Here is a 55790-nt window from a genome sequence, read left to right on the forward strand (position 1 = left end):
GGATCTGCGGCGGGCTCGTCGGACGCGATCCCGGTGTCGTCCGCCGGCGCCTCATCCGCCGGGCTCTCGCTGTCGTGGGCGTCATCGACGGAATCCAGCGCGGACTCCTGATCGTCGGCGAGGGGCTCGTGGCCCGCGGGCTCGTCTACCGGAGTTCCGTCTGCCCCGGTTGCGTTCTCCGGAGTCTCGTCTGCCTCGGTTCCGTTCTCCGGGGCCTCGTCCGCCCCCTCCTCGGTCGGTGCGGAACCGGTGCTCCACGCCGAACCGCCCGTTGACTCCGCGTCGTCCGAGCCGGTCGGGACATCACCCTCGGAGTCCTGCTCGTCGCTGGACACATGCTCCGGGGACGCGCTGTGGTCGTCGTCGGCGGACTCCGGTGTCGTCGCGAACAGCTGCGCGAGGCTGCGTCGCGTGGGCCGCTCGGTCGGCTCCTCCTCCTGGACCGGCGCGGTGCCGCCGAACAGGATCTCGTCGAACGAGGTCGCCGTCTCCACGTGCGACTCGGACAGGGAATCGCCATCGCCGATCCGCGCCGCGTCCTCCATCGTCACGGGACGCACGTCTTCTTCCACCGGGACGACCGCGACCGGGCCGGTGGTCGCCGTGACCTCCGCCACGGTCTCGATCACGTCGGAGTCCTCCGTGTCGGCGGCGGCGACGAGGTCCTCCGACGCGGGCTCCGCGTCGGTCGACTGCTCGTCCACGTCGTCGTCTTCCGCCGTGGCGTCCGTCGGCTCGGGCATGGTCTCGGTGGTGAGGTCGTCCGCGAGAGCGGCCGCACCCCCGGCAGCCAGAGCCGATGCTGCGGCACCGGCGCCCGCTGTCGCCACGTCGGCGGAGGAATCGCTCGCCTCATGGTTCGTATCGGTCGCTGCCGTCTCGCCCGGCGCCGCCCCGCCCGCAGCGGCCGCGGTCGTGTCCGCCGCTGTGCCGAAGCGACCACCGCGCATCAGATCGATGAAGACGTCTTCCAGCGTGGGCCCGCGCTGCACGAGGGTGCTGAGGGCGATGCCGGCCTCAGCGGCCACGGCACCCACCGTGCTCGCGTCGGCTCCGCGCACGGTCAGCCCGGAGCGCAGCACCTCGATGTCGAAGCCCGCCGCCACCAGCGCCGTCGTGAGGCCGGGACGATCCACGGAATCCACGATGACAGACCCGCCGGCCGGGTCGGCCAGGGTCTCGATGCCGCTGGACAGCACCAGCCGTCCCTTCGACAGCACCAGCACGTGGTCGGCCACCTGCTCGATCTCGCTGAGCACATGCGACGACACCAGGACCGTGCGCCCCTCGTCCGCGAGACGGCGCATGAGCAGACGCATCCAGCGGATGCCCTCCGGGTCGAGGCCGTTCGCCGGCTCGTCGAAGACCAGGGCACCGGGGTCGCCGAGCAGCGCGTGTGCGACGCTCAGCCGCTGCCGCATGCCGAGGGAGAAGCCGCCGATGCGGGAATCGGCCTCGCTCTCCAGGCCCACGAGCGACAGGACCTCGTCGACGCGGGACAGGCGGATGCCGTTGGCCTTCGCGGCGATGGTCAGCTGCCGGCTGGCCGTGCGGCGAGGGCGGTAGACCGTCTCCTCCAGCACGGAGCCGATCGTGCGCAGCGGCTGGCGCAGCTCCGGATACGCGACGCCGCCGATCGTGGCGGTTCCCGACGTGGCACGCACCTGACCGAGCAGGATGCGGAGAGTCGTGGTCTTTCCGGCGCCGTTGGGACCGAGGAAGGCGGTCACGGCCCCGGGCTCGACGCGGGCGGAGAAGTCCGAGACGGCGGTCACCTCGTTGAAGCGCTTCGTCACATTCGTGAACTCGAGCACCTGTCCTTCAGGCATCCGGCACCTCTCGTCGCGATGAACAGTTCCCCCTATCCTGCCGGAAAACCGCCCCGGAACCCGCATTCCGTGCGGAATTCCACCCCTGGTGAGAAGGTAGCCTGGCACCCGTGACCGATACCTCTGCCGCCCCCCGTGTCCTCGTCCGCACGGAAGGAGCGCTCGGACGGCTCACCCTCAATCGCCCCGAGGCGATCAACGCGCTCGACGAGGACATGATCGCCGAGATCACCCGGGCGCTGGTGGCGTGGCGTGACGACTCCGACGTGCAGATCGTGCTGATCGACGGCGAGGGCGAGCGCGGCATGTGCGCGGGCGGCGATGTGCGCCGCCTGCACGAGCAGATCGTGTCCGGTCACCCCGAGCGGTCGGCCGAGTTCTTCCGCGCCGAGTACGCGATGAACGCGATGATCGCCGAGTACCCCAAGCCGGTCGTGGCGCTGGCCGACGGCATCACGATGGGCGGCGGCATCGGGCTCGCCGGGCACGCGGCCATCCGGATCGTCACCGAGCGGTCGAAGCTCGCGATGCCGGAGACCCGCATCGGCTTCACTCCCGACGTCGGTGGCACGTGGCTGCTCGGGCGGGCGCCGGGACGGTTCGGCGAGTACTTCGGGCTGACCGGGGCGACCATGAGCGCCGCCGACGCGGTGTACCTCGGGTTCGCCGACCACGTGGTGCCCTCCGACCGCCTCGACGCCCTGCGCGACGCGCTCGCGCACCGCGCCGACCCGACGAGCCCCAGCGAGATCGTGCTGCTGTTCGACGAGACGCCGGAGCCGTCGACGCTCCCGGCATCGCGCGCCTGGATCGACGAGGCGTTCTCCGCGCCGACCGTGCCCGAGATTTTGGAGCGGCTGCACGCGCAGGGCACGACAGAGGCCACAGCCGTGGCCGATCTCCTCGAGGGGCTCGCGCCGACCGGGCTGGTCGTGACGCTCGACGCCGTGCGTGAGGCGCGGGAGCTGCCGGGACTGCGCGCCGCGCTCGAGGGGGAGTACCGACGGGTGCTGTGGTTCGTCAACGAGCACCCGGACCTCGTGGAGGGCATCCGCGCGCAGCTGGTCGACAAGGACCGCAACCCGAAGTGGCAGCCGGCGACCCTCGCCGAGCTGCCGGCGGACGCGGGTGCGCCGGCCCGCGAATACACGCCGCAGCCGCCGCTGTTCTGAGGGGCAGTCCGCTCGCTGACGCGGGCGGCGATCGCGCAGGCTTCCGGCGGGCCCTTCTTCGTCACCGTTCAGAAAAGTGCTGATCGCACGGGATGCGGTTCGCTGTGAGCGAAGGTCCGCCCCCAGGGGGATACGAATGTCCCCGCTTCGTGGCACGCTGTCCTATGGCCGGTCGTCGGTCGGCATCCGTCTGCCGGGAGATCCGCCGCCTCCTCCTTCCTAGAAAGTCCGCCTGTGCTGGGAAAAATCCTCCTCCGCTATCTGTCCCGATATAAGTGGCTCCTCGTGGCCGTGCTGGTCTTCCAGTTCGCCAGCGCGGCTGCCACCCTCTACCTGCCCCGCCTCAACGCCGACATCATCGACAAGGGCGTCGCGCAGGGCGACACCGCCTACATCTGGCGCACCGGTCTGTTCATGCTCGCGGTCTCCCTGGGCCAGATCGTCGCCTCCGTGATCGCGACCTTCTTCGCCGCGCGCGCGGCGATGGGCGCGGGTCGCGACATCCGTGCCGACGTGTTCGGCAAGGTCAGCGGCTTCTCCGAGCGCGAGGTGTCGCAGTTCGGCGCCGGCTCCCTCATCACGCGCAACACCAACGACGTGCAGCAGGTGCAGATGCTGGCGATGATGGGCGCGACCATGCTCGTCACCGCGCCGCTGCTCGCGATCGGCGGCATCATCTTCGCCGTGCAGACCAACGCCGGGCTCAGCTGGCTCATCGCCGTGTCGGTCCCCGTGCTCCTGCTCCTGGCGGCGCTCGTGATCGGCCGCATGGTGCCGCTGTTCCGCAGCTACCAGGGCAAGCTCGACACCGTCAACCGCATCATGCGCGAGCAGCTCACCGGCGTGCGCGTCGTCCGCGCGTTCGTGCGCGAGCGCATCGAAGAGGAGCGCTTCCGCGGAGCCAACACCGACATCATGGTCGTCGGCCGCAAGGTCGGCTCGCTGTTCGTGCTGCTGTTCCCGCTGTTCATGCTCATCCTCAACGTGACCGTGGTCGCCGTGATCTGGTTCGGCGGCATCGAGGTCAACAACGGCACCGTGCAGGTGGGCACGCTGTTCGCCTTCATGCAGTACATCGGCCAGATCATGGGCGGCGTCATCATGGCCAGCTTCATGGCGATGATGATCCCGCGCGCCGCCGTCTCGGCCGAGCGCATCGGCGAGGTGCTCAACACCGAGTCGACCATGACGCGCCCCGCGAACGGCGTCACCGAGTTCCCGACGCCGGGTGCGGTCGCGTTCGACGACGTCGCCTTCACCTACCCGGGCGCCGACGCGCCCGTGCTGACCGGCATCAGCTTCGCGGCGCAGCCGGGTGAGACGGTCGCGATCGTGGGTTCCACGGGTGCGGGCAAGACCACGCTGGTCTCTCTCATCCCGCGTCTGTTCGACGTCTCGAGCGGCTCGGTGCACGTGGGCGGCACCGACGTGCGCGAGGCCGACGTGGAGGCGCTGTGGGACAGCATCGGTCTGGTGCCGCAGCGTCCGTTCCTCTTCACCGGCACCGTCGCGTCGAACCTGCGCTACGGCCGGGAGGACGCGACCGATGAGGAGCTGTGGCACGCGCTCGAGATCGCCCAGGGGCGTGACTTCGTGGAGGAGATGCCCGACGGGCTCGAGTCCCGCATCGCCCAGGGCGGCACGAACGTGTCGGGCGGCCAGCGCCAGCGCCTCGCGATCGCGCGGGCCATCGTGCACCAGCCGAAGGTGCTCGTGTTCGACGACTCCTTCTCGGCGCTCGACCTGACCACGGACGCGCGACTGCGGCAGGCGCTGTGGCGCGAGCTGCCGCACGTCACGAAGATCGTGGTCGCCCAGCGTGTCTCCACCATCACCGACGCCGACCGCATCGTGGTGCTCGAGGGCGGCACGATGGTGGGCGTCGGCACGCACGAGGAGCTGCTGGAGACCAGCGGCACCTATCGAGAGATCGTCGAGTCGCAGCTGGGGGTGGACGCATGAGCGCGCAGGACGACAAGCGCACCGCCGCGCCGAAGCGCGGACGGGGGAAGGCCCCGGTGCAGACCGAGGAGCGCGAGCTCACGGCGGAAGAGCAGTACGAGGCCGAGCTCGCGGAGCAGGCACGGCAGAACGGCGGCGGCTGGGACAGCGTCGCGCCGGGCAAGGCCGACAACTTCGGCCCGAGCTTCGCCCGCATGATCGGACTGCTCAAGCCCTCGGCCGTGTGGTTCGTGTTCGTGTCGATCCTCGGAGCCCTGGGCGTCGTGCTGACGGTCGCAGCTCCCAAGGTCCTGGCCGAGGCGACCAACATCGTCTACCGCGGCTTCATCTCCATCCAGCTCGGCCAGCCGAACGGCGACTTCCCCGGGTTCCCCGCCGGAACGTCGCAGGACGTGGTGGTCGATGCGCTGCGCGGAGCGGGACAGGACGACTTCGCCAACCAGGTCGGCGCCCTCGGCGACTTCCGGGTCGGCGACGGCATCGACTTCGATGCTCTGCGCTGGGTCATCGCCGCCGTCCTCGCGATCTACGTGGTGGCCGCGTTCCTGAGCTGGCTGCAGGGATACGTGATCAACGTCATCATGGTGCGCACCATGTGGCGTCTCCGCGAGGCCGTCGAGGCGAAGATCAACCGGCTGCCGCTGTCGTACTTCGACAGGGTGCAGCGCGGCGAGCTGATCTCCCGCGTCACGAACGACATCGACAACATCACCCAGACGATGCAGCAGTCCCTCTCCGGGGCCCTGACCGCCGTGCTCACCGTGGTCGGCGTGCTGGTGATGATGTTCTCGATCTCGTGGCAGCTGGCACTGGTGGCCCTGGTCGCGCTGCCGCTCATGGGCGTGATCTTCGGCGTCATCGGCCCGCGCTCGCAGAAGGCCTTCGGCACCCAGTGGCGCAAGGTCGGCCGTCTCAACGCCCGCGTCGAGGAGGCCTTCTCCGGGCACGCGCTCGTGAAGGTGTTCGGTCGGGAGCAGGACGCGCTCGACAAGTTCAAGGCCGAGAACGAGGAGCTGTTCCAGGCGAGCTTCAAGGCGCAGTTCCTGTCGGGCATCATCATGCCCGCCATGACCTTCGTCGGCAGCCTCACCTACGTCGGCATCGCGGTGCTCGGCGGCCTCATGGTCGCGAGCGGGCAGCTGCGCCTCGGCGACGTGCAGGCGTTCATCCAGTACTCGCAGCAGTTCACGCAGCCGCTGTCGGAGCTGGGCGGCATGGCAGCGGTCGTGCAGTCCGGCACGGCGTCGGCCGAGCGGGTGTTCGACCTGCTCGACGCCGACGAGCAGGAGCCCGACGAGGCCGACGCCCCGCCGCTCGGCGACGGCAAGGGCGTGATCGAGTTCGAGAACGTGTCCTTCTCCTACACGCCGGAGCGACCGCTGATCACCGACCTGTCGTTCCGGGTGGAGCCGGGCCAGACGGTCGCGATCGTCGGGCCGACCGGCGCGGGCAAGACCACGCTGGTCAACCTGATCATGCGGTTCTACGAGCTCAGCGGCGGGCGCATCACGCTCGACGGTCAGGACATCTCGCAGATCACGCGCGACGACCTGCGCTCGCGCACCGGCATGGTGCTGCAGGACCCGTGGCTGTTCGCCGGGAGCATCCGCGAGAACATCCGCTACGGTCGCTCGACCGCGACCGACGAGGAAGTGCTCACCGCCGCCAAGGCCACGTACGTCGACCGGTTCGTGCACGCCCTCCCCGAGGGCTACGACACCGTGCTCGACGAGGATGCGTCCAACGTGTCGGCCGGTGAGCGGCAGCTGATCACAATCGCGCGCGCGTTCGTCGCCCAGCCGTCGATCCTCATCCTGGATGAGGCCACCTCGGCCGTCGACACCCGCACCGAGCTGCTGCTGCAGCACGCGATGGCCGCGCTCCGCCAGGGGCGCACGTCGTTCGTGATCGCGCACCGCCTGTCCACCATCCGCGACGCCGACCTCATCCTCGTGATGGAGCACGGCGACATCGTGGAGAAGGGCACGCACGACGAGCTCATCGCCGCGCAGGGCGCCTACTGGCGGCTTTACCAGTCGCAGTTCGAGCAGGCCGCGACCGACCTCGACGCGGAGGAGGCCCTCACGGGCTCCACGCCCGTGGTCGTCACGGGGGAGGCCGCCGACGAGACGGCACGGGAGCAGGCCGACGACGCGATCGCCGGAGCCTCGGTCGGGGCGAACGTCCCGGCCGCGGAGGCCGCGGCCGCACGAGCTCTGCTCGATGACGGCGCCGAGGGCGCGGGGCCCCGCGACTGACGCCTCGGCGGTCCCGCACCAACGACACGACGCCCCGCTCCGGATCCTCGGAGCGGGGCGTCGTCGTCTGCGCGGCCGGTGAACGGCGGCGCCTGGCTCAGTCGGTGTGGACGGTGATGCCCAGCAGATCGAGCGGGTGCGTCAGGCGCCACCAGGGACTGGGGCCCTCCACGTCTTCGCGCAGCACGAGGGCCGTGTCCGCCGTGTCGAGCGGCCCGGTGGTGGTCAGCGTGCCCACGCGGTCGTCGGCCTCTCGTCGCTCGCCCAGGTCGAACGCGGCGGTCGCGGTCGCGGCGGCACCGTTCCACAGCACGACGTCCGCGTCCTCCGCGGTGACCACATCCACCTCCTCGCCCCACATCGTGGTGACGCGACCGACCACCGTGCCCGCGGCGACGGCCGGTTCCTCCGTCTGCAGCTCCGCCTCCGCCTGACTGAACAGCGCGCGGGTGGCCGCGAGCCGCGACTCGTCGTCGGCCTGATCCAGCACTGCCGCGAACAGCCGCACGGTCGTGTCGCCCACCTCCACATCCTTCGCGGTGAGGAGGTTCCACCCGACCAGGGTCCCGGTCTTGATGCCGACGACGCCCGGATCGGCCAGCATGCCGTTGGTGTTCACGACCGTCCCCGCGCCCGGAAGCTCGACCGAGGCGGTGCCGACGATCTCCGCGAACACCGGGTTGCGCATCGCCAGCTCGCCCAGCGCGATCAGCGCCTCCGGCGTCGCGACGTTGCGCTCATCGAAACCCGACGGCGTCACCACCGTGATCCCGGTCAGACCACGCTCGCTCAGCCACTCCTCGGCCGCCCTGGCGAACTCGGAGTTCGACCCCCAGATCTCCGAGGCCAGCCGATCGATGTAGTTGTTCGCCGAGCCGAGCAGCGTGCCCTGCAACAGCTGATACTCCGTGAGCACACCGTTGACCGGGACGTCGAGCGCCGACTGATCCTGGCGTCGATAGTCCCAGTAGCGCACGCTGTCGCCGCGGGTGAAACGGAACTCCGGTCCCTGCTCACCCGGCGCGAGCGGCATCCGATCCAGCACCATCAGGCTGCTGACGACCTTCGTGATGCTCGCGATGCTCACCGCATCCGGGATCGACGCCGACGTGGTCATGCCGGCAACCCCCACGGCCGCGCTGCCCTCCGCAGGCCACGTGAGCTCGGCGGCCGTGGCGGGCGTCGTCTCGAACTGCACCGCCTCCACCGCCGGGGGCACCTCGTGCAGCGGCCACAGCAGCGTCGTGCCCGAATAGGCCAGGACGAGCCCGGCCAGCACCCCCAACGGCACCAGCAGGCCGGGGCGCGCGATGGCCGGACGCAACCGGGCCCCGCGGAACAGCCCCTCGGCGGTCTGCGCCTCCGGCTCGGCATCGAGCGAGACGGCGGGAGCGTGGGCCGCGACATCGGCCGGATCCACCCAGGTCAGCGCGGTCGCCGGGGTCGCGTCGTCCGCCCACTGCGCGGCCGTACCGGACAGGAGGGCGACCGCTGCATCGTCGTCTTCGGCCGGGGGAGCCGGCTCCGAGACCCTCGCGCGGAACGGCGGCTTGGTCAGCGGCGGCGTCGCTGCCGTGATCGTCGAGGACGCGGAGTCCGCGGCGGGCGGGGCCGACGCGACGGACGCGATCGCGGGATCAGCGGAGGGGGAGGTCTCGGCCGCGGGGCGGTCCGTGCTCCCGTCCGCGTCGCCTCCGGTGGCGACGCCGTTCGCGGAGGCATCGGTCGCGGTCGCGGTGCGCGCACGGTCGCCGAACAGCGCGCCGAGACCGGAGGTCGACACGGCGGAGGCGGCGGGAACCCGCGCCGGGGGTCGCGCGGCGTCGTCGCCCGCGTCATCGCTCCCGGTCGGTGGGGTGGTGGTCACCCGCGCCCGCGAGCGCAGCGCGGACGTGGGGGCGTCGTCGGAGGGGGCAGCAGTCGGAGCGGGGCCGTTGCCGCCGATGCCCGTCGCCTCGCCGGCGGGATCGGATGCGGTCACCCGCTTACGGTACCGAATCCGGCCGGGAATCGGCCGCGCCGGGGCGGCGACGCGCCAACCGGCGGACCGGGTAGGATCGTCAGCACAACCACGGGAGTCCGGCGAGCCGGGCTGAGAGGGAGCGAATCGCGCTTCGACCGTCGAACCTGATCTGGGTCATGCCAGCGCAGGGAGGAGTTCCTATGAGTACGTCCACGTCCACGTCCGCATCCGCGAAGACCTCGACGGCGGCCGCGCCGCGCAGCTACCTGCGCTGGCGCATCGTCGACATCGTCGTCGCCAGTGTCCTCGGTGTCGCCGCCGGCCTGATCTTCCTCGCCTGGAACGTCGGCTACCTCGGCCCCAAGGCCCTCCTCGAACCGCTGCTCCCCGGGCTGCAGGGCCTGCTCGACGGCCCCTGGCTGTTCGCGGGCGTGCTCGGCGGACTCATCATCCGCAAGGCCGGAGCCGCGATCTACGTCGAACTGCTCGCCGCCGTCGTCTCGGCGCTCATCGGCAACCAGTGGGGCGGCTTCCTCACCCTGGAGGCCGGGCTCGTGCAGGGGCTCGGCGCCGAGCTCGTCTTCCTGCTGTTCTTCTACCGTCGCTGGTCGCTGCCCGTCGCGATCCTCGCCGGTGCGGGCGCCGCGCTCGCGGGCGGCATCAACAACCTCGTGCTCTGGTACGCCGGATCCGGCCCGGCGTTCACGACGATCTACCTGCTCAGCACCGTCGTCTCCGGCGCGGTGATCGCGGGGGCGCTGTCGTGGGTTCTGGCCAGGGGCATCGCGGCGACCGGCGCGCTCGACCGGTTCGGCTCCGGCCGCGAGGCGCGCGTCCGCGTCTGATGGGGGCCGAGCAGGCCACCCCCGCCGCCGTCGAGGCCCGAGGGTGGGGGTGGCGTCACGCGAGTCGCCTCGCCTGGGCCCTGCGCGACGTGTCGTTCCGCATCGAGCCGGGCGAGCGCGTGCTCGTGCTCGGCGCATCCGGCGCGGGCAAGTCGACGCTGCTGCACGGGCTCGCCGGTGTGCTGGGCGGCGAGGAGGAGGGCGAGAGCGAGGGCCGGCTGCTCGTCGACGGCGCCGCGGCGACCGCCACCCGGGGTCGCGCGGGACTGGTGCTGCAAGACCCCGACTCGCAGGTGATCCTGGCACGCGTGGGCGACGACGTCGCCTTCGGCTGCGAGAACCTGGGCATCCCGCGCGCCGAGATCTGGCCGCGCGTCACCGCCGCCCTGGAGGCCGTGGGGCTCGACGTGCCGCTCGACCACCCCACCAAGGCGCTGTCGGGCGGGCAGAAGCAGCGCCTCGCGCTCGCGGGACTCCTCGCCATGCGCCCCGGACTGCTGCTGCTCGACGAGCCCACCGCGAACCTCGACCCGCACGGGGTGGCGGAGGTGCGCGACGCGGTGTCGCGCCTGCTCGACACCCACCCCGCCACGCTCGTGGTCGTGGAGCACCGGCTCGACGTGTGGCTGCCCCTCATGACCCGCGTGATCGTGATCGGCGAGGGCGGCGTGGTCGCCGACGGCCCCCCGCACGAGGTGCTCGGGGCTCAGGGGCAGCGGCTCGCCGACGACGGGGTGTGGGTCCCCGGGTATCCGCCCGCGTTCCCGCCGCCGCCGCGCACGGCCCCCCGCGAGGTGCTGCTCTCGGCGCGCGGGCTCGCGGTCGCCCGGGTGAAGGGTCGCCCGGTCGCCACGGGCATCGACCTCGACGTCCACGCGGGAGAGGCCGTCGCGGTCACCGGGCCCAACGGCGCCGGCAAGTCGACGCTCGGCCTCACGCTCGCGGGACTCCTTCCGCCCGCGGGGGGAGCAGTGGTCGCCGCGCCCGAGCTCGCGGACGGCGCCGACCCCGCGCCCATCCGGTGGAGCTCGCGCGACCTGCTCACCCGCGTCGGCATGGTGTTCCAGGAGCCGGAGCATCAGCTGCTCGCCACGACCGTGCGCGACGAGCTCGCCGTCGGCCCCCGCGCGCTCGGCCTCCCCGAGGACGAGATCGCCGCGCGCACCGACGAGCTCCTCTCCCGCCTGCGCCTCGACCGTCTCGCGGCCGCGAACCCGTACACGCTGTCCGGCGGGGAGAAGCGGCGCCTCACGGTCGCGGCCGCGATCGCCACACGCCCCCGGTTGCTCGTGCTGGACGAGCCCACGTTCGGGCAGGACGCGCGTACGTGGGCGGAGCTGGTCGCGCTGCTCGCGGCCTTGCGCGACGAGGGGTCGGCCGTGGTCGCGATCACGCACGACCTCGACGTGGCCAGAGCCCTCCACGCCACCCGGTTCGACCTGGGCGGCATGCCGTGACCCTGCTCGACGCGAAGGCCCGCACCGGCGCGGTGGCCCGCATCAACCCGGTCGCCAAGCTCGGCGTGAGCGCGCTGATCGCCGTGCCGCTCATCCTCACGCTCGACCCGGTCTCGGCCGCGGTGGCCCTGGCGCTCGAGTTCGTGCTGTTCCTGTTCGCGGGCATCGGCTGGCGGGAGTTCTGGGTGCGCACGTGGCCGGTGTGGCTCGCGGCGCCGCTCACCGGGCTCACGATCGCGCTGTACGGCGAGACCTCCGGCACCGTGTACGTGGACTGGTTCGTGCTGCGCATCAGCGAGGGCTCGCTCGCCCTCGCCGTGGCGACGATGCTGCGCGTGCTCGCGATCGCCCTGCCGTCCGTGGTGCTGTTCGTGACCGTCGACCCCACCGACCTCGCCGACGGGCTCGGGCAGATCCTCCGCCTCCCCGCCCGGTTCGTGCTGGGTGCGCTCGCGGGCCTGCGCATGGTCGGACTGTTCCTCGACGACTGGCGGGCGCTCGAACTGGCGCGGCGCGCACGCGGGGTGGCCGACCGCGGACGCCTCCGCCGTTTCTTCGGGATGGCGTTCGCGCTGCTGGTGCTGTCGATCCGCCGCGGTGCCAAGCTCGCCACGGCCATGGAAGCGCGAGGGTTCGGAGCGCCGGGGCGCCGCACGTGGGCGCGCGAGTCGCGGTTCGGGGCGGCGGAGTGGCTGCTGCTCGCGGTCGGCGCGGCCATCTCCGGCATCGCGGTCGCGGCGGCCGTGCTCACCGGAGCCTGGAACTTCATCCTCGGTCCCGGCGCCTGAGCCTCACCCCGTTTACGCGAGGGGCGGGAGATACGTCAACGCGCCGTGGCTAGCGTGACGAACGGAGTGAGAAGCCGACTCAGCCGAAAGGACTCCGCACATGAGCACTGCACCCACCGACGGTCAGCCGATCTTCACCCGGCCGGGGGAGGCCACGGTCGCACCGCGACACGTGATCCCCGACGCCGAGTCGCTCCCGTCGACCGCGAAGCAGATCGTCGAGGACGAGACCATCCTCGACGGCAACGCCCGTCTGAACCTCGCGACGTTCGTGAGCACCTGGATGGACGACGAGGCCAAGCAGGTGTACATGGCCTCGTTCGACAAGAACATGATCGACAAGGACGAGTATCCGCAGACCGCCGCGATCGAGGACAACTGCTGGCACATGCTCGCGAACCTCTGGCATGCGCCGGATGCCGCCCGCAGCATCGGCACGTCCACCATCGGCTCGTCCGAGGCGTGCATGCTCGGCGGGCTCGCGTTCAAGCGCCGGTGGCAGCAGGCGCGTCGCGCCGCGGGGAAGGACGCCTCCTCGCCGAACCTCGTGATGTCGAGCGCCGTGCAGGTGTGCTGGGAGAAGTTCTGCAACTACTTCGACGTGGAGCCGCGCTTCGTGCCGATCAGCGAGGAGCACAAGACGCTCGACGGGCACGAGCTGGAGAAGTACGTCGACGAGAACACGATCGGGGTCGTGGCGATCATGGGCGTCACCTACACCGGCATGTACGAGCCGGTCGCGCAGATCGCGGCGGCGCTCGACGAGATCCAGAAGAACACGGGGCTCGACATCCCGATCCACGTGGACGGCGCCTCCGGGGCGATGATCGCCCCGTTCCTGCAGCCCGACCTGGAGTGGGACTTCCGCCTGGAGCGGGTGCACTCCATCAGCACCTCCGGCCACAAGTACGGGCTCGTGTACCCCGGACTCGGGTGGGTCGTGTGGCGCGACGCCCAGTGGCTGCCGGAGGACCTCGTGTTCCAGGTCAGCTACCTCGGCGGGGAGATGCCCACGTTCGCACTGAACTTCTCGCGCCCCGGCGCACAGGTGCTGCTGCAGTACTACCTGTTCCTCCGCCTCGGCTTCGAGGGGTACCGGGCGGTGCAGCAGGCGTCGCAGGACGTGGCGAAGTTCCTGTCGGCGGGCATCGCGAAGCTCGACGCGTTCGAGCTGTGGAACGACGGCAGCGACATCCCCGTGTTCGCGTGGCGGTTGAAGCAGGGGCATACCGACAACTGGACCCTGTACGACCTGCAGGATCGGTTGCGCATGCGCGGCTGGCTCGTGCCCGCCTACCCGATGCCCGCCGACCTGGAGGAGCTCACGGTGCAGCGCATCGTGGTGCGCAACGGCCTCAGCATGGACCTGGCCGCCGAACTGCTCGACGCGATCACCGCCGAGGTCGCGCACCTCGACGCCCTCACCGCGCCGATGCCGGGCGACCACCCCGACTCGGCGTTCCACCACTGAGGCGCGGGTCATGTCTGCACACGGTGCCGAACACGCCCCCCGTCCCGCCGTCACCCCGTCGACCCGCGTCTCCCGGCCCGCGGTGGCCGTGCTGGGGGTGGGGCAGCTCGCCCTGCTGACGCTCGTCGTGGTGGCGAGCCTGCGCTCCCTGCCGGCGATGGCGGTCTACGGCCTCGGGAGCATCATGCTCTACCTCATCCCGGCGATCCTGTTCCTGGTGCCCACGGCGCTGGTGGCGGCCGAGCTCGCGACCGGGTGGAAGGGCGGCGTCTACGTCTGGGTGCGCGAAGCCCTCGGCAACCGCTGGGGGTTCACCGCGGTGTGGCTCCAGTGGATCCAGAACGTGGTGTGGTTCCCCACCCAGCTCGCCTTCGTGGCGGGCGCGCTCGCGTTCGTCTTCCTGGATCCGTCGCTGTCGAGCTCGGGCTTCTTCACCGCGGTCGTGATCATCGTCTGCTACTGGGGTGCGACGCTGGTCACCCTCCGCGGCGGCGACCTGTTCGCCAAGCTCGGCTCGTGGGGCGGCATCCTCGGCACGCTGCTGCCCGCCGTGCTGCTGATCGTGTTCGGCGCGGTCTGGGTGTTCAGCGGCGAGAAGAGCCAGGTCCCCCTCGAGGCGTCGGCGATGATCCCGCCGTTCACCGGGCTCGCCTCGATCGTGCTGATCGTGTCGAACGTGCTGGCCTACGCCGGTATGGAGGTGAACGCGGTGCACGTGAACCAGATGAAGGACCCCGGCCGCGGCTACCCCCGCTCGGTGTTCCTCGCGGCGGCGCTCATCCTGCTCGTGTTCATCCTGCCGACCCTCGCGATCGCGGTCGCGGTGCCGCCGAAGGAGCTCGGTCTCACGAACGGCATCATGCTCGCGTTCGGGGAGTACTTCGACCACTGGAGCATGGGCTGGGCCACCGCGGTGGTGTCGGCCCTGATCGCCGCGGGCGCCCTCGCCTCGGTCGTCACCTGGGTCGCCGGCCCGTCGAAGGGCGTGCTGGCCGCGGCGGAGACGGGGCTGCTGCCGCCGCTGCTGCAGAAGAGGAACAAGGCGGGCGTGCAGTCGGGCATCCTGATGCTGCAGGGCACGATCGTGACGGTGCTCGCGGCGATCTTCATCATCGTGCCGAACGTCAGCGCGGCCTTCGTCGCGCTGATCGACATGGCCGCCGCGCTGTACCTCGTCATGTACATGCTGATGTTCGCCTCGGCCCTCGTGCTGCGGCGGAAGGCGCCGGACGTGAAGCGCGCGTACCGGGTGAAGGGGCTGCCGCTGGTCGCCGGGGTGGGCTTCGTCGCCTGCCTGGCCGCGTTCCTCCTCGCGTTCATCCCGCCGGACGGCTTCACCGCGTTCCCGCCCGCGGCCTACCCGTGGATCGTGGGGGCGGTGATCGTGGTGCTGGGTGCTCCGCCCCTGGTGTTCTACGCGGTGCGCCGTCCGTCGTGGGACCGCCGGCCGGCGGACGGCAGCCTGCCCAGCGACGCCCACCCGGAGGCCTGAGCGCCCGGAACCGATGCCGACCCGCCGCCCGTCACAGGGGCAGCGGGTCGGCGCCGTCTTCGCGGGAGCCGTACCCCCAGCGGAGCGCGATCAGCCCCGGCGCGAACCCCGAGCGCACGGTGGTGGCCGTGCGGTTCGCGGGAGGCAGCGGCACGATCTCCTCCTCGCCGCCGACCATCGTGACCTCTTCGATCCAGGTGGGCGACGGCGACCGCGCGAAGTCCACGTGCAGGAGCAGCTCGGGCGTGCGGTACATGCTCGCGTAGGTCACGAGCCGGTCGCGCGGGTAGGGGAGCGGGTAGTGCAGGGTGAACTCGATGAGCGCGGACTGCCGCTGCTCGGGCGGATCGTCGACGGCGAGGAGCATGCCGAACGCCATGCGGGAGGAGTGCGCGTGGCGCTGCACCACGCGGCACCCGGTCACCGCGGTCAGCTCGGGCCACACGTCGGTCGGCACCCCGGGCAGGTCGATGTACGGGATGAGGCCGGCCCGTCCGCTGGGAGGTCGGAGGATCGCGCGGTAGTGGATGGTGTCGACGAGGCCGTGCGCGTCGGTGGTGCAGACCGCGTGGACGGAGTGGGTGTTGAACGACGCCGCGGGGTCGATGCCGAGCGCGCGGAACGTGTCGAGGATCGGCCCCTCCCGCGTCCAGTCCTCGCAGGGTGCCCGCGGCTTGGGTGGACGTCCGGCGCGGCGGCTGTGTCCGATGCGTCGCTGCAGGGTGCCGCTGTCGAGCAGGAGCAGCGTCTCGAGCTCCTCGACCGCCGCGAGCGAGCAGACGCCCTCGGGTTGCCGCGTGCCGTTCTGCCAGCAGCTGAGGGTGGCGATCGAGACGGGGTTCCCGTGTCGACGGAGCCGATCGCTCAGCTGCGCGAGGGACGTGCCGCGGGCCGCGATGGCCTCCCGCAGTGTCTCGGCGAACCCGGCGACGGGAGCGGGTGGCGACGGATCGAGGTGCATGAGGCCTCCTGATCGGGGGGTCGTCCCACCCATGACACCAGATCAGACATCAGATGTCGAGAGTTGGTTGCCGCATCCGACCTGCGCGCCGCCGGCCCGGAGGGTCAGGTGGCGTTCCAGAGGTCGCGGTAGTACGCCATCCGCTCACGGTCGGGTTCGAGGCCGTACGCCTCGACGAGGGCGTCTTCCCACCCCGGGCCGTAGTTCCACCCGGTGCTCATGGCGGCCACGGCGATGTCGGCCCAACGGTCGGCGACGCCCAGCTGCGCGAGGTCCACGTGCGCGAGCCACCGGCCGTCCGCGCCGATCAGGGTGTTCGGGCAGCAGGCGTCGCCGTGGCTCACCACTGCGCGGTCGATCGGCGGCGGAGTGCGCAGCGACTCCGGCACCACGATGCCCCGGCGCTCCGCGTTCGCGATGCGCGACGGCACGCTCCACTCCCACGGGCACTCGGCCACGGGCAGCGCGTCGTGCAGCGCCCGCAGCGCCTCACCCACCGCGCGCACGGCGGTCGCGGGCTCGGCCGTCCACCGGGGATCCACGGCGCTCAGGCCGTCGAGGGCCGCCGTCACCAGCCACTCGTGCGTCTCGTCCTCGCCGCTGTCCAGCACGGTCGGCGCGCTGATCCACCGCGCGGCCCAGCGCATTCGCTCGGCCTCGTCGCGCAGCGTGGACTCGAGGTTGCGCGGACCCCACTTGATGTAGAACGGCTCGCCGACGCCGGTCGCGCGGAACGTGAGACCGCCGTCGTCGTTCCGCCAGACGCAGACGAGGTCTGCTCCGCGGGACAGCTCGCGCACCCGGTCGGGGACGACGACGGACTCGGCGGGGATCGTCATGCTCCCATCCTGCCGGACGCGCGGACGCTCAGGGCCGACCGGTCGCGCGAGGAGCGGACGCCGTCTCCGGACCGGCGGTGTCGTAGGCTCGCCTCGACGCCGTCCCCTCACGCCCGGTCGCACCGGCACCACCGCGGCCCGGGTTCGTCCTGGAACCAGGAACCACCTAGGCTGGGACTGCGTTTCAGGCATGTCGCACGACGTTCGAAGGAGAACCTCAGATGCAGATCAGCGGACAGGGCGCCCTCGTCACCGGAGGGGCGTCGGGCCTCGGGCTCGCCACCGCGCGTCGCCTCGCGGCGGCCGGAGCCCACGTCACGATCATCGACCTCCCCTCCTCGGCCGGTGCCGAGATCGCGGAGGAGCTGGGCGGGATCTTCGTGCCCGCCGACGTCACGAGCGTCGACGAGGTCGCGGCCGCGGTCGCCGCCGCACAGGCCGCCGCCCCGCTGCGCGTGGTGATCAACTGCGCCGGTATCGCCCCGCCCGCCAAGGTGCTCGATCGCGAGGGCAACCCCGCGGTGCTCGCCGACTTCGAGCGGATCGTGCGCATCAACCTCGTCGGCACCTTCAACGTCATCTCGCAGGCCGCGGCCGTGATCGCGAAGAACGAACTGCACGACGAGGAGCGCGGCGTCATCGTCAACACCGCCAGCGTCGCGGCGTTCGACGGTCAGATCGGGCAGCCCGCGTACTCCGCGTCGAAGGGCGGCGTGCACGCCATGACCCTCCCGATCGCTCGCGAACTCGCCCGACACGGCATCCGCGTGTGCACCATCGCCCCCGGCATCATGGAGACCCCGATGCTGATCGGGCTGCCGCAGGAGGCGCAGGACTCGCTCGGCCAGCAGGTGCCGTTCCCCGCCCGCCTCGGCCGACCGGACGAGTACGCCGCCCTCGCGCAGCAGATCGTCGAGAACGGCTACCTCAACGGCGAGACCATCCGCCTCGACGGCGCCATCCGCATGGCACCGCGCTGACCCCCGCCCCCGAAGGAGAACCCATGTCACTCGCCGGCAAGACCATCCTCATGTCGGGCGGCAGCCGCGGCATCGGCCTCGCGATCGCGCTGCGCGCCGCCGCCGACGGCGCCAACATCGCCATGCTCGCCAAGACCGACACCCCGCATCCGAAGCTCGAGGGCACCGTGCACACCGCGGCCGAGCAGATCCGCGCGGCCGGCGGCCAGGCGCTGCCGATCGTCGGCGACGTGCGCGAGGACGACGACATCACCGAAGCGGTCATGAAGACGCAGGGCGAGTTCGGCGGCATCGACATCGTGATCAACAACGCCAGCGTGATCGACCTGTCGCGCTCGCTCGACCTCTCGGCGAAGAAGTACGACCTGATGCAGGACGTCAACGTGCGCGGGACGTTCATGCTGTCGCGGGCGGCCGTGCCGATCCTGAAGGACGCCGAGAACCCGCACATCCTGTCGCTCTCGCCGCCGCTGAACCCCAGCCCGAAGTGGCTCGGGGCGCACACGGGCTACACGCTCGCGAAGTTCGGCATGACCATGGTCACGCTCGGGCTCGCGGCCGAGTTCGCGCGCGACGGCATCGCCGCCAACACGCTGTGGCCCCGCACGACCATCGCGACCGCCGCCGTGCAGAACCTCCTCGGGGGCGACAGGGTGATGGCCGCGAGCCGCACGGCCGACATCTACGCCGACGCCGCCTACGCGGTGCTGTGCCGGCCGGCCGCGACCACCACGGGGCAGTCGCTCATCGTGGAGGACGTGCTGGAGGCCGAGGGTGTGACCGACTTCTCGCGCTACGCCGCCGTGCCCGGCACCCCCGACAGCGCCCTGTTCCCGGACATCTTCCTCGACTGACCCGGTCCGCGCGGGATCAGAAGAGCAGGTAGAGCGCGCCGAGGATCGTGAGCGCGATCACGATGCGGTCGAACACCCGTTGATCGAGCCGTCGTGCCACGCGCAGTCCGAGGAGGGCGCCGAGCACCACCAGCGGCGCGAGCAGCGCGTCCGTCAGCAGCACCGGCGCGGTGAACAGTCCGATGCCCGCGAGGAACGGCACCTTGATCACGTTGATGATCGCGAAGAACCAGGCCGAGGTGCCCAGGAACACCTGGACCGGGGTGCGCGTCGCCAGGAAGTACATCGACATCACGGGTCCGCCGGCGTTGGCGACCATCGTCGTGAAGCCGCCCAGGGTGCCGTAGGCGCCGGCGAGCACGAGTCCGCCGCGGGGCGTGACCGTCGTCTCGACACGCGACTGCCGCCATCGTCGCCACAGGGTGACGGCGATCATCAGCAGCAGGATCACGCCGATCGCGCGCCGCACCACGTCGTCGCCGGTCAGGGCGAGGAAGGCGAAGCCGAGCAGCAGTCCGGCGATGACGGCGGGGGCGAGTCGCAGCAGTGTCGGCCAGTGGGCGTGCCGACGGTAGGCGAGGAGCGCGAACACGTCGCCCACCATGAGCAGCAGCAGCGTGGCCGCGGTCGAGGTGCGGGCGGGCAGCACCGCGGCGAACAGCGCGATCGCGAGGATGCTGCCGCCGGGCAGCGCGGTCTTGGAGATGCCGATCACGACCGCGGCCAGGCCGAGCGCCGCCCAGGCCCACGCGTCGAGCGCCATCACCGGCGCAGCTCGTCCGCGATGTCTTCGAAGCCGCGGGCGGTCGCGAGGTCGAGCGGCAGCACGCCGTCGCCGTCGCGGATGGTCGGGTCGGCGCCGCCGTCGAGCAGGGCGCGCACCACGGCGACATAGCGCCCCGAGCCGTCACCGAGCACGATCGCCTCGTGCAGCGCCGTCCACCCCAGGTTGTTCACGTGGTCGGGGTCGACGCCCGCATCGAGCAGGATCTGCACAGTGTCGAGCAGTCCGCGCTCCGACGCGGGGATGAGGGCGGTGCCGCCGAAGCGGTTGGTGCTGGTGAGGTCGGCGCCGTTGTCGAGGGTGAGGCGCAGGATCTCGTCGTGACCGCGGGCACCCGCGTACAGATAGGCCGAGTCCTGGATGTCGTCCTTCGCATTCACGTCGGCACCCGCGGAGATCAGCGCGCGGGCGGCCTCGACGTGGTTCGCCTTGGTGGCCGCGACCAGTGCGGTCATGCCGCCCTCGCCGCGGGCCTCGATGTCGGCACCGGCGTCGAGCGCAACCCGGACGGCGGCGGCGTCACCGCGGGCGGCGGCGTCGAGCAGGGCGGACGTGGCGTCGAGCGGGGCGGGGGTGGTGTCGGTCATCGGGGCCTCCGTGGTGGGTGCGGTCGGGTGCGTGGCGGTGGTCGCCGTGCACGCCGAGGGGAGCAGGGCGACCCCCGCGAGGGCCGCCCAGAGCACGCCCCGCCGCATCCGCATACCTCTGGTATACCAAACGGCCCGGAGGTGGGGGAGCGTCAGTCCCGGACGGAGGCGAGCGCGGCGGCGAACCGGGCGGCGCGCTGCTCCAGGTCGGCCCAGTCGGACGCCGCGATCGAGGCGCCGTTGGCGAGGTCGCCGCCGGCGCCCACCGCGACCGCGCCCGCGGCGTACCAGTCGGCGAGGTTGTCAGGCTTGACGCCGCCGGTGGGCATGAGCGGGGCGTCGGGGAACGGGCCGCGGAGAGCGCCGAGGTAGGCCGGGCCGCCGAGCGAGGCGGGGAAGATCTTCACGACGTCGACGCCGAGCTCCAGCGCGCCCATGACCTCGGTGGGCGTGAGGGCGCCGGTCATCACGACGCGGCCGGTGTCGAGCATCGCGCGGGTGAGGGCCGGGAGCGTGCCGGGGCTCACCAGGAACTCGGCCCCGGCGTCGGCGGCCTGCGCGGCCTGCGCGGGGGTCGTCACGGTTCCGGCGCCGATGTAGGCGGCGTCACCGTGGCGGGCGATCAGCTCGCGGATCACGGCCGGGGCGTCGGGCGTGGAGTAGGTGACCTCGATGCCGGTCACTCCACCCCGGATGATCGCCTCTGAGGCCTCCAGGGCGAGTTCGGGCGAGGGGGCGCGGAGGACGGCGAGGACGCCGGTGGTGCGGGCGCGGGCGAGACGGTCGGACATGGCGCTCCTTGATCGAGGGATGCGTCCATTCTTCCGCACCACAACTTGTCATTACAAGTTGTGCTACTTGGCGACGAGCGTCGTCTCGAAGCTGTAGAGGTCGGGGCGGTAGCAGTGGTGGCCGAACTCGATCGCGGCGCCGGACTGGTCGAACGAGATGCGCTCCATCGTGAGCACGGGGCCGCCCGCCTCGATCTCCAGCAGCTCCGGCTCGTCGTCTTCCGCGCGGCGGGCGCCGATCTTCTGCTTCGCGATGCGGATCGCGACGCCCCGGGCGCGGAGCACCTGATAGAGGCCGCGCGACTCCAGCTGCTCGGTCGAGATGTCGGCCAGCTCGCGCGGGAGGTAGTTCTCGAGCACCGCGACCGCGACGCCGTCGGTGCTTCGTCTGCGGCGCAGATGCAGCACCTCGGTGCCCGGCTCGAGCCCGAGCGCGAGGGCCACCTCGTCGGTCGCGGGGATGATCTCATGGGTCAGCACCTGCGTGCCCGGCTCGTGGTTCGCGCTCTGCAGGTCTTCGTACAGGCTGGTCAGCTCGACCTGCCGCGTGACCGAGCCCTGCACCACCTGGGTGCCGATGCCGCGGCGGCGCACGAGCAGGCCCTTGTCGACGAGCTCCTGGATGGCGCGGCGGATCGTGGGGCGGGAGAGTCCGAGCTGCTCCGCGATCGAGACCTCGTTCTCCAGGCGGGCGCCCGCGGGGATCGCGCCGGACTGGATCGCGCTCTGGAGTCGTGTGGACACCTGGAAGTAGAGCGGGACGGGCCCCGTGCGGTCGATGTCCGCGAAGAGCTCGTGGGGCCAGGGGGTGACGACATCGGCCATGGATGCTCCGCTCTGGGTTGGGGAGTCACATTGTAGCGACAATCATACGAGCGACTCCAGACGGCGTCGAGGCGCAGTATTCCGCGGATCCCGGCCGCGCCCGCGCACGACGGCGCCGCGGGTGAGCTCTGGGATGCTTAAAGTGCTATTGTGCTGACATGACGGGAGCAGCGTGAGCTTCGGGTGGGATCCCCACCTGCTCGTCGAGCTCGGGCTCCTCGGGCTGGCGTTCGTGCTCTCGCTGGCCGTGGGTGTCGAGCGCTCCCGCAAGCAGAAGAACGCCGGGCTGCGCACGCACGTGCTGGTGGGCCTGGGCTCGGCCATCTTCACCCTCATCTCGGCCTACGGCTTCGAGGGCGTGCTCGGGCCGGAGGTGGCCGTCGATCCCTCGCGCATCGCGGCGCAGGTGGTGTCGGGGATCGGGTTCCTCGGCGCCGGCGTGATCTTCGTGCGCAACAACGCCGTGTCCGGGCTCACCTCGGCCGCGACCATCTGGGTGGTCGCGGCGATCGGCATGGCCTGCGGGGCGAACATGCCCCTGCTCGCGATCGCGGGCACGGGTCTTCATCTCCTCACGGTCGGCCCGCTGTCGCGGCTGCGCGACCGCGTGCGCCCCGAGCCCGAGCGCCTGCGCGTGACCCTGCAGTACGAGGCCGACCGCGGCGCGCTGCGCGAGGTGCTGGCGGCGGCCGAGCGGCGGGGGCTGCCCGCCACACTGCTCGGTGCCGCGCGGATCCACGGTGAGGCGGACATGCGGGCGACGCTCGAGTTCGCGGAGGCCGAGCCGGGGTCGCGCTCCGAGCTGATCGACGCGATCGCCCGCCTCGACGGGGTGCGCTCGGTCGTGGTGCAGGGCTTCTCCGAGGACGATTGATGCATATGTCATGACCTGCTAACATTCGAGACGAACCCAGGGTTCGACCATTCAATGGAGAAAGGACAACGCGTGATCCGCATCGCGAACGCGCCGGTGAGCTACGGAGTCTTCGAACTCGCTCGACCGGACCTCGTGGCCCTCCCCGACGGGGAGCAGCTCGCCCGCTGGATCAGCGAAGCCGGATACCAGGGCATCGACCTGGGCCCCGTCGGTCTCCTCGGCCAGGGCGCCGAGCTCGACGAGCGCCTCTCCCGCCACGGCCTCGACCTCGCCGGCGGCTGGGTCGACCTGCCGTTCGCGGGCGAGGACGAGGAGTTCGCCGCCGCGCTGGCAGGCCTCGACCGCACGCTCGACGTGTTCGTCACCGCCGCCGAGCGCGGCCAGGACCTCGCACCGCTGCCCACCCTCGCCGACTCCGGCAGCCCCGCCCGCAAGGCCCGCCCGGGCGGCGCCCCCGAGCTCACGCTCCGCGGTGCCGCGTGGGAACGGTTCGCCGACCGGGTGAACCGCGCCGCCGCGCGCGTGCGCGACCGGGGCCTCGAGCCCACCTTCCACCACCACGCGTGCACGCACGTCGAGACGCCGGAGGAGATCGACGCGCTGCTCGCCTCCACCGACGTCGACCTCACGTTCGACTCCGGTCACCTGCTGATCGGCGGCGGCGACCCCCTGCCCGACTACCGGCGCTGGCGCGAGCGGATCAACCACCTGCACCTGAAGGACGCCCGCACCGCCCTGCTGCACGACGCCCTGGCCGCCGACGACCCCATGCGCTCGGTGTGGGAGAAGCGCGTGTTCGTACCCCTCGGGGAGGGCGACCTCGCCGTCGACGCCCTGCTCGACGAGATCGTCGCGAGCGGGTACTCCGGATGGCTGATCGTCGAGCAGGACGTGGTGCCGCGCTCGACCGCCGACGTGGAGCGCGCCGTGGCCGAGCAGGCCGCCAACCGCGAGGCCCTGCGGCGGTGGTTCGCATGAGCGCCGCCGTCACCCGCGTCGCCGTGATCGGACTCGGCGCGATCAGCCAGAGCGTGCACCTGCCGCTGCTGCGCCGCAACGCCGAGGCCTTCGCGATCGCCGCGCTCGTCGACCTGTCCGCCGCGCGCACCGCCGACATGGGCGCCCGCTACGGCGTGCCGTCCGCCCGGCAGTTCACCTCGGTCGACGAGCTCGTGGCCGCGACGGCCGCCGGCGACCTCGACGTGGACGCCGCCATCCTCGCCACCACCGGCTCGCACGCGGGAGACACCCTGCGGCTCGTGCGGGCGGGCATCCGGGTGCTCGCCGAGAAGCCGCTCGCCTACTCGCTCGCCGAGCTGGACGAGCTCACGGCGTACGGGCGCGAGGCCGGCGTCGACCTGCGCGACTGGGTGCGCGTCGGCTACATGAAGGAGTACGACACCGCGTCGCTGCGCGCGAAGGAACTGCTCGCCGACGTGACCCTGCGCGCGATCGACGTGCAGGTCATGCACCCGCTCGACGGCTCGCAGCTCGCCTACGCGCGGCTCGCCGCTCCCACGGGCGACGTGCCCCGCGACACCATCGAGCCCCTGATCGCCGCCACAGCCGCCATCGTCGACGGGGCCGTCGGGTCAGACCTCCCCGTCGACCTCCGCACGCTGTACACCAACGTCGTGCTCGGCTCGATCGTGCACGACGTGGGGCTGCTCCGGTCGCTCGTCGGCGGTCTCGGCGAGGTCGCGTTCGCGCAGCACTGGGGCCCGAAGATGCCGGGCTCCGTGCATGTGCGCGGCACCCTCGCCCGCGACGAGACGCCGTGGACCGTCGACTGGCACTACATCGACGGCTACCCCGACTACCAGGAGACCGTCACGTTCCACCACGAGGCCGGATCGATCGAGCTCGTGTTCGGCGTGCCCTACGTGACGAACCTCCCCACCATCCTCCGCGTGACCGAGAGTCACCCGGAGCTCGGCATCCGCGTGAGCGACTCGCGGTGGATGCAACAGGAAGCATTCGAGAACGAGCTGTACGCGCTCGCGGCCCTGGTCCGCGGCGAACGCCCCGACGGGGCGAGCGTCGAGGAGTCGGTCGCCGACGTGCGCGTCGGGCAGCGGATCATCCGCGCGCTCGCGGTCTCGAAGGGCCACGCGCTCGACCCGGGCGCCGAAGCCGCGCAGTAGCCATCCCGCAACACCCGAATCCGAGCGCCACCGCTCGGCGATCAACGACAAGAAAGGTCGGAAATGGTCACGCAAGGAAAGCGCCGCCTGCTCGCGGCGTTCGCCCTCACCACCGTCGGTGCGGTCGTGCTGGCCGGCTGCTCCGGAGGATCGGAGCCCGAGGCCGAGGAGTCGACGGGCCCCGTCACCCTGACGCTCACCACCAACTCCATCACGGGAGGCAAGAACGCCGCCGAGGCCGACTGGATCGCGGACTGGGTCGTCCCCGAGTTCGAGAAGGCCATGGAGGAGGACGGCAAGGACGTCACCGTCGAGTTCCAGCCGCAGGGCGTCGACGACGAGGACTACAAGACGAAGATCGCCCTCGACCTGCAGTCCGGCAAGGGCGCCGACATCATCGGCATGGACGGCATCTGGGTCGGCGAGTTCGCCGAGGCCGGCTACATCAAGCCGCTCGCCGAGGTCGGCGGCGACGCCGTGGACGACTGGGACGGCTGGGGACAGATCCCCGACGCCGTGCAGAGCGCCCTGTCGTTCGACGGCGACCGCTACGGGGTGCCCCAGGGCGCGGACGGCCGGGTGCTCTACTACAACAAGGACCTGTTCGCGCAGGCCGGCCTCGACGAGGACTGGGCGCCGGAGAGCTGGGACGACATCCTCGATGCCGCGAAGGACCTCAAGAAGATCGACGGCGTGACCCCGATCCAGCTCAACGCCGGTACCGCGATGGGCGAGGCCACGACCATGCAGGGCCTGCTCCCGATGCTCGTCGGCACCGGCGAGCAGGTGTACGAGGACGGCAAGTGGATCGGCGCCACCGACGGCATGCAGGAGGTGCTCGACCTCTACAAGACGATCTACGTCGATGAGGGCCTGGGCGACCCCGTGCTGCAGCAGGAGGCCTCCGGCCGCGACACGTCGTTCCAGCTGTTCGCCGAGGGCAAGATCGGCATCCTCCTGGAGGGCGACTACTTCTGGCGCTCCGTGATCAACCCCGCGGAGGGTGTGGGCACCGCGCCCATGGCCAACCGCGACGAGGTCGTCGGCTACGCCAAGATCCCCGCGGTCGAGCCCGGCGAGGGCATCAAGGGCCAGGACTTCGTGTCGATGTCGGGCGGCACCGGCCGCGTGCTCAACCCGAACTCGAAGCACGCCGAGCTGGCGTGGGAGCTGCTCGCGTTCATGAACTCGCCCGAGGCGTACGAGGCCCGTGCCGCCGGCACGCTCGCGATCTCGCCGCGTGACGACGTGAACGAGAAGCTGCTGTCGTCCGACCCGATGCTGACGTTCGTGAGCCAGGAGGTGCTGCCGATCACGGCGTACCGCCCCGGTCTCGCCGCGTACCCGCAGGTGTCGGTGCTGCTGCAGCAGGCCACGCTCGACGTCGCCACCGGAACCTCGGTCGACGATGCGCTGAAGACCTACGTCCGTGGTCTCGAAGGCGTCGTGGGACCGGACGCGATCTCCGAGTGACCATGACGAATGCAACGATGCCGGCGGGGAGCGTCCGCGCTCCCCGCCGGCGCCGCGCGGAGGACGTCGCCGGTCTGGGGCGCGCCAGGGCGACGCTGTTCGCGGCCCCCGGGCTCCTCCTGATCGGCCTGTTCCTCCTCTTCCCCGCGATCTGGACCGTCTACCTGGGGATGACGAACTACCGGCTCACCGGCTTCGCGGCCGCCAACCCGCAGTTCGTCGGCCTGGACAACTTCTCCACCGCGCTGAACGACCCGCGGTTCTGGAACTCCCTGTGGCTCACGCTCGTGTTCGTGCTCGTCTCGGGCATCATCGGGCAGACCGTGCTCGGATTCGCGCTGGCGTGGATGCTGCGCAACGTCCGTCCCGGCGTCAAGACCTTCATCGAGACGCTCGTGCTCGCGGCCTGGGTCATCCCGGCCTCGGTCGCCTCGTTCCTGTGGCTCGCCCTGCTCGACCGCCGCACCGGCACGCTCAACGCCCTGCTCGGCACCGAGGGTGCCGCCTGGCTGATCGAGCATCCGATGGAGTGCATCATCATCTTCAACATCTGGGTCGGGACCGCGTTCTCGATGCAGCTGTTCTCGTCCGCCATCAGCGCCGTGCCGCCGTCGCAGCTGGAGAGCGCCCGCATGGTCGGCGCCAACACGTGGCAGCAGCTGCGCGACGTGATCCTGCCCAACATCAAGGGGCACCTGCTCACCAACACGCTGCTGATCACGCTGTGGACGTTCAACACGTTCACGCCGTACCTGCTGACCGCGGGCGGCCCCAACGGGCAGACCGACATCCTCTCGGTGTACATCTACCAGACCGCGATCCCGGGCGGACAGCTCGGCCTCGGTGCGGCGATCTCGCTCATCATGCTCCTGATCAACCTCGTGATCGCGCTGATGTACACGCGCGTCTCCCGGGGTGCGAATCCGAAGAAGAAGAAGGTGCGCTCATGATGTCGACCATCAAGACCGTCGCGCGCGACCGGTCCGTGACTCACTTCGTCTCGCGGATCCTGTTCACGCTCGTGCTCGTGATCGTGTCGCTGTTCTTCGCGCTGCCGATGGTCTGGCTGATCCTCGCACCGTTCGACGCGACCCCGTCGCTGACCGTGTCGTGGCCGGACTGGACGCTCGACAACTTCGCGCGCCTGGCGGAGAACCCCTACGCGCTGAAGTCGATCCTGAACTCGCTGATCCTCGGCGTGGGCACGATGGCGCTGGTGATCGTGCTGGGCGCGCTGGCGTCGTACGCCATGAGCCGCATCAACATCCCCGGCCGCGACGGCATCCTCTACGGGCTGCTGCTGCTGTCGTCGATCGTGACGGGGACCGCGGCCATGGTGCCCACGTTCCAGCTCATCAACCAGCTGCAGCTCATCAACACGCACGTCGGGGTGATCCTCGTGCTCGCCGGCGGCATCCTGCCCACCGTGATCTTCATCCTCAAGGACTTCATGGACTCGATCCCGAAGTCGTACGAGGAGTCGGCGCGACTCTACGGCGCAGGGCCCTTCCGCATCCTGAAGGACGTGGTCGTGCCGATCGCCCGGCCCGGGCTCGCGTTCATCGCGATCTGGACCATCGTGCAGGTGTGGGGCAACTTCCTCGTCCCGTTCCTGCTGCTGCGCACGCCCGACATGCAGCCGGCCGCCGTGCTCATGTACACGTTCTACACCGAGAGCGGCCAGGCCGACCTGCGGCTCATCTCCGCGTTCTCGCTGGTCTTCTCGGTGCCCGTCCTCCTCATCTACTTCTTCGTCAACCGCCGCTACGGCTTCCGCTTCCACGGAGGGATCAAGTCCTGATGGCCGCCATCACTGCAACCCAACTCGTCAAGGAGTACCCCGGCGGGGTGCGCGGCGTCGACAGCGTCGACGTCGAGATCGCCGACGGCGAGTTCTTCGCCCTCCTCGGTCCCTCCGGCTGCGGCAAGACCACGCTGCTCCGCTCGATCGCCGGCCTGGAGAGCATCACGTCCGGCCGCCTCACGATCGGCGACAAGGACGTCACGAACGCCGAGCCGGGTGAGCGCGGCGTGGCCATGGTGTTCCAGGACTACGCGCTGTTCCCGCACATGGACGTGGCCGACAACATCGCCTACCCGCTGCGCATCCGCCGCGTCGCGAAGAACGAGCGCCGCACCACGGCCGAGTCGGTCGCGAACGGCCTGTCGCTGAACGGCCTCATCGAGCGTCGCCCCGGCCAGCTCTCGGGCGGGCAGCAGCAGCGCGTGGCCCTCGCCCGCGCGGTCGCCACGCGGCCCGACGTGCTGCTGCTGGACGAGCCGCTGTCGAACCTCGACGCCCGGCTGCGGCTCGAGGCGCGCACGTTCCTCAAGGAGCTGCAGCGCGACCTCGGCGTGACCACCGTGTTCGTGACGCACGACCAGGCCGAGGCGCTCGCGCTCGCCGACCGGATCGCGGTCATGAAGGCCGGGAAGCTGCAGCAGATCGGCTCGCCGCGGGAGATCTTCCACCGCCCCAACAACACGTTCGTCGCGGGGTTCATCGGCTCCGTGCCCATGAACCTGCTGGAGACCACGGTCACCGGCGGCCATGTGCGCATCGGCGACACCGACGTGCCCGTGCCCGCCGAGGCTGCCGCGGACGTGCGCGACGGGCAGGCCGTGAGCTGGGGCATCCGCCCGGAGTACGTGCGCTGGTCGACCGAGCCCGTCGCCGACGGCATCGCCGCAGAGGTCGTGGTGACCGAGACCCTCGGTGCGACCAGCCTCGTGCTGGTGAGCTCCGGCGACCACAAGCTGCAGGTCGTCGTGCCCGAGGAGCTCGAGCCGCAGCCGGGCGACCGCGGCTGGATCGTGCCGCAGCGAAACCGCGCCCTGCTGTTCGACACCGAGACCACCGAGCGGATCGGCTGATGGCCGCGATCCGCACCACCCTGCGCCTCACGCACGAGATCCAGAACGCGGACCGCTACGTGCGCGTGCCGTTCGAGGTGCCGCCCGGCACGGACTCGCTCGAGGTGCGCCTGTCGCACGACACCGAGGCGGCCGTGATCGACCTCGGCTGCGAGGGTCCGGCGGGGTGGCGCGGATGGTCGGGCGGCTCGCGGCAGGACTTCGTGATCCGCGCCGACGACGCCACGCCCGGCTACCTCCCCGGTCGCCCGGAGGAGGGGGAGTGGCACGTGATCCTCGGCGTGCACCGGCTCCCCGCGGGCGGGACCGACGCGACCGTCGAGGTGCTGCTCCCCGCGGAGTCGGGCATCGACCACGGCCCGGTGCCCGCGCGGATCGACGGGGTGCCCCGGGGGAGCAGCCGCGAGCTGCCCGCGGACGCCGGACTGCGGTGGTACGCGGGTGACTTCCACGCGCACACCCTGCACTCCGACGGGCACGAGAGCATCGCGGGGCTCGCGTCGCTCGGGGTGCGGGCGGGCCTGGACTTCCTGTCCGTGACCGACCACAACACCACCAGCCACCACGCGCACCTCCCGGTCGTGGGTGCGCAGCAGGGCATCACGCTGCTGCCCGGCCAGGAGGTCACGACCCACCGCGGTCACGCGAACGCGTTCGGCGACATCGGCTGGATCGACTTCCGCCGTCCGGCCCAGGAGTGGGTCGACGAGGTCGAGCGCCGGGGCGGTGTCCTCAGCGTGAACCACCCGATCTCGGGCGACTGCTCGTGGCTGCACCCGCTGGAGCGCACGCCCCGGGCGATCGAGCTGTGGCACTCCACCTGGTACCGCGAGCTGATCGCCACCTCGCCCCTCGCGTTCCACGAGCGCTGGGACAGGGGGGCCGTGCTGCTGGGAGGCGCCGACTTCCACATGCGGAGTCAGGGTGTCGGCCCGGGCACGCCCACCACGTGGGTCGCGGCGGAGGACGACTCGGCCGAGGCGATCCTCGCCGGGGTCGCCGCCGGCCGCACCGCGATCATGGGCGGCGTCGCCGTGCGCGACGGCCTCACCGTGCCCGAGCTGTTCACCGCGCCCGTGCTGCTGCGCGTGGACGGCGACCTGCTCGCGATCGACGCCGACGGGCTCATCCTCGTCGACGGTGCGGGCGAGCGTCGTGCCGTGCACGGCGACCGCGCCTCCTTCTCCGGCGATCCCGCCGCCGGCCCGTACTACCTGCTGCACCCCGACCGCAGCATCGCCGCCCTGTGCGCCTGAGCGCCGCCCGAACCCCCCCGAGATACAGGAGTCCCCGCCCGTGAGCAGTGAGATCGTCGTCGTCCCCCACACCCACTGGGACCGCGAGTGGTACGAGCCGCACGACGTGTTCCGCCTGCGGCTCGTGCACATGCTCGACCGCCTGATCGGCATCCTCGAGGCGGAGCCGTCGTACCGGTTCACGCTCGACGGGCAGGCCGCGGCCATCGAGGACTACCTGGAGATGCGCCCGGACATGCGCGACCGCGTGGTGGCACTCGTCGAGAGCGGGCAGCTGAGCATCGGCCCCTTCCTGATCCTGCTCGACGAGTTCGGCTGCGACGGCGAGACCATCGTGCGCAACCTGGAGCTGGGCCGCACCGCGAGCACCCGCCTCGGCCGCACCATGCCCGTCGGCTACCTGCCCGACATGTTCGGCCACGCGGCGCAGATGCCGCAGATCCTGGCGGGCTTCGGCATCCGGCACAGCGCCCTGTGGCGCGGCGTGCCCGGTGACGTGCAGGAGCACGCGTTCTCCTGGGTCGCGCCCAACGGCGACGCGGTGCGCTGCGAGTACCTGTTCGACGGCTACGGCAACGGCCTCGACATGTTCGCCCTGCCCGGTCAGCTCCCCGCGCTCGCCCCCGACTACGCCGCCCGCACCGCGTCGTGGTACGGCGACGACCCCGTGCTGGCGATGCTCGGCACCGACCACTCCGCGCCCCCGGAGGACCTGGCCGAGGTGATCCGCGACTACGACGCGGCCGGCGGCGAGCCCCGCCTGTCGATCGCGACGCTCGACGAGCACCTCGCGCGCTACGCGACCGACGCGGACGCGCTCGCCGCGCTGCCCCAGGTGCGCGGGGAGATGCGCTCGCACGCCCGCGGCAACCTGCTGCCCGGCGTCTTCTCGATCCGCACGAACCTCAAGCGCGAGATGGCCCGCTCGGAGCAGGCCCTCGCCGCGGCCGAACGGCTCGACCTGCTGTACGGCACGCGCGACCACCGCTCGTTCTTCGACACGGCGTGGTACCGCCTCGTGGAGAGCACCGCGCACGACTCGGTCACCGGCTGCGGCGTCGACAGCACCGCGGAGCAGGTGGGCACCCGCATCCACACGGCCGGGCACATCGCCCGCGGCGTGATCGACAGCGTGCTGCGCGACCTGGCGGTGTCGGTGAGCCCCGCCCAGCACCTGGTGTTCAACCCGTCCGGCTTCGCCCGGCGCGCGCAGGTGGAGGTCACGCTGCACGGTGTGGATCCCGCCGCCCTCGCCCCCGGCGTGCAGGTGCTCGACCCGCTGCCCACGGTGCTGGGCGACGAGCAGCTGCGCACGGCCGACCTGCCCAAGCTCCTGCGGCGCATCCACGGGCGCGAGCTGTTCGGGCAGCAGATCAACGGCTACGCGTGGGGCGAGCGGTCGCTGCGCTTCGAGGTGGCCGAGAGCCCCCGCGGGGTGTGGGATCTGGCCGCGTTCACGGTCGAGCTGGAGGAGCGCGTGGCCGCCGATGCCGCGGGCGAGGACCTGTGGCACGTGGAGACCATCGCGGATCCGCGGCACCGGGCGCTGCTCGCGGTCGACCTCGACGGTGTCGCGCTCGCGGCCGTGTCGGAGACCTCGGCCCCCGCGCCCCTCGACCCCGTGCGGGTGACTGCGACCTCGCTGTCGAACGCGGCGCTGACCGCGACCGTGAACCCCGACGGCACGGTGCGCATCGACGGCGCGGACGGCTCCGCGATCGACGGCGCCCTGGCCCTGGTCGACGAGGGCGACTGCGGTGACTCGTACAATTACGGGCCGGTCGACCCCGCCTCCGCCGTGACCGCCCCGGCATCGGTCGAGGTGACGGTGGTCGAGGAGGGGCCGCTGCGCGGGCGACTGCGCATCCGCCGCGTGTACGACCTGCCGGAGCGCCTGGACGCCGACCGTCGTCGCGGCGCCGCGACCGTGCCGCTGGTGACCGAGACCACGGTCGAGCTGCGCGAGGGCGAGGGCTTCCTCCGGGTGGGCATCGACTACGTCAACACCGCGTCCGACCACCGGCTGCGGGTGCTCGTGCCCACCGGGGCCGCGGGGCTGGAGTCGTCGCGCAGCGCTGGTCAGTACGGGCTCACGGTGCGCGGGCGCGAGGCCGAGGGCGGCTGGGGCGAGTTCCCGCTGCCGACCTACCCCGCGTACCGGTTCGCCGCGGCGGGCTCGACGGCGGTGCTGGTGCAGAAGCTGTCGGAGTACGAGCTCGTCTCGACCGCGGGGGAGCAGGACGCCCTCGCGGTGACGCTGTCGCGCTCGGTGGGCATGATGAGCGTGAACCTGCACCCGCTGCGCGATGAGCCGGCCGGCTCCGAGATCCCGGTGCCGGGCGCGCAGTACCTCGGGGTGCCGGTGCACACCGAGCTGGCGATCCTGGTCGGTGCCGACGATGCGACGGCGGTGCGGGCGTCCGACCTGTTCCGGCACGAGCCGCTCGTGGTGCGGGGCACCGGAGAGACGGACGGGCCGCTGCCGGAGCCCGCGTTCCGTGCGGAGCTGTCGGGTGACGTGGTGCTCGAGTCGGCGCGACGCGTGGACGACGAGGCCGAGCTGCGCTTCGTGAACTACCTCGACGGCGAGCGCGACCTGGCGTTCGCGGCCGAGGGTGCGTGGGCGCGCACCGATCTGCGCGGTGAGGTGCAGGAGGACGCGCTGGACACCCGCGGTGCGCGAGTGGCGGGCGGCGGCGTGGTCAGCCTGCGGCGCGCGATCCGGTGACGGCCGCACGGGTGGGAGCGCAATAGTGCTAATGTTAGGACAAATGCAGCGAGAGGAGGCGGGGCGATGAGCGAGCGACCACGGGCGACCGAGATCCTCAGCATCGGACGCCTCGGCGTCGACCTGTACCCGCTGCAGGACGGCGTGGGGCTCGGCGAGGTCACGAGCTTCGGCAAGTACCTCGGCGGCAGCGCCGCCAACGTCGCGGTCGCCGCCGCCCGGTACGGCCACGACACCGCGCTGTTCTCCCGTGTGGGCGACGACCCGTTCGGGCAGTACCTGCGCGACGAGCTGGAGCGCCTCGGGGTGTCGAGCCGGTTCGTCGCCACCGACCCCGACTACAAGACCCCGATCACGTTCTGCGAGATCTTCCCGCCCGACGACTTCCCGCTCTACTTCTACCGCGAGCCGTCGGCGCCCGACCTCCAGCTCCGGCCGGACGACGTCGACGCCGACACCGTGCGCGACACGGCCCTGGTGTGGTTCACCGCGACCGGTCTCAGCGAGGACCCCAGCCGCACGACCCACCTGGAGCTGCTGGAACAGCGCGGCCGCCGGGCGCACACCGTGTTCGACCTCGACTACCGCCCGATGTTCTGGGAGTCGGCCGAGGCCGCACGCCCGTGGGTCCAGCGGGCGCTGGGCTTCGCCACGGTCGCCGTCGGCAACCGCGAGGAGTGCGAGGTCGCCGTCGGCGAGACCGATCCCGAGCGCGCCGCCGACGCCCTGCTCGACCGCGGCGTGGAGCTCGCGATCGTGAAGCAGGGCCCCCGCGGCGTGCTCGCCAAGACCGCCACGGAGCGCGTCGAGATTCCGGCGCGACAGGTCGCCGTGGTCAACGGCCTCGGGGCGGGCGACGCGTTCGGCGGTGCGCTGTGCCACGGGCTGCTCGCCGGGTGGCCGCTGGAGAAGACCCTGACGTGGGCCAACGTGGCGGGCGGCATCGTCGCCGGCCGCCGCGAGTGCTCCACGGCGATGCCGACCGAGCGCGAGATCGCGGAGGTCGTGAACGGAGATGCGTGACATGACAGCACTGACGCAAGAGGACTTCGAGCGACTGCGCACCGTGCGGGCCGAGTCCCCCCGGGCGATCCGCGAGCTGCTGGCCGCGCGCCGCCGCCGCGACATCATCCGCGGCGACGGACGGCTGTTCATCATCGCGGCCGACCATCCCGCACGCGGAGCCCTCGCAGTGGGCGCGGAGCCCTACGCCATGGCCGACCGCTACGAGCTGCTCGACCGCCTCGCGATCGCGCTGCGCCACCCGGGCGTCGACGGGGTGCTCGGCACGCCCGACATCATCGACGACCTGGCCGTGCTCGGCCTGCTCGACGACAAGATCGTGGTCGGCTCGATGAACCGCGGTGGGCTGCGGGGTGCGAGCTTCGAGATGGACGACCGCTACACCGGGTACGACGTGCCGGCGATGGTGGACTCGGGCATCGACTTCGCCAAGGCGCTGCTGCGCGTGAACCTCGACGACGACGGCACGGCGCCGACCCTGGCCTCCACGGCCGACGCGGTGACCGCGGCGGCCCGCGCCGACCTGCCGATCATGCTCGAGCCGTTCCTGAGCCGCCGCGTCGACGGCCGTATCGTCAACGACCTCAGCCCCGACGCCGTGATGCTGTCGATCGCCATCGCGAGCGGTCTGGGCGCCAGCAGCGCGAGCACGTGGCTCAAGCTGCCCGTGGTCGACGACATGGAGCGCGTGCTCGCCGCGACCACCCTGCCCGTGCTGCTGCTCGGCGGCGACGCGGGTGCCGACCCCGACGACACGTTCTCCTCGTGGGAGGACGCCCTGTCGCTCCCCGGCGTGCGCGGCCTCACGGTCGGCCGCACGCTGCTGTACTCCGCCGACATCGACGTGGCCGCGGCCATCGACGTCGCCGCCTCCCTCGTCCACCCCGGCCTGTCGGCCTGATCCCGAAGGACCCGCATGAGCTCCGACACCCCCGTCATCGGCCACTGGATCGACGGTGCCCCGCACGCCTCGACCAGCGGGCGGACCGCCCCCGTGTTCAACCCCGCCACGGGCGCCGAGACCGCCAGGGTCGCGCTCGCCGACGAGGCCGAGATCGCCGCGGCCCTCGCGTCCGCGGAGCGCGGTTTCGCGGAGTGGAGCACGTGGTCGATCGCGAAGCGGCAGGGCGTGCTGTTCGCGTTCCGGGAGCTGCTGAACGCCCGCAAGGGCGAGCTCGCCGCGATCATCACCGCCGAGCACGGCAAGGTGCTCTCCGACGCGATGGGCGAGATCCTGCGCGGACAGGAGGTCGTGGAGCTGGCGACCGGGTTCCCGCACCTGATCAAGGGCGCCTACTCGGAGAACGCCTCGACCGGGATCGACGTGTACTCGCTCAAGCAGCCCCTGGGTGTCGTGAGCATCATCTCGCCGTTCAACTTCCCGGCGATGGTGCCGATGTGGTTCTTCCCCGTGGCGATCGCGGCGGGCAACGCGGTGGTCCTCAAGCCGAGCGAGAAGGACCCGTCCGCCGCGCTGTGGCTGGCCGAGCTGTGGGCCGAGGCGGGGCTGCCCGCCGGGGTGTTCACGGTCCTGCAGGGCGACAAGCAGGCGGTCGACGGGCTGCTGCACAGCGACATCGTGCAGTCGATCTCGTTCGTGGGATCGACGCCCATCGCGCAGTACATCTACGAGACGGCGTCGCGCACCGGCAAGCGCGTGCAGGCCCTCGGCGGTGCGAAGAACCACATGCTGGTGCTGCCGGACGCCGACCTCGACCTGGTCGCGGATCAGGCCGTGAACGCGGGCTTCGGTGCCGCGGGCGAGCGCTGCATGGCCGTGTCGGTCGTGCTGGCGGTGGAGCCCGTCGCGGACGAGCTGATCGCGAAGATCACCGAGCGGATCGCGACGCTGCGGGTGGGTGACGGCGCGGGCGACGGCACCGGCGAGCCCGACATGGGCCCGCTGATCAGCGCGGAGCACCGGGCGAAGGTCTCCGGCTACGTCGACATCGCGGAGGCCGACGGCGCCCGCATCGTGGTGGACGGCCGTGGCCTGACGGTGGACGGGCGCGAGGACGGCTTCTTCTTCGGCCCCACCCTGATCGACGACATCCCCACCGACTCCCGCGCCTACACGGAGGAGATCTTCGGCCCGGTGCTCTCGGTCGTGCGGGTCGAGACGTTCCAGGAGGGCGTCGACCTGATCAACTCCGGGCGCTTCGGCAACGGCACCGCGATCTTCACGAACGACGGGGGAGCGGCCCGCCGCTTCCAGCACGAGGTGCAGGTGGGCATGATCGGCATCAACGTGCCCATCCCGGTACCCGTCGCCTACCACTCGTTCGGCGGGTGGAAGGCGTCGCTGTTCGGCGACGCCAAGGCGTACGGTGTGCACGGGTTCGACTTCTTCACCCGCGAGAAGGCCGTCACCAGCCGCTGGCTCGACCCCGCCACCCACGGCGGCATCGACCTCGGCTTCCCGCAGAACCGCTGACGACACCGACCATCCGATCGACACCGACAGGAGGCGCCATGACCGCGAACGATCCGTGGTTTCACCCGCGCGGTGCCCTCGGCCGCGACGGCTGGGAGAGCGTGGTCGACGAGGCGCTGCCGGGGTGGGCGCACACGGGCCTGCGCGTGGGCGTGCTCGCGGACGGGGAGAGCCTCGCGCTCGCCGAGACCGGGGTCGAGCGCATCGTCGTCCCGCTCTCCGGCTCCTTCACGGTGACGCACACGGAGGGCGGTGCGACGACGGAGACGACCCTCGCCGGACGGACCTCCGTGTTCCACGGTCCCACCGACGTGCTGTACCTCTCGTGCGCCGCGACCGCCGTGATCCGCGGGACCGGACGGGTCGCGGTGGCCTCCGCCCCGACGACGGTCGTGCATCCCACCCGGCACCTTCGCGCCGATGAGACCCCGGTCGAGCTGCGCGGGGCGGGGCGGTCGAGCCGGCAGGTGCACAACTTCGGCACCCCGGCGACCCTCGACGCGGAGCGCCTGATCGTGTGCGAGGTGCTCACTCCCGCGGAGAACTGGTCGTCGTACCCGCCGCACAAGCACGACGCCCACGTGCCGGGGCGGGAGTCGCGCCTGGAGGAGATCTACTACTTCGAGGCCGCGCCCACGCGTGACGGCGGGCAGGCGGCGTCGTCCGACGCGGCGTTCGGGATATTCGCCACCTACTCCTCGGACGCGGGCGACATCGACGTCTCGGCGATGGTGCGCACGGGCGATGTCGCGCTCGTGCCCTACGGCTATCACGGGCCAGCGGTCGCCGCCCCCGGCTACGACCTCTACTACCTGAACGTGATGGCCGGCCCCGACCCGGAGCGCTCGTGGCTCATCACCGACGACCCCGCGCACGCGTGGGTGCGCGACAGCTGGAGCGGGCAGGACATCGACCCGCGGCTTCCCTATCGAGCAGAAGGAGCGCAGTGATGCGGACGAGGCGGATGACGGTCGGCCAGGCGCTGGTGGAGTTCCTGGCGCAGCAGTGGACGGTCGACGGCGAGCACCGCGAGCGCACGATCCCCGGCATGTTCGGCATCTTCGGGCACGGCAACGTCGCCGGTCTCGGGCAGGCGCTGCAGCAGTACCACCTCGAGCAGCCGGAGCTGATGCCGTACCACCAGGCGCGCAACGAGCAGGCGATGGTGCACCAGGCCGTCGGGTTCGCACGGATGCACCGCCGCCGCGCGACGTTCGCCAGCACGGCCTCGGTGGGCCCCGGCGCCACGAACATGCTCACCGGTGCGGCCCTGGCGACCACCAACCGCCTGCCCGCGCTGCTGCTCCCCAGCGACACCTTCGCCACGCGCGTCGCCGACCCGGTGCTGCAGCAGCTGGAGCGACCGCACGACATCGGGCTCACCGTCAACGACGCCTTCCGCCCGGTGTCGGTGTTCTTCGACCGGGTGCAGCGGCCGGAGCAGCTGTTCTCCGTGGCGCTCGCCGCGCTGCGGGTGCTCACGGATCCGGCCGAGACCGGGGCCGTGACGATCGCGCTGCCGGAAGACGTGCAGGCCGAGGCGCTGGACGTGCCGGTCGAGTTCCTGCAGGAGCGGGAGTGGCACGTGCGCCGGCCGCTGCCCGAGCGCGGACCCCTGGCCAGGGCGGTCGCCGCGATCCGCGGGGCCCGGCGGCCGTTCCTCATCGCGGGCGGGGGTGTGCTGTACTCCGAGGCGGAGGGCGCGCTGCGCGACTTCGTCGAGGCGACCGGCATCCCCGTGGGCACGACCCAGGCGGGCGGCGGCGTGCTGCCGTGGGACCACCCGCAGTACCTGGGCGGGGTCGGCGCCACCGGCTCCACGGCCGCGAACCGACTCGCGGCCCAGGCCGACGTGATCATCGGCGTCGGAACGCGGTACAGCGACTTCACGACCGCGTCGAGGTCGGCCTTCCAGCACCCCGACGCGGTGTTCGTGAACGTGAACGTCGCCCCGTTCGACGCCTACAAGCACGGCACGCAGCTGCCGGTGATCGCCGACGCCCGTGAGGCGCTGGAGGCGCTGACCGCCGAGCTGCGCGGCACCCGCGTGCGCACGGAGCTCGCCGACGAGGCCGCCGCGCAGAAGCGGGAGTGGGACGCGACGGTCGACGCCGCCCTCGCCCCGACCGGCCGCGAGCTGCCGGGGCAGCCCGAGATCATCGGGGCGGTGCGGGCCGAGGTCGCGGACCGGGATGTGATCGTGCAGGCCGCGGGTTCGCTGCCCGGCGACCTGCACAAGCTGTGGCGCGTCAGCGACCCGCTCGGCTACCACGTGGAGTACGCCTTCTCCACGATGGGCTACGAGATCGCGGGCGGGCTGGGCGTCAAGCGCGGCCTGGAGGCGGCGGGCGACGACCGCGACGTGGTGGTGATGGTCGGCGACGGCTCCTACCTCATGCTCAGCTCCGAGCTCGCGACGGCGGTGGCGGAGGGCATCAAGCTCATCGTGGTGCTCATCCAGAACCAGGGTTTCGCGTCGATCGGGCACCTGTCCGAGACGGTCGGGTCGGAGCGCTTCGGCACCAAATACCGTCGGTACGACGCGCAGGCCCGCAGCTTCCAGCACGGCGACGTGCTGCCGGTCGACCTCGCTATGAACGCGCGCAGCTACGGCGTCGACGTGATCGAGGTCGCCCCCGGTCCCTCCGCGATCGAGGACCTGCGGGCGGCGGTGCGCGCGGCGAAGGCGGCGGAGCGCACGACCGTGATCCACGTGGAGAGCGACCCCACGGTCTATGCGCCGGACGGCGAGGGCTGGTGGGACGTGCCGGTCGCCGAGGTCGCGTCGACCGACAGCGCCCGGCGGGCCCGCGCGGAGTACGAGCAGCAGCGCACGGCGCAGCGCCCGCTGCTCGGCTGATCCGGCCCAGCCGCCTCCCACCCGGCCCCCGGTATCCTGGAAGGATGACTGAGAACCCCCGCACGCGCGAGACGCGCCCCCAGGCAGCGCCCGCGTCGTCCCGCTCGGGGGCGATCCGTGAGACCCGTGCCCCCCAGGTGCGCCCGGCGACCGAGGGCTGGACGCAGAAGAAAGACGCCGAGGGTCGTCCGCTGCTGCAGTTCGCGAGCCCCAAGCGCGGCAAGCCGCCGGTGCACCTGGCCGACCTCACCCCGGCCGAGCGCATCTCGAAGGTGAAGGAGCTCGGGCTGCCGGGCTTCCGCGCCAAGCAGCTCGCCACCCACTACTTCCGCCACTACACGTCCGACCCGGCCGAGATGACCGACCTCCCCGCCGGGATCCGCGACGAGCTGGTCGCGGGCATGCTCCCGCCGCTGATGACCGAGGTGCGCCGGCTGGAGACCGACCGTGGCGACACGATCAAGTTCCTGTGGCGCCTGCACGACGGCGCGCTCGTCGAGTCGGTGCTCATGCGCTACCCCGGCCGCATCACCCTGTGCGTGTCGAGCCAGGCCGGCTGCGGCATGAACTGCCCGTTCTGCGCGACCGGCCAGGCCGGGCTGACCCGCAACATGTCGACCGCCGAGATCATCGAGCAGATCGTGCGGGCCAACCGGGCGATCGCGAACGGCGAGCTGGGTGGCAAGAAGCGCGACGACCACTCGATGGAGCGCGTGTCGAACATCGTCTTCATGGGCATGGGCGAGCCTCTCGCGAACTACAAGCGCGTGATGGATGCGGTGCGCGTCATGGTCGCGCCGCAGCCCGACGGCCTGGGCATGAGCGCCCGCGGCATCACGGTCTCCACGGTCGGCCTCGTGCCCGCGATCAGGAAGCTCGCCGACGAGAACATCCCGGTCACCTTCGCGCTGTCGCTGCACGCGCCCGACGACCACCTGCGCGACGAGCTCATCCCGGTGAACTCGCGGTGGAAGGTCGACGAGGCCCTCGACGCCGCCTACGACTACTACGCCAAGACCGGCCGCCGCGTGTCGATCGAGTACGCGCTCATCAAGGACATGAACGACCACGCCTGGCGTGCCGACCTGCTGGCCGAGAAGCTCAACCAGCGCGGTCGCGGCTGGGTGCACGTCAACCCGATCCCGCTGAACCCGACGCCCGGGTCGATCTGGACCTCGTCCGAGCGTGACGTGACCGACGAGTTCGTGCGCCGCCTCAACGACGCCGGCATCCCGACCACCCTCCGCGACACCCGCGGCAAGGAGATCGACGGGGCGTGCGGTCAGCTCGTCGCCACCACCGAGGACGAGGCCGCCGCCGCCGCGATGGCCTGATCAGGGCTTTCCTGAGAGCGACTCCAAGGCGGGCTTCGTACCCTGTCCGGATGCCCTATTCCGCCCATCGCCCGGGTCGCTTCGACTCGCAGGGTCGGATCATCCTCGACGGCGACCCGAACGCCGAGACGGATGACCTCGACTTCCTGCGCGAGTTCGAGCCGACGGGACCCGACCTCGACCCCTTCGTCGACGCTCCGGAGCGTGCCGAGTCCGCGCGGACGACGGAGGACGCCGACGCCGATGCCGCAACCGAGGAGCAGCCGGCCCGCGCGCGTCGCGCCCGCCCGCCCCGTCGTCGCCGCACGGCCGCCGAGCGACTCCGCGCCCTCGCGATCCTCGGCGGCGCGGAGGGCGAGATCCTCGACCGCGTGCCCGGCGAGACGCCCCGCTTCGTGCAGATGTTCTTCGTGCTCGCCGGCACCGCACTCGTGTCCGCGATCTCGATGCTGTTCGCGCTGACCACGGGTGTGCAGGCCGCGATCTGGCTCGCGGTGCCGCTCGCGGTGGTGTGGGCGCTCATCATCTTCAACCTCGACCGGTTCCTCACCTCGACCATGACCTCGACCAGGAACGTGTGGAAGCTCATCGGGCTGGCGATCCCGCGGGTGATCATGGCGGCCATCATCGGCTTCGTCGTGGCGGAGCCGCTCGTGCTGCAGATCTTCCACAACGACATCTCTCGCGAGGTCGCCGCGACCAACATCGTCCAGGCGCAGTCCGATCAGGAGGCGCTCGAATCGGGCCCGGAGCGCAAGGCCCTCGACGCCGCCTCCGAGCGGGTCTCGGAGCTGGAGAACCAGGCGGCGACCGGGATCGTCGCGGGCACCGACTCGTCGTCCGCCAGCGAGTCGGCCGCGCAGGCCACGGTCGACGACCTCACCGCGAAGATGACCGCGCAGCAGGCCGTGATCGACCAGGCGCGCGTGCTCTACCAGTGCGAGCTGACGGGCGAGGGCGCTGGCACCGTCCCCGGGTGCACCGGGGTGAACGGCGAGGGCGCGAGCTCGCAGGCCGCGCAGGCCCAGCTCGCCGAGGCGCAGCAGACCTACGACGCGCTGGCCGCCCAGCTGCGCACGGCCAACGACGAGCTCGCGGCCGCCGGCACCGCCGCCAAGGAGAACACCTCGACCTCCGAGACGCAGAACCGCCAGCAGGCGAAGGACGAGCTTCCGGCCGCGCGCGAGACGTATGACCAGGCGCTCGCCGCGTACAACGCCCGCGCGGATGCCGTCGCGCAGGGCAACGCGGGTGCGGTGGGGCTGCTCAGCCAGATCAGCGGACTCAACCGGCTCAGCGAGAAGGAGCCGGCCATCCTGTGGGCGCACATCCTGATCGCCGCGCTGTTCTTCATGATCGAGCTGCTGCCGGTGCTGGTGAAGGTGCTCACGAGCTACGGCGACCCGAGCCTGTACGAGAAGGCCGTCGCGATCCGCAAGCAGGTGGCGCTCGACCGGGTGACGGCCGAGGGCTTCCGCGACCGCGCCGACATCGTCACGACCCCGGGCGCTCAGGCCACCTGACGCTCGCGGCCGCTCGCGCGCCCCGCGCTGGCTGAGGGATCCGCGTCCCGCACGGGGGTCCGTGCGCCGGCGGGGGAGCCCGGTGCCGTGAACGGCCCCGCGGTGCCCGTGTCCGCGGCAGCGGCGGGGCGATGCGCGGGGGCGACGTGCGGGGCCCGGGCGTCGCGCGGCACCCCGGCACCCCGCGTGCGGGCGGACGTGAGCACGTCGTGCAGGGTCCGCGCGCGGAGGGCCGGCGTCGCGGCGACGGCGAGGACCAGGGAGCGGACGAGCACGATCGCGGCGAGCGGCCGCCCGCCGTCGCTCCCCGTGATCGCGGCGTCGAGGCGGCGCAGGGGGCCGACCAGCGCGGGGTCGTCGAGCGCACGGTCGTCGGCGAGGTGAGCGAGCAACCGGTCGATGGTCCAATCCGCGGGGATTGGCCCCAGATCCGGCGTGAGAGTAGTGGTGGAGGTGTCCATTGGTCCAGAATCGGGTCACATGGACACGGACGACAGGGCCAATGCGGCGCCGATGGACCACGGATCGGCCCCGGGTCGCGCGACTCCGCTGGTGCGAGCGGGCGAGGTGTCGACCGAGGGGCTGGCCGCTCGGCTCGGCCGCTGGACCCACGGCGACGGAACGCTGGCGACCCGGCTCGCGCGCGGCATCTCGGCGCTGATCGCGGGTGGCGAGCTCCGCGCGGGCGACCGGCTGCCGGCCGAGCGCTCCCTGGCGTCCGCCGTGTCGGTGTCGCGCGGCACGGTCGTCTCCGCCTACGCCGTGCTCGCGGAGCAGGAGCTCGTGGAGCGGCGGCAGGGGAGCGGCACCCGCGTGGCGGGGACCGGTGCCCCCTCGGCCCCTGCGCGTCCCGGTCGCGGCGAGGCCCTGTTCTCCGCGGTGCCGAACACGATCGACCTGCTGCGCACGGTGCCGCAGATCCCGGAGCTCGGCGTGCAGCTGATCCGCGACCATCAGCCGCGTCTCGACCTCGCGCTGCTGCCCGAGACCGACCCCGCAGGGCTCCCGGTGCTGCGCGAGCTGATCGCCGAGATGTACCGCGCGGAGGGCACGCCCACCACGCCCGAGCAGATCCTGGTGACGCACGGCGCGCAGCAGGCGATCAGCCTCGTGGTGAACGCGCTCGTCGAGCCGGGCGACATCGTGCTCGCGGAGGAGATCACCTGGCCCGGGGTGACCGACAGCGTGGGGCTGCGCGGCGGCACCGTCCAGGGGGTGCCGATGGGCACGGACGGCCTCGACGTGGTCGCGCTGGAGCAGGCGATGGCCCGGCTGCGCCCCGTGCTGGTGGCGCTCAACCCCCACCACCAGAACCCCACGGGCACGCGCCTGCCCGCCGCGGCCCGGCACCGCGTGGCCGAGCTCGCCGCGCAGTACGGTGTGCCGGTGATCGAGGACCGCGTCGTCGCGGGGATCTCGTTCGACGGGGTCGTGCCGCCCACGCTCGCCTCGGAGCGGCCGGACGCCCCCGTGATGGTCGTCGAGTCGGTGTCGAAATGGGCGTGGGCGGGGCTGCGGATCGGGTGGCTGCGTGCCGACCCGGTGCTGGTGCGGCGTCTGCGCGGCGCCCGGCAGCTCGCCGACCAGTCCACGAGCGTGCCCGGTCAGCTGCTCGCGCTCGACCTCATCGCGCACGCCGACGAGCTGCGGCGGGCCAACAGCCGCGTGCACCGGGAGCGGCTGCGGCTGCTGGAGCACCTGATGGCCGAGCACCTTCCCGACTGGACGTACGTGGCGCCGCGGGGCGGACTGGCGCTGTGGGCCACGCTGCCCCGGGGGTCCGCGTCGGCTCTCGCCCGCGTCGCGGCGACCCACGGCGTCTCGATCGCCGGCACCGCCGCCTTCGCCGCGTCCCCCACGGCCCCCGACGACCACGTGCGCCTGCCCTTCACGGCGCCCGACGACGTGCTCGCGGAAGGGGTGCGCCGCCTTGGCGCGGCGTGGGGCGAGTATCGGGAATCCCTCGGCCGACCGGCCTGAGCGTCCGCCGCCGGGACTAGCGTTGATCCATGGTCAACTATCGCTATCTCGGCAACAGTGGTCTCAAGGTCTCGGAGATCACCTACGGCAACTGGGTCACGCACGCCTCACAGGTCGAAGACGACGCGGCCGTCAAGACCGTCCATGCGGCGCTCGACGCCGGCATCACCACGTTCGACACCGCCGACACCTACGCCAACACGGCGGCCGAGGTCGTGCTCGGCAAGGCGCTCGAGGGCCAGCGCCGCGAAGGGCTCGAGATCTTCACGAAGGTCTACTTCCCGACCGGCCCGAAGGGCCCGAACGACACCGGCCTGAGCCGCAAGCACATCATGGAGTCGATCAACGGCTCGCTGAAGCGCCTCGGCACCGACTACGTCGACCTGTACCAGGCGCACCGCTTCGACTACGAGACCCCGCTGGAGGAGACGTTCCAGGCGTTCGCCGACGTCGTGCGGCAGGGCAAGGCGCTCTACATCGGCGTCTCGGAGTGGACGGCCGAGCAGCTGCGCGAGGGTCACGCGCTGGCGACGCAGCTCGGCATCCAGCTCATCTCGAACCAGCCGCAGTACTCCATGCTGTGGCGCGTGATCGAGGGCAAGGTCGTGCCCGCGTCGGAGGAGCTGGGCATCTCGCAGATCGTGTGGTCGCCGATGGCGCAGGGCGTGCTCAGCGGCAAGTACCTGCCGGGGCAGCCGGTGCCGGAGGGCTCGCGCGCGACCGACCAGAACTCCGGGGCCGGGTTCATCCAGAGCTTCCTGCAGGACGACATCCTCACCGCGGTGCAGCGTCTCAAGCCGATCGCCGAGCAGGCGGGGCTCACGATGCCGCAGCTCGCGATCGCGTGGGTGCTGCAGAACCCCAACGTGGCGGCGGCCCTGGTGGGCGCCTCCCGGCCCGAGCAGCTCGCCGACACCGTCAAGGCCTCGGGCGTGACGCTCGACGCCGACACGCTGTCCGCGATCGACGAGGCCCTGGGCGACACGGTGAACCGCGACGCCGAGCACACGTACTCCGTGTCCCCGAAGTCCCGCCTGGTCTGACCGGGGCAGGCGAAGGCCCCCTCCCGCGATCAGCGAGAGGGGGCCTTCGTCCGCGCGCGGGCTACTCCTTCACGGCACCGGCCGTGAGGCCCTGCACGATCCAGCGGCTGGCGAGGGCGAACATCACCATGGTCGGCAGGATCGTCAGCACGGCCGCGGCCGACATGGAGCCCCAGTCGATGTTGAACGTCGAGATGAAGCCGTTCAGCGCCGAGGGCACGGTGCGGTTCGCGTCGGTGTTCATCAGCACAACCGACAGGAACAGCTCGTTCCAGCAGTTGACGAAGTTGAAGATGAACGCCGCGATGATGCCGGGCGTCATGACCGGCACCAGCACCCGGAACAGGGCTCCCAGGCGCGAGCAGCCGTCGATCATCGCCGCCTCCTCCAGCGCGTCGGGCACGTTCTCGAAGAAGCCGCGCAGCATCACGGTGGAGAACGGGATGCAGATCGCGATGTAGACGAGGATGAGTCCGGGCTTGGTGTCGACGAGGCCCAGGTCGGTCATCATCGAGTACAGCGGGCCGAGGGCGATGAACGCGGGGATCATCTGCGTCAGCAGGAACGCGATGAGGATCGCCCCCTTGCCGCGGAACTCGAAGCGCGCGAGCACGTAGGCGCTGAGCAGGGCGATGAGCGTCGCGACGGCTCCGGCCGACACCGCCACGATCGCCGAGTTGGCCAGGAAGACCCCGAACGAGCTCTTCTCGAACAGGCTCGTGAAGTTGTCGAACGAGGGCTCGCTCGGCCAGTACTCGATCGGGAAGCGGTTGATGGTCCCCGGCGACTTGAATGCGGTGAGCGTGATCCAGTACAGCGGGAACAGCGTGATCAGGAGCCACAGGGCCAGCCCGACCACGCGCACGACGCCGCCGACGGTCACCCGCGGCCTCGGTCGCGGAGCGGCCTTCGGGTCGGGCACCGTGATCCGACGGGTCTCGGTGATCGAGGAACCGGTCCGGGTGGTCGAGGTGATGGTCATCGCTGCACCCTCCGCATCGCCATCAGATAGAAGGCGCAGAACACCATGAGGAACGCCACGACGATGAGCCCGATGGCGCTCGCGATGCCGTAGTTGCCCTGCTGCGTGTAGTTGATCATCCACGTCGTGATGATGTGGGTCTGGTTGGCCGGGCCGCCGTTCGTCATCGCGTAGATGATGTCGGGGAAGTTGAAGATCCAGATCACGCGCAGCAGGATCGTCAGCAGCAGCGTCATCGAGATGTACGGGATGATGATCGAGAACAGCTGCCGCACCTTGCCGGCGCCGTCGAGGCTCGCCGCCTCCAGCATCTCGTCGGGCACCGACTGGAGTGCCGCGAGGATCATGATCGCGAAGAACGTCACGCCGTACCAGATGTTCGCGACGATGACGGCGAACATCGCCAGCTTCGGGTCGGCCAGCCAGGGCAGCGGGGCGTCGATGAGGCCGGCCTTCATGAGCAGGTCGTTGACCACGCCGAACTCGGCGTTGAACATCCAGCGGAACAGCATGCCGATGAGGAAGCCCGACACCGCCCACGGGAAGAACACCAGCGCCTGGTAGAGCCCGCGGAAGCGGAACCGCTTGCGCAGGGCCAGCGCGATGAGGAAGCCGATGACGAGCTGGGGCACGAGCGAGCCGACCACCCACAGCACGGAGTTCCACGCCACGGTCGGGAACGCCGGGTCGCGGAACACGGCGAGGAAGTTGTCGAAGCCCACGAACGGGGTCGACGTGAGGTCCCACAGGTTCCAGTCGTGGAACGCCATGCGGGCGCCCTGCAGCATGGGCCAGTAGGTGAACCAGCAGACGAACACGATCGCCGGGGCGAGGAACGCCAGCAGCGTCAGGGCGTGACGGCCGCGGAACGGCCGACGCCGTCCGCGTGCCGGGGAGGCCCCGCCGGCAGTGCCGACGGAGCCCCCTTCACGGATGGTGCGGGCCACGGGTCAGCCCTTCTCCGCGGCGTACTTCTCGGTCCAGAACGCATCCCACGAGGCGAGCAGGTCCTTCGTCGACATGTTGCCGAGCAGCACGCTCTGCACGTCCTGGTCGGACTTCTGGATCCACTCGGTCCACCAGCTCACGCCGCGCGGCTGGCGCACGTTGACGTAGGTGTCCGGGTCCTCGGTCATGGTGACGTAGCTGGTCCAGGGGCCCGTGGAGTAGAACTCGTCGTCGGCCGCGGCGGCGATGATCGGCACGAGGCTGTTGGCCTGGGCGAACTCGGTCGCGGGCTCGGCCGACGACAGGAACTCGACCAGCTTCACCGCCGCCTCGGTGTGCTCGCTGTTCTTCGCGACACCCCAGCCGGCGACGGCGAGCGGCTGCGCGGCCTTGCCCGACGGGCCGACGAGCAGCGGAGCGGTGTCCCACTGGTCTTCGGTGAGGGAGGAGTCCTGCACGGTCGCGATCACCTCGGGGTCCTGCAGCAGGAAGGCCGTGGTGCCGTTCGTGAAGCCGGCGACCATCTCGGGGTAGCCCCAGGAGACGGCGGACGGCGGCGACGCCTCCTTGAAGAGGTCGAAGTAGTCGTCGACCGCCTCCTGCGCCTCGGGAGCGGCGAAGATCGTCGAGCCGTCCTTCATGAGGAACGCATCTTCCGTGTCGAGCCCGTCGATCGTGTACGCCTCGATCGCGGCGACCACGTTGCTGTTGGCGTTCTGGCCGCCGCGGAACGCGTAGCCGTAGATGTTGTTCGACGGATCCTGGATCGCGGACGCCTGCTCCAGCAGGTCCTTCCAGCTGTGCGGGGGGCCGTCGAAGCCCGCCTTCTCCACGAGGTCGGTGCGGTAGAACAGCGACAGACCGTAGAAGCCGTACGGGACGAAGTAGCTCTTGCCGTCCTCGGCGACGCCGGCGGACTTGGCGTTGTCGGTCAGCGCGTCCCAGCCGTCCCACTTCTTCAGGTCGGGGCCGAGGTCGTACAGCCAGCCGTTGTTGGCGAACGGACCGACCGTGATGTCGCGCACCTCGAGCACGTCGACGCCCTTGCCGGACTGGAGCATCTGCTGGATCTTCTGGTCGGCCTGCTCGGTGGGCGGCGAGACCAGGTTCACCGTGATGTCGGGGTTCTCCTTCTCGAACTCGTCGAGGAGCCCGCGGATGAGCTCGGTGCGTGCCGGGTTCGTCAGGCTCTCGACCATCTGGAGGGTGACGTCTCCGTCGCCGCCGGACGAGCCGGAGCCTCCGGAGCAGCCGGTGAGTGCGAGGACGGCGACGGTGCCGACTCCCGCTGCGGTCGTCAAGATCTTGTTCTTCACGATGTGCCTCTCGGTGGGGGATGGGTGGGTGTGTTTCGGGTGGGTCGGGTCGTGCGGGTGGTCAGGGGAGGATGAGGGCGTCGGCGGGGCGGATGCCGGCGCGGCGCAGGATCGCGGGGATGCAGCGCTCGACGAACGCCTCGACGTCGGAGGCCTCGGTGTAGAGGTGCGCGGAGAGGCGGAAGTAGCCGACCCCGCGGAAGCTCGTGAAGGCGGTCTCCACGCCGACCTCGTCGAGCAGGTCCATGCGCAGCGCGTCGGCCTCCTCGCGCGTCGCGCCGAGCCCGAGCGGCAGGCGGATCAGGCGCATGGACGGCACGGGGGAGGGCAGCGGGGTGAGCGGATCCTCGTCGCCGTACGGGCGCAGCGCCTCGGCGATCAGCTCGGCTCCGGCGTCGGCGCGCTCGGCCATCGCGGCGCGGGCGTGCTCCCATCCGAACTCGGCCTCGATGAACTCGATCGCGGTGGGGGTGGCCAGGTACGTCGTGGCGTCGATCGTGCCCTGGGTGTCGAAGCGCCCGGGGTAGGGCTCGCGGGCGGCCCACGAGTCGATCAGCGGCCACAGCTCGTCGCGGTCGGGTGCTGCCGTGACGAGCAGGGCCGAGCCGCGGGGGGCGCAGGGCCACTTGTGCAGGTTGCCGAACCACCAGTCGCCGCCCGCGACCGCGGCGGCGTCGGCGATCAGGCCGGGGGCGTGGGCGCCGTCGACGAGGGTGCGCACGCCGCGCTCGGCCGCGAGGTCGGCGATGCGGCGCGTGGGCAGCAGGCGGGCGGTGGGCGAGGTGATCTGGTCGACGACGATCAGCCGGGTGCGCGGGGTGAGGGCCTCGGCGAACAGCTGCACGATCTCGTCGTCGGGCGCGAGCAGCGGGAGGGCGACGGTGCGGACGGTCGCCCCGAAGCGGCGGGCGAGGCGTTCCGCCCCCATGGTGATCGCGCCGTAGCCCTGATCCGTCACCAGGATCTCGTCGCCGTGCTCGAGTCGCAGCGCGTTGTACACGACGGTCGCCGCGGCGGAGGCGTTGGGCACGAAGACGCTGTCGTCCGCCCGGGCGCCGACGAACGGGGCGGTGCGCTCCCTGGCGTCCTGCACGCGCTCGGCGATGCGGGGGAACCACTCGACCGGGCTGAGGTCGGCGCGGCGACGCAGGGCGTCCTGGTGTGCGACCACGACCGACGGCACCGCGCCGAACGACCCGTGGTTGAGGTGCACGACCGCGGGGTCGAGAGGCCAGGCGTCGCGCGCTCGCAGGCCGGAGTTCAGCGTGAGCGGAGCGGGGAACAGCGGAGCGGGCATCGGACCTCATCGATGAGTGGGGGCGAGTTGTTGCACAACTTTGCCACAAGGCCCCGATTTTGGCTACGAATCCGCGAAGATGAAACATAGTTGTCATACGAGTTTGTCGCGTGGAGCGGTTCCGACAGACTGCACGAGGGGCGGGGGTGTCAGGGAGGATGACGATGAGCGCACTCGACACGGCGTTGCACGGCCTGCGGGCGCTGATCGCCGACGGTGCGCTGCGCCCCGGCGACCGCCTGCCCAGCGAGGGGGAGCTGTGCGAACGGCTCGGCGTCTCCCGCGGATCGCTGCGCGAGGCCATCCGCACGCTCGCGGCGCTGGGCGTGCTGGAGACGCGCCACGGCTCGGGCAGCTACGTCAGCGAGCTGCGCGCGGCCGACCTCATCGGCAGTCTGTCCCTCACCGTCGGGCTGCTGCCCATGGCGGGAGTGCTGGAGCTGACCGAGCTGCGCCGGGTGCTCGAACCCCATGCCGCCGCACTCGCGGCCGCCCGCATCGACGCGGACACCGTGGCGGCGCTCGCCGCGGTGCTGGACGAGATCGAGGCCACGACCGACTTCGAGGCGCAGTCACGCCTCGACCACGAGTTCCACATGCGCATCTCCGCGGTCGCGGGCAACGAGGCCCTCACGAGCTTGATCGACGTGCTGCGCTCCCGCTCCCGGGCGTACCGCATCTCGGAGCCCGACGATGCCGCGGAGCTCAAGGTGCACTCCGACGCCGGGCACCGCGCGATCCTGCGGGGCCTCGCCGCCGCCGATCCCGTCGCCGCGTCGGCCGCGGCATCCGCGCACGTCGCGTACACCGAGTACTGGGTGCGGCGGTACTCCGGGCTCGACGACGTCCCGACCGCGGAGACGCCGTCCGCCTGAGTGCGCGCCGGCGGGGTCCGCTCAGCCGAGGGTGATGTCGACCTGGATCTCGGTCGCGAGTCGCTCCAGGTCGGCCCGCAGTGCGTCGAGGTCGACCGTCGGCGGCACCTTCGCGATCACCGACGCCTCGAACAGCCGCCCGCCCGCCATCGCCGCATCGCGGGTCTCGGTCGCCAGCTCCTCGATGCTCAGCGCGTGCGCGTTCAGCACGGCCGACACCTCCCGCACGATCCCGGGATGATCGTTGCCGAGCACCTGCATCACCAGCAGCCGCTCCTCGTCCTCCTCCGCCACGCCGCGGGTCCCGGTGAGCACCGACAGCGTCAGGAGCCCCTGACCCTGGATCGCCCGGAGCGCGGTCTCCAGGTCGCCCGCGCGGTCGGTCGGCACCGACACCTCGATCACGCCCGCGAACGTTCCCGCGAGCTCGGCCAGCGAGCTGTTCTCCCAGTTGCCGCCGTGGGCGTCGACGACGTCGGCGACCGCCGCGACGAGTCCCGGCCGGTCGGCACCCGCGACAGTGAGGATGAGTGTGGTCATGGCCTCAGCGTAGGGGGCGTTCGGCGTTCGGGACATGCCCCTTGACGCGGGCGTCGTGCGCTCCGCTCAGCTGAAGTCGAGCGTGCCGCGCACGATGGAGTTCCCCGAGTGGGCCGGGTCGCCGTCGACGGGTTCGAACGAGATGTCGACGAGGTCGTACTCGTCGAGGTCGACGTTGGCGGGGATGGCGAATGCGCCGGTGGCGGCGTCGAGCACGCCGAGGCTGATGAGCGCCTTCCCGTCGTTGCGGATGAGCCAGACCTCCCGGTAGTCCTCCGACCCGACCTCGCCGTCGAGCGACACCGTGAGGGTGCGCGCGCCGTCGCGGTCCTCGTCCACCTCTGCCGTACCGATCGCATCGGGGTGGTCGGGGAACGGGTCGAGCGTCGCCGTGGCGACCGTGACCGGCCGGAGTGCGGCCGAGATCGCCGTCCACGTGCTCACGCCCACGGTGACGACGAGGACCGTGACGGCGGCGAGCACCCACCAGCGGGCGGCGGTTCTGCGCTGCGGGCGTGGGGCGGAGGGCGGCTCGCCCGCTGTCGGTTCCGCCGGGCGGAGAGGGTCGGCCCGGAGCCGCTCCGGCAGGCCCAGCTCGTCGTGCATGCGCGCCCACACGTCGGCGGGCGGCGACTCCAGCTCCGCGTCGGCGACGGTCGACCGCGCGACACCCGCCGCGTGGGCGAGGTCGGCGATCTCGGCAGCGCACGCCCGGCACTGGTCGAGGTGCGCGCGCTCGCGCTCGGAGGCGACCGGCTCGCCGAGCGCGAGCAGGGCGAGCTGCTCGGGGTCAAGGTGCGACACGGTTGACCTCCAATCGGTCGCGCATACGGGAGAGGCTCCGGCGGATGTGGCTCTTCACGGTACCCAGAGGCATGTCCAGCCGTCGGGCGATCTCCTCGTGCGTCAGGTCGTCGAAGAACGCCAGCCGCATGACCTCGCGCGCCTCGGGTCGCAGCTGCCGCATCTCGTTCGCGATCAGGATGGACTGCGACAGGTCGACCGGTGCGCTGACGAGATCGTCGGGAGAGGTGACGCGCATCATCTCCTCCTGCAGCCGCTGGATGCGGGCCCGCGACTCGTGCATGTCGGCGATGCGGCGCCGGGCGATGGTCACCAGCCACGTGCTCAGGCGGGCCTTCGACGGGTCGTACCCCGTTCTCGACGTCCAGGCCGACACGAACGTGCGCTGCGTCACGTCGGCGGCGTCGGCGCGATCGCCGAGGGAGCGCAACGCGAGCGTGAACACCACCGGCGACCACCGCCGATACAGCTCGGCGAGGGCATCCTCGTCGCCCCGGACGAAGCGCTCGTTGAGCTGCGTCTCGTCGTCGGGGTCGTCCGCGGAGGTCATGCGCGCCTCCCTTCCGTTCGGGGCGTCGGGTGCGGGTGCTCAGGCGGGCCGTGCGATGGCGACGACATTATCGCGGTAGTGACCGGTCGTGCTGTCGAAGGGTCCTCCGCACGTGATGAGGACCAGGCCGGGCGGGCCCTCCCTGGCGAACAGCTCCCCGGTGGGGAGAGCCGCCTTCTCGTAGAAGGCCAGCGACTCCACCGCGTAGGTCCGGGGCACGCCGTTCGCGTCGGTCACCTCGACGGTCGCTCCGGCGCCGAGCTCACGCAACCGGGAGAGCGGGCCGATGGGGTATCCGACGGCGTCCACGTGCGCGGCCAGCACGACGAGTCCGGCCGTGCTGGCGGCATCGGCGCCGTACCGGTACCACCCCGCCACCGCCGGGTCCTCCGGGAGCTGCATCTGCCCTGTCGGCTCCACTCCCACGTCGACCACGGTCATGTCGACGCCGAGGTCGGGGATGCGCAGCCGGGTCGGAGGGGTCGTGGGCTGCGGTGCGGGCAGCTCGGCGGAGTGCGTCTCCGGGCGCAGCGTCGAGGTGGGGGCGGGCGACGGCGAGCGTGGGGGGTCGGAGGGGGGATCCGACGTCATCACCTCGCCCGCCCCCACGGGGGTGCAGGCGATCAGGAGCGCCGCGCACGCGGCACCGCATCCGGCGAGGAGTCCTCGCCGGATGCGGCGGCGCAGCGCCCCCGGTCTCATCGGCGCGCGATCCGCTGACGACGCACGGCGACGGTCGCACCCGCAGCCGCGATCATCGCCAGGCCGATCAGTGCCGTCGCCAGGACGATGACGGTGTCGGCGTCCCGCTGCGCCGCGTAGCCCGCGGTGCCGGAGGGCACGCCGCCGGGGTTGGTGTGCAGTCCCGAGACCGTCTGTGCGGCGATGGCGAGGGTGCCCTCCTCGGCGCTGCCCCACGCGTACAGGATCGTGAGCACGCCGTCCTGCACCGCCACGTCCTGCGGGCCGAGCACGGGGTCGGTGGTGCCGGCGAGGGCGACGGCGGCCGAGACGTTCCCGGCGGGCAGGTTCAGCGTCGCCTCGTTCGGGTTGGTCAGATCCTCGACCACCGGTGAGCCGCCGGCGAGGATGTCGACGGCGGGCGCGGCCGCGACGTGACGGACCGTGAGCCGCCCCTGGCCGGGTGCGGTGGGGGACGTGTCGTTCGTGAAGAGGTTCAGCCCGGGGTCGCCCGCCTCGGTGAGGTGCGCGACGGCGGTGTAGTTGGCACCGGCCGTGAGGGTCAGCGTCGCCGGGCCGAGCACGGGCGCACTCGCGTCGGCCGCGTCCGGCGCGGTCAGCGCGACCTCGTAGCTGCCGGCGGGGAGTTCCAGCGGACCGGCCAGTGAGCCGGGCTGGAAGTCGTCGATGGTGCGCTCGCCGTTGACGTACACGTCGACCGGGGTGTTCGGGATGGCGTGCAGCACCGAGAGCTGGGCGCTGCCGGTGGTCGCGGCGGTCGCGGGCGTGGCCAGGGCCGCTGCGGCCAGTAGTCCGACGACGAGGCCGGCTGTGGTGATTCTTCGCACGATGCTCCTCCTTGAACAGGGGCGGCGGTCGCCACCCATTGCCCCCTTATTCCGGGCCAGGGCGGTCGGCGGATGCACCCGAACCCGATCTTGTCGGCACTCTCCGGTCCCGGTGGTGCTTTTTTAGACGGTGCCCAGAAACTGATGGACTTCGATCGGGACCGCGCGCATAATCGCATCCACACACCCGGACCCGGCAAAGGAGCACGCCATGAGCGACACGAACCACCCCGCCGAACTGTTCTCGTCTTCCACCGGCCCGACCGGCGCCTCCATCACCGACTGGACCGATCTCGGCCGGGAGATGTGGGCGTACCTGACCGGCCGAGGAGCGGCGGTGAACTACACCTTCGAGGACATGACCGTCGAGGTGCCGCGCGACATCGGCCCCGACGCGCCCCGCGCCACCTGGAAGTTCAACGGCACCCTGCGGGTGACCACGAGCGACCGCGCCACCGACGGACCGCACGCCGCCTGAGCGGATACGACCATGATCCGCCTCGACATCGACCTGGAGGTCGAGCACCGCGGCCCGGACGACGACACCCCCACGCGGTTCACCGTGCACGCGGCGGGACGCGAGGTCGTCATCACGATCGCGGACACGTCCACCCTCGGCGGCATGGGTCGCCGCGACCTCGCGCAGCTCGCCCCCGTCGCGGACGGCCTCGCGCGCCGCGGCATCCGGGTGCGGGTGGAGGGACCGCGCGGCACCCTGGTGGAGCTCGGCGACGTGCGGTCGGGACCCGTGGGTCGCGCGGTCGCGGGATCACCGCACATCCGGCTCGGCCACCTCACCACGTTGCTGACGGAACTGCAGCGCCGCGACCGCGACCGCGGCGGCGGCTCGCTGCTCTCCATCCCGCCCGGCACGCTGTTCCCGCTCGTGCCCACCGTGGTGCGCCACGTCCGCCGTCGCGTGACCACGACGCACTACCTGCCCGGCTCGGGACGCCCGCGCCTGATCTTCTCGGTCGGCTCGGGCGACTGGGACCGCAGCCGTCCGCGCGAGTTCGACCTGCTGCCCGACCGGACCGTGATCGGCTCGAGTCCCGACGCCGATCTGCGGCTCGACGGACTCGAAGCGGTGCACGCCGAGATCCGGCACAACGAGGACGACGAGTACGTGCTGTACCCGCACGCCCCCACCGGCGGCGGGTGGCCGAACCTGCCGCACAGCTCGGACGGCGCGCGCATCCTCCGCACGGGCTCGCGGATCGAGCTGGGCACCTGGCGCCTCGCCTACTACCGGGAGGAGTTCGCCGACCACGGTCGTCCGTTCGGCGGGCGCCAGGGCGGGGAATACGAGTTCCAGAAGCAGCAGCCGGTGCGACCCTACGGCTCCGGCGAGCTCGGCTGACCCGGCACCGCGAGCGTCAGTCCGCCCAGACCCCGGTCGCGAGGAAGTGCTCCAGGCGGGCGCGGTGCGGGGCGAGGTCCCACCCCTGCTGCGCGACCCACTCGTCGGAGTAGTAGGTGTTGGCGTAGCGCACGCCGCTGTCGCAGATGAGGGTCACGACGCTGCCGGTCTCGCCCGCGGCA

Annotated in this window: 50 protein-coding genes and 1 riboswitch (2 of these 51 cut by a window edge); of the genes, 31 read left to right on the forward strand and 19 right to left on the reverse strand. The window is 71.7% G+C overall.

Features of this window, described 5'->3' with window-relative positions; all coding sequences use genetic code 11:
- A protein-coding gene (locus ACFV3I_RS14015) for an ATP-binding cassette domain-containing protein (protein ID WP_378823301.1) crosses the window boundary here: on the reverse strand, positions 1 to 1829 show its 5' portion. Its footprint begins 709 nt before the window's first position; only the first 1829 of its 2538 coding nucleotides appear in the window; the start codon lies at positions 1827 to 1829; its stop codon lies beyond the left edge, outside the window.
- 110 nt (positions 1830 to 1939) lie between these two features.
- On the opposite strand from ACFV3I_RS14015, the gene ACFV3I_RS14020 reads away from it, so the two are divergent.
- From ACFV3I_RS14020 to ACFV3I_RS14030, 3 genes are all read left to right on the forward strand, one after another.
- The gene (locus tag ACFV3I_RS14020) at positions 1940 to 3001 is read left to right on the forward strand and encodes an enoyl-CoA hydratase/isomerase family protein (protein WP_378823303.1); all 1062 of its coding nucleotides are present in this window, start codon (positions 1940 to 1942) and stop codon (positions 2999 to 3001) included.
- A gap of 234 nt (positions 3002 to 3235) precedes the next feature.
- The gene (locus ACFV3I_RS14025; RefSeq protein WP_378823305.1) at positions 3236 to 4963 is read left to right on the forward strand and encodes an ABC transporter ATP-binding protein; all 1728 of its coding nucleotides are present in this window, start codon (positions 3236 to 3238) and stop codon (positions 4961 to 4963) included.
- Complete coding sequence (locus ACFV3I_RS14030; RefSeq protein WP_378802896.1) at positions 4960 to 7221, forward strand: ABC transporter ATP-binding protein; 2262 nt, start codon at positions 4960 to 4962, stop codon at positions 7219 to 7221. The genes ACFV3I_RS14025 and ACFV3I_RS14030 overlap by 4 nt, the downstream gene beginning before the upstream one ends.
- A 97-nt stretch (positions 7222 to 7318) precedes the next feature.
- Here the strand turns inward: ACFV3I_RS14030 and ACFV3I_RS14035 are convergent, their stop codons facing one another.
- Positions 7319 to 9202 carry a D-alanyl-D-alanine carboxypeptidase gene (locus ACFV3I_RS14035; protein WP_378802895.1) on the reverse strand — a complete coding sequence of 628 codons (1884 nt, stop codon included), beginning with the start codon at positions 9200 to 9202 and terminating at the stop codon, positions 7319 to 7321.
- Positions 9203 to 9282: 80 nt separating this feature from the next.
- Positions 9283 to 9392, forward strand: a riboswitch (TPP riboswitch).
- On the opposite strand from ACFV3I_RS14035, the gene ACFV3I_RS14040 reads away from it, so the two are divergent.
- From ACFV3I_RS14040 to ACFV3I_RS14060, 5 genes are all read left to right on the forward strand, one after another.
- Positions 9385 to 10029 carry an ECF transporter S component gene (locus tag ACFV3I_RS14040; RefSeq protein WP_136033345.1) on the forward strand — a complete coding sequence of 215 codons (645 nt, stop codon included), beginning with the start codon at positions 9385 to 9387 and terminating at the stop codon, positions 10027 to 10029. It overlaps the preceding riboswitch by 8 nt.
- Positions 10029 to 11486, forward strand: a complete 1458-nt coding sequence (locus ACFV3I_RS14045) for an ABC transporter ATP-binding protein (RefSeq protein ID WP_378823307.1) — start codon at positions 10029 to 10031, stop codon at positions 11484 to 11486. The genes ACFV3I_RS14040 and ACFV3I_RS14045 overlap by 1 nt, the downstream gene beginning before the upstream one ends.
- Positions 11483 to 12274 carry an energy-coupling factor transporter transmembrane component T gene (locus ACFV3I_RS14050; RefSeq protein ID WP_206252502.1) on the forward strand — a complete coding sequence of 264 codons (792 nt, stop codon included), beginning with the start codon at positions 11483 to 11485 and terminating at the stop codon, positions 12272 to 12274. The genes ACFV3I_RS14045 and ACFV3I_RS14050 overlap by 4 nt, the downstream gene beginning before the upstream one ends.
- 100 nt (positions 12275 to 12374) lie before the next feature.
- Positions 12375 to 13745, forward strand: a complete 1371-nt coding sequence (locus tag ACFV3I_RS14055) for a glutamate decarboxylase (RefSeq protein ID WP_136033349.1) — start codon at positions 12375 to 12377, stop codon at positions 13743 to 13745.
- A 10-nt stretch (positions 13746 to 13755) separates the two neighbouring features.
- On the forward strand, positions 13756 to 15237 hold the full coding sequence (locus ACFV3I_RS14060) for an amino acid permease (RefSeq protein WP_206252507.1): 1482 nt from the start codon (positions 13756 to 13758) through the stop codon (positions 15235 to 15237).
- Between the two features lie 31 nt (positions 15238 to 15268).
- Here ACFV3I_RS14060 and ACFV3I_RS14065 read toward each other — a convergent pair whose 3' ends face one another.
- Both ACFV3I_RS14065 and ACFV3I_RS14070 read right to left on the reverse strand, forming a co-directional pair.
- Positions 15269 to 16198: a hypothetical protein gene (locus ACFV3I_RS14065; RefSeq protein WP_136033351.1), complete on the reverse strand. Its 930-nt coding sequence runs from the start codon at positions 16196 to 16198 to the stop codon at positions 15269 to 15271.
- A gap of 104 nt (positions 16199 to 16302) precedes the next feature.
- Complete coding sequence (locus ACFV3I_RS14070) at positions 16303 to 17037, reverse strand: aminoglycoside 3'-phosphotransferase (RefSeq protein WP_206252509.1); 735 nt, start codon at positions 17035 to 17037, stop codon at positions 16303 to 16305.
- 221 nt (positions 17038 to 17258) lie between these two features.
- Here ACFV3I_RS14070 and ACFV3I_RS14075 point away from each other — a divergent pair, with 221 nt between their 5' ends.
- A complete protein-coding gene (locus tag ACFV3I_RS14075) occupies positions 17259 to 18017 on the forward strand; it encodes an SDR family NAD(P)-dependent oxidoreductase (protein WP_378823310.1) in 759 nt (252 codons plus the stop codon).
- 23 nt (positions 18018 to 18040) lie between these two features.
- Positions 18041 to 18871, forward strand: a complete 831-nt coding sequence (locus ACFV3I_RS14080) for an NAD(P)-dependent oxidoreductase (protein WP_136033357.1) — start codon at positions 18041 to 18043, stop codon at positions 18869 to 18871.
- Positions 18872 to 18887: 16 nt separating this feature from the next.
- Here the strand turns inward: ACFV3I_RS14080 and ACFV3I_RS14085 are convergent, their stop codons facing one another.
- From ACFV3I_RS14085 to ACFV3I_RS14100, 4 genes are all read right to left on the reverse strand, one after another.
- Positions 18888 to 19637, reverse strand: coding sequence for a sulfite exporter TauE/SafE family protein (locus tag ACFV3I_RS14085; RefSeq protein WP_372490548.1), 750 nt, complete (start codon positions 19635 to 19637; stop codon positions 18888 to 18890).
- Positions 19634 to 20356 (reverse strand): ankyrin repeat domain-containing protein, encoded by a 723-nt coding sequence (locus ACFV3I_RS14090; protein ID WP_378823312.1) that lies wholly within the window; start codon positions 20354 to 20356, stop codon positions 19634 to 19636. Before ACFV3I_RS14090 ends, ACFV3I_RS14085 begins: the two co-directional genes overlap by 4 nt.
- A gap of 38 nt (positions 20357 to 20394) precedes the next feature.
- Entirely contained in the window at positions 20395 to 21033 is a 639-nt protein-coding gene (locus ACFV3I_RS14095) for a bifunctional 4-hydroxy-2-oxoglutarate aldolase/2-dehydro-3-deoxy-phosphogluconate aldolase (protein WP_366626490.1), read from the reverse strand.
- A gap of 63 nt (positions 21034 to 21096) precedes the next feature.
- On the reverse strand, positions 21097 to 21858 hold the full coding sequence (locus ACFV3I_RS14100; protein WP_136033361.1) for a GntR family transcriptional regulator: 762 nt from the start codon (positions 21856 to 21858) through the stop codon (positions 21097 to 21099).
- Positions 21859 to 22030: 172 nt separating this feature from the next.
- Between ACFV3I_RS14100 and ACFV3I_RS14105 the strand changes: the two genes are divergently transcribed.
- The 16 genes from ACFV3I_RS14105 to ACFV3I_RS14180 all read left to right on the forward strand — a co-directional run bounded on the left by ACFV3I_RS14105 (position 22031) and on the right by ACFV3I_RS14180 (position 42384).
- Positions 22031 to 22732, forward strand: coding sequence for an MgtC/SapB family protein (locus ACFV3I_RS14105; RefSeq protein ID WP_136033363.1), 702 nt, complete (start codon positions 22031 to 22033; stop codon positions 22730 to 22732).
- A 72-nt stretch (positions 22733 to 22804) separates the two neighbouring features.
- Positions 22805 to 23713, forward strand: coding sequence for a sugar phosphate isomerase/epimerase (locus tag ACFV3I_RS14110; RefSeq protein ID WP_205828304.1), 909 nt, complete (start codon positions 22805 to 22807; stop codon positions 23711 to 23713).
- Entirely contained in the window at positions 23710 to 24879 is a 1170-nt protein-coding gene (locus tag ACFV3I_RS14115) for a Gfo/Idh/MocA family protein (protein ID WP_378823314.1), read from the forward strand. Before ACFV3I_RS14110 ends, ACFV3I_RS14115 begins: the two co-directional genes overlap by 4 nt.
- A 63-nt stretch (positions 24880 to 24942) precedes the next feature.
- Positions 24943 to 26352 (forward strand): extracellular solute-binding protein, encoded by a 1410-nt coding sequence (locus tag ACFV3I_RS14120; protein ID WP_136036190.1) that lies wholly within the window; start codon positions 24943 to 24945, stop codon positions 26350 to 26352.
- A 2-nt stretch (positions 26353 to 26354) separates the two neighbouring features.
- Positions 26355 to 27302 (forward strand): carbohydrate ABC transporter permease, encoded by a 948-nt coding sequence (locus ACFV3I_RS14125; RefSeq protein ID WP_240744632.1) that lies wholly within the window; start codon positions 26355 to 26357, stop codon positions 27300 to 27302.
- A complete protein-coding gene (locus ACFV3I_RS14130; protein WP_205812745.1) occupies positions 27299 to 28153 on the forward strand; it encodes a carbohydrate ABC transporter permease in 855 nt (284 codons plus the stop codon). Before ACFV3I_RS14125 ends, ACFV3I_RS14130 begins: the two co-directional genes overlap by 4 nt.
- Positions 28153 to 29226 carry an ABC transporter ATP-binding protein gene (locus ACFV3I_RS14135; RefSeq protein ID WP_136033373.1) on the forward strand — a complete coding sequence of 358 codons (1074 nt, stop codon included), beginning with the start codon at positions 28153 to 28155 and terminating at the stop codon, positions 29224 to 29226. Before ACFV3I_RS14130 ends, ACFV3I_RS14135 begins: the two co-directional genes overlap by 1 nt.
- Positions 29226 to 30482 (forward strand): CehA/McbA family metallohydrolase, encoded by a 1257-nt coding sequence (locus ACFV3I_RS14140; protein WP_378823317.1) that lies wholly within the window; start codon positions 29226 to 29228, stop codon positions 30480 to 30482. Before ACFV3I_RS14135 ends, ACFV3I_RS14140 begins: the two co-directional genes overlap by 1 nt.
- A gap of 40 nt (positions 30483 to 30522) precedes the next feature.
- On the forward strand, positions 30523 to 33210 hold the full coding sequence (locus ACFV3I_RS14145) for a hypothetical protein (RefSeq protein WP_378823319.1): 2688 nt from the start codon (positions 30523 to 30525) through the stop codon (positions 33208 to 33210).
- A gap of 66 nt (positions 33211 to 33276) precedes the next feature.
- A complete protein-coding gene (iolC, locus tag ACFV3I_RS14150; protein WP_136033378.1) occupies positions 33277 to 34233 on the forward strand; it encodes a 5-dehydro-2-deoxygluconokinase in 957 nt (318 codons plus the stop codon).
- 1 nt (position 34234) lies between these two features.
- Positions 34235 to 35134: a deoxyribose-phosphate aldolase gene (locus ACFV3I_RS14155; protein WP_206252520.1), complete on the forward strand. Its 900-nt coding sequence runs from the start codon at positions 34235 to 34237 to the stop codon at positions 35132 to 35134.
- A gap of 15 nt (positions 35135 to 35149) precedes the next feature.
- Entirely contained in the window at positions 35150 to 36667 is a 1518-nt protein-coding gene (locus tag ACFV3I_RS14160; protein ID WP_378823321.1) for a CoA-acylating methylmalonate-semialdehyde dehydrogenase, read from the forward strand.
- A gap of 38 nt (positions 36668 to 36705) precedes the next feature.
- Positions 36706 to 37617, forward strand: coding sequence for a 5-deoxy-glucuronate isomerase (gene iolB / locus ACFV3I_RS14165; protein WP_378823323.1), 912 nt, complete (start codon positions 36706 to 36708; stop codon positions 37615 to 37617).
- Positions 37617 to 39527: a 3D-(3,5/4)-trihydroxycyclohexane-1,2-dione acylhydrolase (decyclizing) gene (gene iolD / locus ACFV3I_RS14170; protein ID WP_378823324.1), complete on the forward strand. Its 1911-nt coding sequence runs from the start codon at positions 37617 to 37619 to the stop codon at positions 39525 to 39527. Before iolB ends, iolD begins: the two co-directional genes overlap by 1 nt.
- Positions 39528 to 39571: 44 nt before the next feature.
- On the forward strand, positions 39572 to 40861 hold the full coding sequence (rlmN, locus tag ACFV3I_RS14175; protein WP_378823326.1) for a 23S rRNA (adenine(2503)-C(2))-methyltransferase RlmN: 1290 nt from the start codon (positions 39572 to 39574) through the stop codon (positions 40859 to 40861).
- A 50-nt stretch (positions 40862 to 40911) separates the two neighbouring features.
- The gene (locus ACFV3I_RS14180) at positions 40912 to 42384 is read left to right on the forward strand and encodes a DUF4407 domain-containing protein (RefSeq protein WP_378823328.1); all 1473 of its coding nucleotides are present in this window, start codon (positions 40912 to 40914) and stop codon (positions 42382 to 42384) included.
- Here ACFV3I_RS14180 and ACFV3I_RS14185 read toward each other — a convergent pair.
- On the reverse strand, positions 42372 to 42845 hold the full coding sequence (locus tag ACFV3I_RS14185) for a hypothetical protein (RefSeq protein ID WP_378802883.1): 474 nt from the start codon (positions 42843 to 42845) through the stop codon (positions 42372 to 42374). The genes ACFV3I_RS14180 and ACFV3I_RS14185 overlap by 13 nt on opposite strands.
- A 19-nt stretch (positions 42846 to 42864) precedes the next feature.
- Between ACFV3I_RS14185 and ACFV3I_RS14190 the strand changes: the two genes are divergently transcribed.
- Complete coding sequence (locus tag ACFV3I_RS14190) at positions 42865 to 44364, forward strand: PLP-dependent aminotransferase family protein (protein ID WP_378823330.1); 1500 nt, start codon at positions 42865 to 42867, stop codon at positions 44362 to 44364.
- Positions 44365 to 44393: 29 nt separating this feature from the next.
- Positions 44394 to 45407, forward strand: a complete 1014-nt coding sequence (locus tag ACFV3I_RS14195; protein ID WP_136036085.1) for an aldo/keto reductase family protein — start codon at positions 44394 to 44396, stop codon at positions 45405 to 45407.
- 61 nt (positions 45408 to 45468) lie between these two features.
- Here the strand turns inward: ACFV3I_RS14195 and ACFV3I_RS14200 are convergent, their stop codons facing one another.
- The 4 genes from ACFV3I_RS14200 to ACFV3I_RS14215 form a co-directional block, all read right to left on the reverse strand.
- On the reverse strand, positions 45469 to 46389 hold the full coding sequence (locus ACFV3I_RS14200; RefSeq protein ID WP_205812679.1) for a carbohydrate ABC transporter permease: 921 nt from the start codon (positions 46387 to 46389) through the stop codon (positions 45469 to 45471).
- Positions 46386 to 47336 (reverse strand): carbohydrate ABC transporter permease, encoded by a 951-nt coding sequence (locus ACFV3I_RS14205; protein WP_136029429.1) that lies wholly within the window; start codon positions 47334 to 47336, stop codon positions 46386 to 46388. The genes ACFV3I_RS14200 and ACFV3I_RS14205 overlap by 4 nt, the downstream gene beginning before the upstream one ends.
- Positions 47337 to 47339: 3 nt before the next feature.
- A complete protein-coding gene (locus ACFV3I_RS14210) occupies positions 47340 to 48653 on the reverse strand; it encodes an ABC transporter substrate-binding protein (RefSeq protein ID WP_378823332.1) in 1314 nt (437 codons plus the stop codon).
- Between the two features lie 61 nt (positions 48654 to 48714).
- A complete protein-coding gene (locus ACFV3I_RS14215; protein ID WP_378823334.1) occupies positions 48715 to 49950 on the reverse strand; it encodes an aminotransferase class V-fold PLP-dependent enzyme in 1236 nt (411 codons plus the stop codon).
- A 164-nt stretch (positions 49951 to 50114) separates the two neighbouring features.
- Here ACFV3I_RS14215 and ACFV3I_RS14220 point away from each other — a divergent pair, with 164 nt between their 5' ends.
- A complete protein-coding gene (locus ACFV3I_RS14220) occupies positions 50115 to 50825 on the forward strand; it encodes a FadR/GntR family transcriptional regulator (RefSeq protein WP_136029435.1) in 711 nt (236 codons plus the stop codon).
- A 21-nt stretch (positions 50826 to 50846) separates the two neighbouring features.
- Here ACFV3I_RS14220 and ACFV3I_RS14225 read toward each other — a convergent pair whose 3' ends face one another.
- From ACFV3I_RS14225 to ACFV3I_RS14245, 5 genes are all read right to left on the reverse strand, one after another.
- Positions 50847 to 51365 carry a glycine cleavage system protein R gene (locus ACFV3I_RS14225; RefSeq protein WP_136036054.1) on the reverse strand — a complete coding sequence of 173 codons (519 nt, stop codon included), beginning with the start codon at positions 51363 to 51365 and terminating at the stop codon, positions 50847 to 50849.
- 66 nt (positions 51366 to 51431) lie between these two features.
- Positions 51432 to 52169: an anti-sigma factor gene (locus ACFV3I_RS14230; RefSeq protein ID WP_378802878.1), complete on the reverse strand. Its 738-nt coding sequence runs from the start codon at positions 52167 to 52169 to the stop codon at positions 51432 to 51434.
- Positions 52156 to 52719: an RNA polymerase sigma factor gene (locus tag ACFV3I_RS14235; protein WP_136036703.1), complete on the reverse strand. Its 564-nt coding sequence runs from the start codon at positions 52717 to 52719 to the stop codon at positions 52156 to 52158. Before ACFV3I_RS14235 ends, ACFV3I_RS14230 begins: the two co-directional genes overlap by 14 nt.
- Positions 52720 to 52758: 39 nt before the next feature.
- Complete coding sequence (locus ACFV3I_RS14240) at positions 52759 to 53421, reverse strand: class F sortase (RefSeq protein ID WP_240744502.1); 663 nt, start codon at positions 53419 to 53421, stop codon at positions 52759 to 52761.
- The gene (locus tag ACFV3I_RS14245) at positions 53418 to 54248 is read right to left on the reverse strand and encodes a DUF4397 domain-containing protein (protein ID WP_206252528.1); all 831 of its coding nucleotides are present in this window, start codon (positions 54246 to 54248) and stop codon (positions 53418 to 53420) included. Before ACFV3I_RS14245 ends, ACFV3I_RS14240 begins: the two co-directional genes overlap by 4 nt.
- A 211-nt stretch (positions 54249 to 54459) precedes the next feature.
- On the opposite strand from ACFV3I_RS14245, the gene ACFV3I_RS14250 reads away from it, so the two are divergent.
- Positions 54460 to 54726 carry a hypothetical protein gene (locus tag ACFV3I_RS14250; RefSeq protein WP_136029443.1) on the forward strand — a complete coding sequence of 89 codons (267 nt, stop codon included), beginning with the start codon at positions 54460 to 54462 and terminating at the stop codon, positions 54724 to 54726.
- A 12-nt stretch (positions 54727 to 54738) separates the two neighbouring features.
- Positions 54739 to 55608 carry an FHA domain-containing protein gene (locus tag ACFV3I_RS14255; protein ID WP_136045314.1) on the forward strand — a complete coding sequence of 290 codons (870 nt, stop codon included), beginning with the start codon at positions 54739 to 54741 and terminating at the stop codon, positions 55606 to 55608.
- Between the two features lie 16 nt (positions 55609 to 55624).
- Here ACFV3I_RS14255 and ACFV3I_RS14260 read toward each other — a convergent pair whose 3' ends face one another.
- Positions 55625 to 55790, reverse strand: the end of a protein-coding gene (locus tag ACFV3I_RS14260) for a PLP-dependent cysteine synthase family protein (protein WP_136029448.1). 893 nt of this gene lie beyond the right edge of the window; 166 of the gene's 1059 nt are visible here — the last part of the coding sequence; the start codon falls outside the window, past its right edge; the stop codon is at positions 55625 to 55627.

The sequence above is a fragment of the Microbacterium sp. NPDC059771 genome, assembly GCF_042732495.1.
GTDB classification, from domain to species: Bacteria; Actinomycetota; Actinomycetes; order Actinomycetales; family Microbacteriaceae; genus Microbacterium; species Microbacterium sufflavum.

What these genes read in the sequence shown, in the direction of transcription:
- ACFV3I_RS14030 (WP_378802896.1), top strand. Translation starts at nt 4,960, where the DNA reads ATGAGCGCGCAGGACGACAAGCGCACCGCCGCGCCGAAGCGCGGACGG.
- ACFV3I_RS14040 (WP_136033345.1), top strand. Translation starts at nt 9,385, where the DNA reads ATGAGTACGTCCACGTCCACGTCCGCATCCGCGAAGACCTCGACGGCG.
- ACFV3I_RS14045 (WP_378823307.1), top strand. Translation starts at nt 10,029, where the DNA reads ATGGGGGCCGAGCAGGCCACCCCCGCCGCCGTCGAGGCCCGAGGGTGG.
- ACFV3I_RS14055 (WP_136033349.1), top strand. Translation starts at nt 12,375, where the DNA reads ATGAGCACTGCACCCACCGACGGTCAGCCGATCTTCACCCGGCCGGGG.
- ACFV3I_RS14060 (WP_206252507.1), top strand. Translation starts at nt 13,756, where the DNA reads ATGTCTGCACACGGTGCCGAACACGCCCCCCGTCCCGCCGTCACCCCG.
- ACFV3I_RS14065 (WP_136033351.1), bottom strand. Translation starts at nt 16,198, where the DNA reads ATGCACCTCGATCCGTCGCCACCCGCTCCCGTCGCCGGGTTCGCCGAG.
- ACFV3I_RS14070 (WP_206252509.1), bottom strand. Translation starts at nt 17,037, where the DNA reads ATGACGATCCCCGCCGAGTCCGTCGTCGTCCCCGACCGGGTGCGCGAG.
- ACFV3I_RS14075 (WP_378823310.1), top strand. Translation starts at nt 17,259, where the DNA reads ATGCAGATCAGCGGACAGGGCGCCCTCGTCACCGGAGGGGCGTCGGGC.
- ACFV3I_RS14080 (WP_136033357.1), top strand. Translation starts at nt 18,041, where the DNA reads ATGTCACTCGCCGGCAAGACCATCCTCATGTCGGGCGGCAGCCGCGGC.
- ACFV3I_RS14090 (WP_378823312.1), bottom strand. Translation starts at nt 20,356, where the DNA reads ATGCGGATGCGGCGGGGCGTGCTCTGGGCGGCCCTCGCGGGGGTCGCC.
- ACFV3I_RS14095 (WP_366626490.1), bottom strand. Translation starts at nt 21,033, where the DNA reads ATGTCCGACCGTCTCGCCCGCGCCCGCACCACCGGCGTCCTCGCCGTC.
- ACFV3I_RS14100 (WP_136033361.1), bottom strand. Translation starts at nt 21,858, where the DNA reads ATGGCCGATGTCGTCACCCCCTGGCCCCACGAGCTCTTCGCGGACATC.
- ACFV3I_RS14115 (WP_378823314.1), top strand. Translation starts at nt 23,710, where the DNA reads ATGAGCGCCGCCGTCACCCGCGTCGCCGTGATCGGACTCGGCGCGATC.
- ACFV3I_RS14120 (WP_136036190.1), top strand. Translation starts at nt 24,943, where the DNA reads ATGGTCACGCAAGGAAAGCGCCGCCTGCTCGCGGCGTTCGCCCTCACC.
- ACFV3I_RS14125 (WP_240744632.1), top strand. Translation starts at nt 26,355, where the DNA reads ATGACGAATGCAACGATGCCGGCGGGGAGCGTCCGCGCTCCCCGCCGG.
- ACFV3I_RS14130 (WP_205812745.1), top strand. Translation starts at nt 27,299, where the DNA reads ATGATGTCGACCATCAAGACCGTCGCGCGCGACCGGTCCGTGACTCAC.
- ACFV3I_RS14135 (WP_136033373.1), top strand. Translation starts at nt 28,153, where the DNA reads ATGGCCGCCATCACTGCAACCCAACTCGTCAAGGAGTACCCCGGCGGG.
- ACFV3I_RS14140 (WP_378823317.1), top strand. Translation starts at nt 29,226, where the DNA reads ATGGCCGCGATCCGCACCACCCTGCGCCTCACGCACGAGATCCAGAAC.
- iolC (WP_136033378.1), top strand. Translation starts at nt 33,277, where the DNA reads ATGAGCGAGCGACCACGGGCGACCGAGATCCTCAGCATCGGACGCCTC.
- ACFV3I_RS14155 (WP_206252520.1), top strand. Translation starts at nt 34,235, where the DNA reads ATGACAGCACTGACGCAAGAGGACTTCGAGCGACTGCGCACCGTGCGG.
- ACFV3I_RS14160 (WP_378823321.1), top strand. Translation starts at nt 35,150, where the DNA reads ATGAGCTCCGACACCCCCGTCATCGGCCACTGGATCGACGGTGCCCCG.
- iolB (WP_378823323.1), top strand. Translation starts at nt 36,706, where the DNA reads ATGACCGCGAACGATCCGTGGTTTCACCCGCGCGGTGCCCTCGGCCGC.
- iolD (WP_378823324.1), top strand. Translation starts at nt 37,617, where the DNA reads ATGCGGACGAGGCGGATGACGGTCGGCCAGGCGCTGGTGGAGTTCCTG.
- rlmN (WP_378823326.1), top strand. Translation starts at nt 39,572, where the DNA reads ATGACTGAGAACCCCCGCACGCGCGAGACGCGCCCCCAGGCAGCGCCC.
- ACFV3I_RS14180 (WP_378823328.1), top strand. Translation starts at nt 40,912, where the DNA reads ATGCCCTATTCCGCCCATCGCCCGGGTCGCTTCGACTCGCAGGGTCGG.
- ACFV3I_RS14185 (WP_378802883.1), bottom strand. Translation starts at nt 42,845, where the DNA reads ATGGACACCTCCACCACTACTCTCACGCCGGATCTGGGGCCAATCCCC.
- ACFV3I_RS14190 (WP_378823330.1), top strand. Translation starts at nt 42,865, where the DNA reads ATGGACACGGACGACAGGGCCAATGCGGCGCCGATGGACCACGGATCG.
- ACFV3I_RS14195 (WP_136036085.1), top strand. Translation starts at nt 44,394, where the DNA reads ATGGTCAACTATCGCTATCTCGGCAACAGTGGTCTCAAGGTCTCGGAG.
- ACFV3I_RS14200 (WP_205812679.1), bottom strand. Translation starts at nt 46,389, where the DNA reads ATGACCATCACCTCGACCACCCGGACCGGTTCCTCGATCACCGAGACC.
- ACFV3I_RS14215 (WP_378823334.1), bottom strand. Translation starts at nt 49,950, where the DNA reads ATGCCCGCTCCGCTGTTCCCCGCTCCGCTCACGCTGAACTCCGGCCTG.
- ACFV3I_RS14220 (WP_136029435.1), top strand. Translation starts at nt 50,115, where the DNA reads ATGAGCGCACTCGACACGGCGTTGCACGGCCTGCGGGCGCTGATCGCC.
- ACFV3I_RS14225 (WP_136036054.1), bottom strand. Translation starts at nt 51,365, where the DNA reads ATGACCACACTCATCCTCACTGTCGCGGGTGCCGACCGGCCGGGACTC.
- ACFV3I_RS14235 (WP_136036703.1), bottom strand. Translation starts at nt 52,719, where the DNA reads ATGACCTCCGCGGACGACCCCGACGACGAGACGCAGCTCAACGAGCGC.
- ACFV3I_RS14240 (WP_240744502.1), bottom strand. Translation starts at nt 53,421, where the DNA reads ATGAGACCGGGGGCGCTGCGCCGCCGCATCCGGCGAGGACTCCTCGCC.
- ACFV3I_RS14250 (WP_136029443.1), top strand. Translation starts at nt 54,460, where the DNA reads ATGAGCGACACGAACCACCCCGCCGAACTGTTCTCGTCTTCCACCGGC.
- ACFV3I_RS14255 (WP_136045314.1), top strand. Translation starts at nt 54,739, where the DNA reads ATGATCCGCCTCGACATCGACCTGGAGGTCGAGCACCGCGGCCCGGAC.